Annotated in this window: 58 protein-coding genes and 2 tRNA genes (2 of these 60 cut by a window edge); 32 read left to right on the top strand and 28 right to left on the bottom strand. The window is 36.4% G+C overall.

What is annotated here, in order from left to right; genetic code table 11:
- Both recJ and secF read right to left on the bottom strand, forming a co-directional pair.
- Window positions 1-311 carry the beginning of a single-stranded-DNA-specific exonuclease RecJ gene (gene recJ, locus R3E91_02660; GenBank protein MEZ5315098.1) on the bottom strand. 1,432 nt of this gene lie to the left of the window's left edge, so only the first 311 of its 1,743 coding nucleotides appear in the window; it begins with the start codon at window positions 309-311; its stop codon lies off the left edge, out of view.
- A gap of 88 nt (window positions 312-399) precedes the next feature.
- Window positions 400-4,947: a protein translocase subunit SecF gene (gene secF / locus R3E91_02655; protein MEZ5315097.1), complete on the bottom strand. Its 4,548-nt coding sequence runs from the start codon at window positions 4,945-4,947 to the stop codon at window positions 400-402.
- Window positions 4,948-5,167: 220 nt separating this feature from the next.
- On the opposite strand from secF, the gene uppS reads away from it, so the two are divergent.
- The 5 genes from uppS (at window position 5,168) to argS (ending at window position 10,144) form a co-directional block, all read left to right on the top strand.
- Window positions 5,168-5,935, top strand: coding sequence for a polyprenyl diphosphate synthase (gene uppS, locus R3E91_02650; GenBank protein MEZ5315096.1), 768 nt, complete (start codon window positions 5,168-5,170; stop codon window positions 5,933-5,935).
- Complete coding sequence (locus R3E91_02645) at window positions 5,932-6,840, top strand: phosphatidate cytidylyltransferase (GenBank protein MEZ5315095.1); 909 nt, start codon at window positions 5,932-5,934, stop codon at window positions 6,838-6,840. Before uppS ends, R3E91_02645 begins: the two co-directional genes overlap by 4 nt.
- 106 nt (window positions 6,841-6,946) lie before the next feature.
- Window positions 6,947-7,600, top strand: a complete 654-nt coding sequence (cmk, locus tag R3E91_02640) for a (d)CMP kinase (protein ID MEZ5315094.1) — start codon at window positions 6,947-6,949, stop codon at window positions 7,598-7,600.
- On the top strand, window positions 7,597-8,232 hold the full coding sequence (locus R3E91_02635) for a lysophospholipid acyltransferase family protein (GenBank protein MEZ5315093.1): 636 nt from the start codon (window positions 7,597-7,599) through the stop codon (window positions 8,230-8,232). The genes cmk and R3E91_02635 overlap by 4 nt, the downstream gene beginning before the upstream one ends.
- 184 nt (window positions 8,233-8,416) lie before the next feature.
- Entirely contained in the window at window positions 8,417-10,144 is a 1,728-nt protein-coding gene (gene argS / locus R3E91_02630; protein MEZ5315092.1) for an arginine--tRNA ligase, read from the top strand.
- A 58-nt stretch (window positions 10,145-10,202) separates the two neighbouring features.
- Here the strand turns inward: argS and R3E91_02625 are convergent, their stop codons facing one another.
- Both R3E91_02625 and murA read right to left on the bottom strand, forming a co-directional pair.
- On the bottom strand, window positions 10,203-11,150 hold the full coding sequence (locus R3E91_02625) for a KamA family radical SAM protein (protein ID MEZ5315091.1): 948 nt from the start codon (window positions 11,148-11,150) through the stop codon (window positions 10,203-10,205).
- On the bottom strand, window positions 11,147-12,550 hold the full coding sequence (murA, locus tag R3E91_02620) for a UDP-N-acetylglucosamine 1-carboxyvinyltransferase (GenBank protein MEZ5315090.1): 1,404 nt from the start codon (window positions 12,548-12,550) through the stop codon (window positions 11,147-11,149). The genes R3E91_02625 and murA overlap by 4 nt, the downstream gene beginning before the upstream one ends.
- Before the next feature lie 608 nt (window positions 12,551-13,158).
- Here murA and R3E91_02615 point away from each other — a divergent pair.
- From R3E91_02615 to ispF, 3 genes are all read left to right on the top strand, one after another.
- Window positions 13,159-13,425, top strand: a complete 267-nt coding sequence (locus R3E91_02615) for a hypothetical protein (GenBank protein MEZ5315089.1) — start codon at window positions 13,159-13,161, stop codon at window positions 13,423-13,425.
- Between the two features lie 211 nt (window positions 13,426-13,636).
- Window positions 13,637-15,325, top strand: a complete 1,689-nt coding sequence (locus tag R3E91_02610) for an OmcB family cysteine-rich outer membrane protein (protein ID MEZ5315088.1) — start codon at window positions 13,637-13,639, stop codon at window positions 15,323-15,325.
- A 92-nt stretch (window positions 15,326-15,417) separates the two neighbouring features.
- The gene (gene ispF / locus R3E91_02605) at window positions 15,418-15,918 is read left to right on the top strand and encodes a 2-C-methyl-D-erythritol 2,4-cyclodiphosphate synthase (GenBank protein MEZ5315087.1); all 501 of its coding nucleotides are present in this window, start codon (window positions 15,418-15,420) and stop codon (window positions 15,916-15,918) included.
- A gap of 76 nt (window positions 15,919-15,994) precedes the next feature.
- On the opposite strand, the gene R3E91_02600 is transcribed toward ispF, so the two are convergent.
- The 6 genes from R3E91_02600 to rpsL all read right to left on the bottom strand — a co-directional run bounded on the left by R3E91_02600 (window position 15,995) and on the right by rpsL (window position 21,615).
- A complete protein-coding gene (locus tag R3E91_02600; GenBank protein ID MEZ5315086.1) occupies window positions 15,995-17,173 on the bottom strand; it encodes a branched-chain amino acid transport system II carrier protein in 1,179 nt (392 codons plus the stop codon).
- A gap of 67 nt (window positions 17,174-17,240) precedes the next feature.
- Window positions 17,241-18,236 carry a hypothetical protein gene (locus R3E91_02595; GenBank protein ID MEZ5315085.1) on the bottom strand — a complete coding sequence of 332 codons (996 nt, stop codon included), beginning with the start codon at window positions 18,234-18,236 and terminating at the stop codon, window positions 17,241-17,243.
- Window positions 18,208-18,528, bottom strand: a complete 321-nt coding sequence (rpsJ, locus tag R3E91_02590) for a 30S ribosomal protein S10 (GenBank protein ID MEZ5315084.1) — start codon at window positions 18,526-18,528, stop codon at window positions 18,208-18,210. The genes R3E91_02595 and rpsJ overlap by 29 nt, the downstream gene beginning before the upstream one ends.
- Before the next feature lie 6 nt (window positions 18,529-18,534).
- Window positions 18,535-20,619, bottom strand: a complete 2,085-nt coding sequence (fusA, locus tag R3E91_02585; protein ID MEZ5315083.1) for an elongation factor G — start codon at window positions 20,617-20,619, stop codon at window positions 18,535-18,537.
- 13 nt (window positions 20,620-20,632) lie between these two features.
- Window positions 20,633-21,106 carry a 30S ribosomal protein S7 gene (gene rpsG, locus R3E91_02580; GenBank protein ID MEZ5315082.1) on the bottom strand — a complete coding sequence of 158 codons (474 nt, stop codon included), beginning with the start codon at window positions 21,104-21,106 and terminating at the stop codon, window positions 20,633-20,635.
- 137 nt (window positions 21,107-21,243) lie between these two features.
- Window positions 21,244-21,615 carry a 30S ribosomal protein S12 gene (gene rpsL / locus R3E91_02575; GenBank protein ID MEZ5315081.1) on the bottom strand — a complete coding sequence of 124 codons (372 nt, stop codon included), beginning with the start codon at window positions 21,613-21,615 and terminating at the stop codon, window positions 21,244-21,246.
- A 325-nt stretch (window positions 21,616-21,940) separates the two neighbouring features.
- Between rpsL and R3E91_02570 the strand changes: the two genes are divergently transcribed.
- From R3E91_02570 to R3E91_02550, 5 genes are all read left to right on the top strand, one after another.
- A complete protein-coding gene (locus tag R3E91_02570) occupies window positions 21,941-22,672 on the top strand; it encodes a glycosyltransferase family 2 protein (protein ID MEZ5315080.1) in 732 nt (243 codons plus the stop codon).
- A gap of 431 nt (window positions 22,673-23,103) precedes the next feature.
- Window positions 23,104-23,424, top strand: coding sequence for a hypothetical protein (locus R3E91_02565; GenBank protein ID MEZ5315079.1), 321 nt, complete (start codon window positions 23,104-23,106; stop codon window positions 23,422-23,424).
- 213 nt (window positions 23,425-23,637) lie between these two features.
- On the top strand, window positions 23,638-25,593 hold the full coding sequence (locus R3E91_02560) for a S41 family peptidase (protein ID MEZ5315078.1): 1,956 nt from the start codon (window positions 23,638-23,640) through the stop codon (window positions 25,591-25,593).
- Window positions 25,594-25,620: 27 nt separating this feature from the next.
- Window positions 25,621-26,841 (top strand): MFS transporter, encoded by a 1,221-nt coding sequence (locus R3E91_02555; protein ID MEZ5315077.1) that lies wholly within the window; start codon window positions 25,621-25,623, stop codon window positions 26,839-26,841.
- Between the two features lie 35 nt (window positions 26,842-26,876).
- Window positions 26,877-26,949 (top strand) — tRNA-Phe (locus R3E91_02550).
- A 98-nt stretch (window positions 26,950-27,047) separates the two neighbouring features.
- Here the strand turns inward: R3E91_02550 and R3E91_02545 are convergent.
- The gene (locus R3E91_02545) at window positions 27,048-28,097 is read right to left on the bottom strand and encodes an aminotransferase class I/II-fold pyridoxal phosphate-dependent enzyme (protein ID MEZ5315076.1); all 1,050 of its coding nucleotides are present in this window, start codon (window positions 28,095-28,097) and stop codon (window positions 27,048-27,050) included.
- A 442-nt stretch (window positions 28,098-28,539) separates the two neighbouring features.
- Here R3E91_02545 and rplU point away from each other — a divergent pair, with 442 nt between their 5' ends.
- The 3 genes from rplU (at window position 28,540) to obgE (ending at window position 30,219) form a co-directional block, all read left to right on the top strand.
- Entirely contained in the window at window positions 28,540-28,857 is a 318-nt protein-coding gene (rplU, locus tag R3E91_02540) for a 50S ribosomal protein L21 (protein ID MEZ5315075.1), read from the top strand.
- 21 nt (window positions 28,858-28,878) lie between these two features.
- Window positions 28,879-29,127: a 50S ribosomal protein L27 gene (gene rpmA, locus R3E91_02535; GenBank protein ID MEZ5315074.1), complete on the top strand. Its 249-nt coding sequence runs from the start codon at window positions 28,879-28,881 to the stop codon at window positions 29,125-29,127.
- Between the two features lie 114 nt (window positions 29,128-29,241).
- Window positions 29,242-30,219, top strand: coding sequence for a GTPase ObgE (gene obgE / locus R3E91_02530; protein MEZ5315073.1), 978 nt, complete (start codon window positions 29,242-29,244; stop codon window positions 30,217-30,219).
- Between the two features lie 60 nt (window positions 30,220-30,279).
- Here the strand turns inward: obgE and R3E91_02525 are convergent, their stop codons facing one another.
- Genes R3E91_02525 through R3E91_02515 form a run of 3 tightly spaced genes read right to left on the bottom strand, consistent with a single transcriptional unit; the run spans window position 30,280 to window position 32,621 of the window.
- Window positions 30,280-31,116: a metal ABC transporter permease gene (locus tag R3E91_02525; GenBank protein MEZ5315072.1), complete on the bottom strand. Its 837-nt coding sequence runs from the start codon at window positions 31,114-31,116 to the stop codon at window positions 30,280-30,282.
- Between the two features lie 9 nt (window positions 31,117-31,125).
- The gene (locus tag R3E91_02520; GenBank protein ID MEZ5315071.1) at window positions 31,126-31,815 is read right to left on the bottom strand and encodes an ABC transporter ATP-binding protein; all 690 of its coding nucleotides are present in this window, start codon (window positions 31,813-31,815) and stop codon (window positions 31,126-31,128) included.
- Entirely contained in the window at window positions 31,812-32,621 is an 810-nt protein-coding gene (locus R3E91_02515; protein MEZ5315070.1) for a zinc ABC transporter substrate-binding protein, read from the bottom strand. Before R3E91_02515 ends, R3E91_02520 begins: the two co-directional genes overlap by 4 nt.
- 92 nt (window positions 32,622-32,713) lie before the next feature.
- On the opposite strand from R3E91_02515, the gene R3E91_02510 reads away from it, so the two are divergent.
- A tRNA-Ser gene (locus tag R3E91_02510) sits at window positions 32,714-32,804 on the top strand.
- Window positions 32,805-33,106: 302 nt separating this feature from the next.
- Here R3E91_02510 and R3E91_02505 read toward each other — a convergent pair.
- The gene (locus R3E91_02505) at window positions 33,107-33,541 is read right to left on the bottom strand and encodes a MarR family transcriptional regulator (protein ID MEZ5315069.1); all 435 of its coding nucleotides are present in this window, start codon (window positions 33,539-33,541) and stop codon (window positions 33,107-33,109) included.
- A gap of 141 nt (window positions 33,542-33,682) precedes the next feature.
- On the opposite strand from R3E91_02505, the gene R3E91_02500 reads away from it, so the two are divergent.
- Window positions 33,683-34,981 (top strand): DUF4815 domain-containing protein, encoded by a 1,299-nt coding sequence (locus tag R3E91_02500; protein ID MEZ5315068.1) that lies wholly within the window; start codon window positions 33,683-33,685, stop codon window positions 34,979-34,981.
- Here the strand turns inward: R3E91_02500 and R3E91_02495 are convergent.
- The 3 genes from R3E91_02495 to R3E91_02485 form a co-directional block, all read right to left on the bottom strand.
- A complete protein-coding gene (locus R3E91_02495; protein ID MEZ5315067.1) occupies window positions 34,928-35,443 on the bottom strand; it encodes a hypothetical protein in 516 nt (171 codons plus the stop codon). The genes R3E91_02500 and R3E91_02495 overlap by 54 nt on opposite strands.
- Entirely contained in the window at window positions 35,389-35,895 is a 507-nt protein-coding gene (locus R3E91_02490; GenBank protein MEZ5315066.1) for a hypothetical protein, read from the bottom strand. Before R3E91_02490 ends, R3E91_02495 begins: the two co-directional genes overlap by 55 nt.
- Window positions 35,896-36,037: 142 nt before the next feature.
- Window positions 36,038-37,201 carry a Fic family protein gene (locus R3E91_02485; GenBank protein MEZ5315065.1) on the bottom strand — a complete coding sequence of 388 codons (1,164 nt, stop codon included), beginning with the start codon at window positions 37,199-37,201 and terminating at the stop codon, window positions 36,038-36,040.
- A 341-nt stretch (window positions 37,202-37,542) separates the two neighbouring features.
- Between R3E91_02485 and R3E91_02480 the strand changes: the two genes are divergently transcribed.
- From R3E91_02480 to R3E91_02450, 7 genes are all read left to right on the top strand, one after another.
- Window positions 37,543-37,983, top strand: coding sequence for a shikimate kinase (locus R3E91_02480; protein ID MEZ5315064.1), 441 nt, complete (start codon window positions 37,543-37,545; stop codon window positions 37,981-37,983).
- 784 nt (window positions 37,984-38,767) lie between these two features.
- A complete protein-coding gene (locus R3E91_02475; GenBank protein ID MEZ5315063.1) occupies window positions 38,768-39,403 on the top strand; it encodes a hypothetical protein in 636 nt (211 codons plus the stop codon).
- Between the two features lie 465 nt (window positions 39,404-39,868).
- The gene (locus R3E91_02470) at window positions 39,869-40,264 is read left to right on the top strand and encodes a GFA family protein (protein ID MEZ5315062.1); all 396 of its coding nucleotides are present in this window, start codon (window positions 39,869-39,871) and stop codon (window positions 40,262-40,264) included.
- Window positions 40,265-40,378: 114 nt separating this feature from the next.
- On the top strand, window positions 40,379-40,558 hold the full coding sequence (locus R3E91_02465; GenBank protein ID MEZ5315061.1) for a hypothetical protein: 180 nt from the start codon (window positions 40,379-40,381) through the stop codon (window positions 40,556-40,558).
- Window positions 40,559-40,683: 125 nt separating this feature from the next.
- On the top strand, window positions 40,684-40,905 hold the full coding sequence (locus R3E91_02460; GenBank protein MEZ5315060.1) for a hypothetical protein: 222 nt from the start codon (window positions 40,684-40,686) through the stop codon (window positions 40,903-40,905).
- Complete coding sequence (locus R3E91_02455; GenBank protein ID MEZ5315059.1) at window positions 40,898-41,389, top strand: CatB-related O-acetyltransferase; 492 nt, start codon at window positions 40,898-40,900, stop codon at window positions 41,387-41,389. The genes R3E91_02460 and R3E91_02455 overlap by 8 nt, the downstream gene beginning before the upstream one ends.
- Complete coding sequence (locus R3E91_02450; GenBank protein MEZ5315058.1) at window positions 41,382-41,558, top strand: hypothetical protein; 177 nt, start codon at window positions 41,382-41,384, stop codon at window positions 41,556-41,558. Before R3E91_02455 ends, R3E91_02450 begins: the two co-directional genes overlap by 8 nt.
- 312 nt (window positions 41,559-41,870) lie before the next feature.
- Here R3E91_02450 and R3E91_02445 read toward each other — a convergent pair whose 3' ends face one another.
- The 8 genes from R3E91_02445 to R3E91_02410 are packed head-to-tail and all read right to left on the bottom strand — an operon-like array spanning window position 41,871 to window position 46,190.
- Complete coding sequence (locus tag R3E91_02445; protein MEZ5315057.1) at window positions 41,871-42,275, bottom strand: hypothetical protein; 405 nt, start codon at window positions 42,273-42,275, stop codon at window positions 41,871-41,873.
- 25 nt (window positions 42,276-42,300) lie between these two features.
- Window positions 42,301-42,936, bottom strand: coding sequence for a phosphotransferase (locus R3E91_02440; GenBank protein MEZ5315056.1), 636 nt, complete (start codon window positions 42,934-42,936; stop codon window positions 42,301-42,303).
- A 54-nt stretch (window positions 42,937-42,990) separates the two neighbouring features.
- Complete coding sequence (locus R3E91_02435; protein ID MEZ5315055.1) at window positions 42,991-43,200, bottom strand: hypothetical protein; 210 nt, start codon at window positions 43,198-43,200, stop codon at window positions 42,991-42,993.
- Window positions 43,197-43,757: a GNAT family N-acetyltransferase gene (locus R3E91_02430; protein MEZ5315054.1), complete on the bottom strand. Its 561-nt coding sequence runs from the start codon at window positions 43,755-43,757 to the stop codon at window positions 43,197-43,199. Before R3E91_02430 ends, R3E91_02435 begins: the two co-directional genes overlap by 4 nt.
- Window positions 43,754-44,104, bottom strand: coding sequence for a hypothetical protein (locus R3E91_02425; GenBank protein ID MEZ5315053.1), 351 nt, complete (start codon window positions 44,102-44,104; stop codon window positions 43,754-43,756). The genes R3E91_02430 and R3E91_02425 overlap by 4 nt, the downstream gene beginning before the upstream one ends.
- A gap of 39 nt (window positions 44,105-44,143) precedes the next feature.
- Window positions 44,144-44,563 (bottom strand): metallophosphoesterase, encoded by a 420-nt coding sequence (locus R3E91_02420; protein MEZ5315052.1) that lies wholly within the window; start codon window positions 44,561-44,563, stop codon window positions 44,144-44,146.
- On the bottom strand, window positions 44,560-45,345 hold the full coding sequence (locus R3E91_02415) for a nucleotidyl transferase AbiEii/AbiGii toxin family protein (GenBank protein MEZ5315051.1): 786 nt from the start codon (window positions 45,343-45,345) through the stop codon (window positions 44,560-44,562). Before R3E91_02415 ends, R3E91_02420 begins: the two co-directional genes overlap by 4 nt.
- The gene (locus R3E91_02410) at window positions 45,342-46,190 is read right to left on the bottom strand and encodes a type IV toxin-antitoxin system AbiEi family antitoxin (GenBank protein ID MEZ5315050.1); all 849 of its coding nucleotides are present in this window, start codon (window positions 46,188-46,190) and stop codon (window positions 45,342-45,344) included. The genes R3E91_02415 and R3E91_02410 overlap by 4 nt, the downstream gene beginning before the upstream one ends.
- Before the next feature lie 418 nt (window positions 46,191-46,608).
- Between R3E91_02410 and R3E91_02405 the strand changes: the two genes are divergently transcribed.
- The 7 genes from R3E91_02405 to R3E91_02375 all read left to right on the top strand — a co-directional run bounded on the left by R3E91_02405 (window position 46,609) and on the right by R3E91_02375 (window position 56,375).
- Window positions 46,609-46,863 carry a phosphotransferase gene (locus R3E91_02405; protein MEZ5315049.1) on the top strand — a complete coding sequence of 85 codons (255 nt, stop codon included), beginning with the start codon at window positions 46,609-46,611 and terminating at the stop codon, window positions 46,861-46,863.
- 1,450 nt (window positions 46,864-48,313) lie between these two features.
- Window positions 48,314-48,961: a hypothetical protein gene (locus tag R3E91_02400; GenBank protein MEZ5315048.1), complete on the top strand. Its 648-nt coding sequence runs from the start codon at window positions 48,314-48,316 to the stop codon at window positions 48,959-48,961.
- Window positions 48,958-49,938 carry a hypothetical protein gene (locus R3E91_02395; GenBank protein MEZ5315047.1) on the top strand — a complete coding sequence of 327 codons (981 nt, stop codon included), beginning with the start codon at window positions 48,958-48,960 and terminating at the stop codon, window positions 49,936-49,938. Before R3E91_02400 ends, R3E91_02395 begins: the two co-directional genes overlap by 4 nt.
- Window positions 49,939-50,243: 305 nt before the next feature.
- A complete protein-coding gene (locus R3E91_02390) occupies window positions 50,244-51,500 on the top strand; it encodes a hypothetical protein (GenBank protein MEZ5315046.1) in 1,257 nt (418 codons plus the stop codon).
- A gap of 280 nt (window positions 51,501-51,780) precedes the next feature.
- Entirely contained in the window at window positions 51,781-53,085 is a 1,305-nt protein-coding gene (locus tag R3E91_02385) for a hypothetical protein (GenBank protein ID MEZ5315045.1), read from the top strand.
- A 412-nt stretch (window positions 53,086-53,497) separates the two neighbouring features.
- Window positions 53,498-54,667, top strand: coding sequence for a hypothetical protein (locus R3E91_02380; GenBank protein MEZ5315044.1), 1,170 nt, complete (start codon window positions 53,498-53,500; stop codon window positions 54,665-54,667).
- 226 nt (window positions 54,668-54,893) lie between these two features.
- Window positions 54,894-56,375: a hypothetical protein gene (locus R3E91_02375; GenBank protein MEZ5315043.1), complete on the top strand. Its 1,482-nt coding sequence runs from the start codon at window positions 54,894-54,896 to the stop codon at window positions 56,373-56,375.
- A 140-nt stretch (window positions 56,376-56,515) separates the two neighbouring features.
- On the opposite strand, the gene R3E91_02370 is transcribed toward R3E91_02375, so the two are convergent.
- Both R3E91_02370 and R3E91_02365 read right to left on the bottom strand, forming a co-directional pair.
- Window positions 56,516-57,367: an SDR family oxidoreductase gene (locus tag R3E91_02370; GenBank protein ID MEZ5315042.1), complete on the bottom strand. Its 852-nt coding sequence runs from the start codon at window positions 57,365-57,367 to the stop codon at window positions 56,516-56,518.
- Window positions 57,364-57,671, bottom strand: partial view of a deoxyribodipyrimidine photo-lyase gene (locus tag R3E91_02365; GenBank protein ID MEZ5315041.1) — the 3' portion only. Its footprint extends 1,108 nt past the window's final position; only the last 308 of its 1,416 coding nucleotides appear in the window; the start codon falls outside the window, past its right edge; it ends in the stop codon at window positions 57,364-57,366. Before R3E91_02365 ends, R3E91_02370 begins: the two co-directional genes overlap by 4 nt.

Raw genomic sequence — 57,671 nt, 5'->3', positions numbered from 1 at the left:
AAGTCGACTAAAAGCGCCGTCCCAGTCATGCCATCAACATCATTATCTCCATAAATCAAAATACCTTCTTCTTTCTTTAGCGCACTGATAATCCGCAACACAGCCTTAGACATATCTAAAAATTGTTGAGGATCGTATAGATCAGGAAGCTTGCTATAAAGAAAATGATGAATATCTCCAAGTTGAGTAAAGCCTCTTGAAACGAGAATTTGTGCTGAAATTGGATGGATACGAAATTCTTGAATAATTTTTTTTAACCAAGATGGATTTTCTTTTGGGAAGATCCAGACTGGATCATTGGGCGGTAGCATAAATTTATTATATCAAAGGTTTCTGGTTAGATTTGCTCAATAAGACATAATACCAAGCAACTCACCAGTTGGCTATTTTTTTTCCTATTTAGCTCTTCTTAGAAGACAAAACCTTCTGATTCACTTCCAACTTTTCAAAATAAATTAAAATCGGAGCAGCAATATAAAGAGACGACAGGGTTCCAATTATGACACCTAAAGTCATAATGAGAGAAAAATTAAAAATAGATCTACCGCCAAAAGTCACAAGTGCAAGTAAAACTACTAGAGTTGTTCCTGAAGTCATTACAGTACGAGTAAGGGTAGCATTTAATGCATGGTTGACTATTTCTGAAAATGTCAGCTTTCTCAGAATGCGAATATCTTCACGAATTCTATCAAAAATGATAATCGTATCATTCAAAGAATAGCCAATAATCGTCATTAGCGCAGCAATCACTTGAAGATCAATTTTAATCCCTTCGAAAAAAAGGTGAAGAAGAGCAAGGAGACCTATCGTAATCAACAGATCATGAGCTAGCGCTAGAGTGGCACTGATTGCATATTTAAACTCAAATCGAAAGGTAATATAGATCAAAATAGATAACAATGCTAAACCTAGACCAATCAAAGCTTGATTGCGCATTGTTTCAGATAATTGTCCACTCATTGCTGTCCAGTAGAGATTGAGATGGGGTAGAGAATGGGGATTTAACTCTAATCCATGATTTTGTAATCCATTGACAATCCATTGAATGCGTGGATTCCTTTGATAAGGGAAAAGCACATTTTCGATGGCAATTTGTTCATCAATATTGTGAAACGGTTTTCCTTCTTCCTCCATGCTCATCCCCAATTGGATCCGGAGTTGATTAGGTTTATTAAGTTCCTTAATTTGAAAATCACTAGGATAGGCTCCCATCTGATTTAAAGTTTTTTCAACAGCTGTACGATAATCTATTGTAGGTTGTTCTTTTAGATCGATTGTTAAAGCATATCCACCCGTAAAGTCTATTCCAAAGATGGTCTTCCATTCTTTCAGAAGAAAACCCAATCCTATCACTACTAAAATCATCGAAAAAGTGATCGCGAATCGTGCATTTTTTAAGAAATCGATTTTTGTCTTACCAAAGAGACTCATCATTTTTAGTATTTTATGCTTTGGATTTTGAATCCAGCCAGCGAAAAAATAGCGTGTGACAAATAGGGAGGTAAACATTGAAGAAATAATCCCAATAATGAGTGTAAGAGCAAATCCTTTGACTGGACCAGCATCAAAATTCAGCAGAATAAGAGCTGCAAGAATTGTAGTTAGATTTGAATCAAGAATTGCGCTAAAAGCTTTCCGATAACCTGCGGCTAAAGAAGAAGGAAGTCGTTTTGAAATAGAAAATTCTTCACGGATTCTTTCAAAAACTAGCACATTTGCATCAACCGACATCCCTACTGCTAAGATCACGCCCGCAATACTTGGGAGTGTAAGTGCAGAACCAAGATTCTGTAGTACACCCCAAATAATCAGTAGATTGAATAAGACCGCAAGAGAGGCAATTAGACCACTAAATCGGTAGTAGGAAATCATCACTAAAAAGACAAGTGTAAGACCAAGAAGAGCGGCAAAGATTCCTTGTATGCGTTGTTCTTTACCTAAATCAGGACTGATATTTTCTTCAGAGAGAATATAAGGGGTAAACCTAAGAGAACCTGCCTTAAGATCAGCAGCAAGTTGATTGATTTCTCGTTGTGAAAAATGTCCTGTAATCCGTGCGCTTTCTCTTAAAGGAGAGTTAAGAGCAGGAGCACTGATAATTGAACCGTTAAGGATCACAGCCATGCGCCATCCTCGTCCCTGAGAAAATGCTTCTTTTGGAGTATTGCCAATTTTCTCTTCAGAAAAGTGAGAAGTCCAGCTATAGAAATCATCACGTGGATTGATTTTTTCACCACTTCTGCTTAGAGAAGAGCTTTTGATCCCAAATTGAAGAGTATTGCCTTCTGAGGGATCATAACCCGTATGAATATTGTCCAAATTTGAACCTTCAAGAGCATAATTGCGAAAGATAATAAGAAGAGGATAAGTTTGACCCTGCCAATCCACATAGTCTGCTCCTCGAAAAAGGGAGATTGCAGAGAGTGAATCATCAAATCCACTTGAACTAGGTGGAGATTTTGGACCTGCAAAACGCAAACCATGTTCATAAAGAAGTTGAGCATGACTCGTTAAAGGATGAAAATCATCAAGACTATCTTGACTACCGCCTAAATGCTTCCATGCAATTTCATTTAAACTTTCAGGATCTGTGCGATTCATGATGACTGCTTCGTTCCAAACTTCTTCAAGAAAAGCATTGACTGCTTCTCCAAGAATTGGATTATTTGCAGTAAATTTTTCATTTACAACATGAAAATACATTGCTGAAGCTTGAATCAAATCACGGGCAGATAAACCTTGGGAACCAGGAAAATCCAGTACCATTGTAGCCCCTTCAGTACGAATTCCAACTTCCGAAAGACCTAGACGATTCACACGTTTGTAGAGCTCATTAACAGCTTGTTTAAGATCAGCTTCATTGGTAATTAACTGATGATTTTGATCTCGCAAACCAATCCGTACTGTCTTACCACCCGATAGATCAAGACCCCATTTGAGAATTTTCCGTTCATCTCCACGAAAATATTTTACAAAGCTTAGCTTTAAATTATCCCATAAGACATTTTTTATCGGCGGAGGAACATCATATCTTGCTTTTGGATCTATAGAAGCACGAGTTTGACGGTATTCATCATGCCATTTAATTAGATCCTCATGGATCTGTGTCTCAATTTTATTGAGAGCAAGAATTCTTTGTTCAATATCAGTGAATTCTAAAGTGGCATAATGTTTACTCCCCTTAATTGAAAAATCTTCTCGTGTAGCTGCAATTAAGTAGGAATAGTAGTCATCGAGTTCGAAGATATAGTCGTTTCTATAGGAAATAGGCAGATTAGAAGCTTTTCCTGGGTAAGCAATAAAGCCATTTTTTCGCATTAAGTCCTGAAGAGCATGGAATTCTTGTTCGAAGAGACTCTTTATATGACTATCAGGTAAATTTTGATATTTTTCTCGTATTGCGTTGAGTCCACGTGCAATCACATAGATTGAATTGTTTCGAAATCCTATTTCAGGAGTAGATTCCATGGCAGGTGCATAAATAACTATTCCCAATTTTTTCTCTTGAGGTGGGAGATGTTTAAATTCTTCATAGAAATAAAGTGGATAAGAATCACTTGAGAGTTCGCCTTCTTTTGGTTGCCAGCGATTTTTCAGCATATTTGCAATAGTTTTAGATTCAATTGCTGCAACTGCCCCAATATCAAACCTTAGTAAACTAGAACTATTGGTTAATTGATTAAGTGTAACAGCAAAATTTTTGAGAGAAGGTTTAATTGTTTCTCCTGACATTTGTGAAGCAGTAGAGATGGTACTAAAGAGGAGTTTATCTAGTGTTTCTTGGCGAATAGCTTCAATTTCTGAATTGGCTTCGATGGCACGCATTTCATTGACTTCTGGATGGAGTAGAATTGTGAGCTGATCTTTATTCCATTCGATTTCGATAGATTTGATAAAAGGATTACGTTTCCCAATGTCAATGGATTGTAATCTATCTTGTAAAATAGAGGTTGATAGTAACTCAAGAATGGAACCTCTTTCAAGCGGACGAGTCCCTTTTTCAAAAACTGTGCTATTGCGACGAACAATGATAGTTGCAGCATTGATCACTTTTTTTTGGTTCTCAAAAACCTCAAGCTGTTGTTCTTGAAAAGAATCTAAAAATTTTCCCTTGGTTTTTAAATCTTTCTGTTCTTCTTGAATTTTTGCAATCGCTGAAGTAAGATTCTGGTCAATTGCTTCAAGCTTTCTAATAAATTTTTGAATAAGCTCAGCTTGAGAAAAAGAGTCCGGAACTTGAGTAAAGCTCTCATAATATCTTTTGGTAATAGGGTTTTCATCTCCAAAAGCATTTTCATATTCAAGAAGACTACGAGCCAGGTGGATAACTTCTTCATCATTTTCTTTTTCTTGAGCAATTTCAATCATGATTCGACCCGGATGACTCAATCCACCAAATCCAAGTGCGAGCTCAACAGAACGATCATAAATTAGGTCGCGGTACTCAGGAGAAATATCGCCTTCTTTTGTGATCTTAGGAATAAAAGTAAAGTAAGTATCCACCTTATTTTGATCAAAGTGAATCCCCACATGCCTTTGAACTCCTACCGTCCTATTCTCTTCTTGACTAGATGAAGGATCACTGGAAAGTTGAGCAGGAGTAAATGGAATTAAAGCCCCAGCGCGATAGAGGGTTTTTGAAAAGAAACTTGCCTCTTCTTGGTTTTGAAAACGCATTTGAACAAGGCGAGGATCCTCTTTATCTAATTTAATTTCTAAAGGCTTAAGTCCCAAATTTTTACTTTGAGCCCTTAACCAACTAAGGGTAAAGCCTTCTAATTTATTGACACGTGCAATAATATCGCATGCAACTTTTTCAGCTTCTACGGGTCCAATAGGTTTTTTAAGTGGTTTGGAATAGTAAAATAATGTTGGTAAAATGTTATAGATGGTCAGAAAAAGAACTGCTAAGATAAAAAAAAGTTGCCACCGTTTCTGTTTTTCCATAATTACTATCCTTTCCTACAATGGTTTTGGAAAGATAGCAGTTACTTTTCTATCTGTCAATCTCTCGTGATGTTATTGTGATTCCGGATTGGAATTTTATTAAAACTTTCTGTATTTTCAATCAGTTAAAAAAATGTAATCTTTATTGGAATTTCATTAATTATATTTCTTAAAACCCAGATAATCAAGTTGCTTTTTACCAATAGTCAAAGGGAAAATAGTGTCTGTTTTTGAGTTTATTCACCAATCTTCTATCTATACTGATGCAGATCTTCGTTTAGTTCAGAGACATCCGGTCCCAAAGCATGTTGCAATTATTCCTGATGGAAATCGGCGATGGGCTAAACAGCACTCTTCTTTTAGTTTGATCAAAGGGTATTGGATTGGAGCATCAATTGTTACAAAAATTTTGAGAGGGGCATTTGATTTAGGGATAAAAGTGCTCACAATTTATTGTTTTTCAACAGAAAATTGGCAAAGGCCTAAGAGCGAGATTCGCAATCTGATGATGATTTATACGAAATATTTACGTAAATATCGGCAGCAAATGGTGAAGATGGGGATTAGATTTCGCACAATAGGAGATCTCACGCCCTTCCCAGAAGAAATGAGAAAAGAAATTGAAACAACATGTGAAGCTACCTTAAAAGAAACAGCAATGGATTTTGTTTTGGCTATGAATTACGGTGGAAGGGATGAAATACGTCGAGTATTTCTCTCAATCATAAAGGCTATGGAAAGAGAAGAATTGAATAAAGATCAGATTACAGAAGAAACGATTAATCGTTATTTAGATACAGCGCCTTATGGTGATCCTGATTTACTCATTCGGACTGGTGGAGAGGAGCGTCTGAGTAATTTTCTTCTTTGGCAAATTGCCTATACAGAAGTTTATATGACAGATATTCTATGGCCTGACTTTACTCCTCGTGATCTAATGCATTCTGTGCTAGATTTCCAAAAACGCAGTCGACGTCGGGGGAGATGATTCAGGATCCGAAGAAAGCAAAAGATTTAGTACAACGCACACTCATCAATGGAATGAGTGCGCTGCTAATCGCTCTTTTTATTTTTTTGGCAGAGATCAATACTCTTCTAAAGTTGGTCTTTACAGGAGCTGTTGGAGGAATCGCTAGTATGGCGATTTGGGAGTATAATGCGCTACTCAAAAAGAAAAATTTAGATCCAGCGAACTCTTTAAGTATTTTGGTAGTAATTTTATATATCTTTGCAATTTTTTTTAAAATGCAAGGATCGCAGACTTATCTTTCTTTAAGATCCTACTCTCCAGAGATTATTTTAGGAGTTGCTCTATTTGGTTGTTTTATTCGCTTTATGATAAGTCGAAAATCTCCTCTTTTAAATATTGCAAGCTCATTTTTTGGGATTATTTATATCGGGATTCCTTTTAGTTTTTTTGTGAAAATCATGTATTTTTTTTCATATCAAGGAATAGATCCTCAATTGCAAGGCAGTTGGTGGATTATTTATTTGATTGTCTCTACAAAAAGCGCCGATATTGGTGGATATTTTGTGGGAAGCTATTTTGGCAAAAGGAAACTTGCTCATTGGTTAAGTCCAAATAAAACTTTAGAGGGTGCTTTAGGTGGACTATTTGGTGCAGTGATTGCTAGTCTCTTCGTGTATTTTCTTGGTAAAAGAGTCAGTGGGGATTTGTTTCAACCCTTTTCCTATATTCAAGTGATTTTTATTGGCATTCTGATCGGTATCCTAGGACAAATTGGAGATCTAGCTGAATCCTTACTGAAACGAGATGCAGGAGTGAAAGATAGTAACTCAATACCAGGAGTCGGTGGTATTCTTGATATGGTAGACTCCTTGCTTTTTACTGCTCCCTTTGTCTATCTTTTTCTAAAAATTTTGTATTGTTAGCTGTGAATTGCTCCGAAAAGATTTTTGAGATTTTTATTTCTTCTTCCTTGTAACCAGACTACAATAAATCTAATATCTTTGTGGATAACTAGAGGATTATTTTGATATGATTGTCACGATTGATGGCCCAGCAGGAACAGGAAAAACCACGATTGCCCGTCGTTTGGCGGATCAATTAGGTTATGACTATTTTGATACAGGCGCTATGTATCGTGCTGTGACTTATAAAATTCTTCATGATAAAATAGACTTTAAAAATCCTCATCAATTAACTGCTTTTCTCGATACATTTCAATTTCAGATCTCTTCTGACAAGGATAAGAAAACATATTTTGTTGGAATAAAAAATGTGACTGATGAGATCCGATCTTGTATGGTGACTCAATATGTCTCTGAGATTGCAGCTAATCCACTAGTGCGCGAGGCCTTGCTAAGATTACAACGTGACTTTAGTATCGGTAAAAAAGTAATTTTTGAAGGGCGTGATATGGGGACAGTGGTTTTTCCAGAAGCTGAAGTAAAAATATTTCTCACAGCACGTCCTTCAGTACGTGCTGAAAGAAGATATCTCGAACTAAAAGCAAAAAATAGTTTAATTAATGAAAAGAAGACTATGCAAGATTTGTTACAACGAGATTACTTTGACTCAACACGGAAAGTATCTCCTTTGATGCGAGCAGAAGGTGCTCATCTAGTTGACACCTCTGATTTAACTATAGAACAAGTCATAGAGCGTTTAATAGCTTTGATTCAGATATGATTCGTTTAATTGCAATTTTTCTTGTCAAAGTCTATGCGCGCTTATTTTATTGTCATCGAATTTATGGAAAAGCGTACTTTCCTATTGGAGGAGGGATGATTTGTTCGAATCACACTTCGTTTTTAGACCCCCCTTTGATTGGAATCTCTTGTCCGGGTGTCATCCATTTTTTGGGTCGAGATACTCTTTTTCGTTCCCGATTTTTTGGTTTTTTAATTCGTAAACTTAATTGTCATCCTGTTAAGAGAGGACAAGGAAACTCCTCTGCATTTAAAAAAGCTCTAGATCTGATCCAAAAAGGGAATAAAGTCGTGCTTTTCCCTGAAGGAAAACGGGCCAATGATGGAGAACTACAAATAGGACAACTTGGGGTAGGAATGCTGGTCTATAGAACAAATTGTCAAGTGATCCCTGTGTATACTGCAGGAACATATGGAATTTGGAATACCAAACGCCGTTTCCCTAAATTTTTAGGTAAGACAGCTTGTGTTTTCGGAAAACCTCTAAATTTTGCAGATTTAATTACTTTAGACAAAAAAGAAGCTCAAACCAAAATTACTGAAAGAATTATGGCGAAGATTGGAGATTTGCGAGACTGGTATAGAAAAGGAGCTGTAGGATCTCCTCCTTAGATTCCTTGATGGTCAATTTAGAGATCCCATTGTTCCTATTTACAAGATAAAAAAACAGATATTTTGCAATCCTTAAATCTTATGCTAGTATTATTTTTAATAATTAAGTAAATTTTTTCTTAAAAATTTGATAAAAGCTTTTGTTAATGTCCGATATTAGATGATTTTGTTACCCTAACTAGTTATGATTTCCCTTATAGACATAGTGACAAAGTCTTTAGAAAAAGCTGTGCATAGGGCTTTTTCAGAGCTTTCTATTGAAAATCTAACCATTCATGTGACACCTGTAACTCAAAAAAAATTTGGCCATTATCAATGTAATAGTGCCATGCAATTTGCAAAATATCTCAAAAAAGCTCCACAAGAAATTGCTAAAATTATTGTTTTTCATTTAGATAAGGAAGTATTTGAGAAAGTAGAAATTGCAGGACCTGGATTTATCAATCTTACATTTCGCACTCCATTTCTTTCTCTTCTTGTGGATAAGATGTTAAGAGATCGTCGTTTAGGAATCCCCTTACCTTCTAAGCCTAAAAGAATTATTGTAGAATTTTCCTCTCCAAACATTGCGAAAGAGATGCATGTTGGTCATTTGCGTTCTACTATCATTGGAGATGCAATTGCCCGTCTTTTTGAGTTTTTAGGTCATCATGTGATTCGTTTAAATCATGTTGGGGATTGGGGAACAGCATTTGGGATGTTAATTGCTTATCTCGAAGATGAGTGCCCTGAAGTATTAGAAGAAAAGACCCAAATCCCTCTGTCAACACTGATGGAATGGTATAGAAATGCCAAAAAGAAATTTGATAGTGATGAAGAGTTTAAGCATCGCGCACGTTGTGCTGTTGTTGCCTTGCAGAGAGGAGATTTATTTGCTCTAAAAGCATGGGAAATAATTTGTGACATTTCCCGAAAAGGATTCCAGGAAGTTTATGATCTTTTGAATATTAAACTTAAGGAACGGGGTGAATCATTTTATAATCTTATGCTACCTGATATTGTCAAGGATTTAGAAGAGAAAGAATTGGTAGTGATTTCAGAAGGGGCAAAATGTATATTCCATGAAGGGTTACGGATTCCATTAATGATTCAGAAATCAGATGGTGGTTATAATTATGATACCACTGATATGGCTGCAATGGTCCATCGTATTGAAGATGAACAAGCTGATCGTATTATTATTGTGACAGATGCTGGTCAAAATCTTCATTTTGAGTTGATTCGTAAAACTGCTGAACAAGCGCAATATCTTGATCCAGAAAAAGTACGGTTTGATCATGTTCCATTTGGATTGGTTCTTGGGGGAGATGGAAAGAAATTTCGGACTCGTTCAGGAGAAGTAGAACGATTAATTGATCTTCTGAGAAAAGCGATTGAAAAGGCAAAAAAAATTCTTATTGAGAAGCAACAAAATCTCAAGGAAGAAGAGCGCGATGCTTTGGCCCATATTTTAGGGATAAATGCTGTCAAATATGCTGATCTTTCTTGTAATCGGATGAGTGATTATCTCTTTAGTTATGAAAAAATGCTTTGTTTTGAGGGGAATACCGCCCTTTTTATTTTATATTCTTATGCTAGAATCAACGGGATTAAGCGTAAAATTGGAGGGGTTAAGATCAATAAACTTCTAAAAACTGATAAAATTGTTCTTGAACACCCATCTGAAATTGATCTTGGATTACATCTTTTGCGCTTTTCTGAAATTCTTGATATTTTTGAAAATGAATTATTTCCCAATATCCTTACAGATTTTCTTTATCTTTTGGCTCAAAAATTTAATATTTTTTTTCGTGATTGTCGTGTCAAAGGTCTTCCTCAGCAAAATCAACGTCTTCTTTTATGTGAAGTTGTGGCTAAAACCATGCAAAAAGGACTAGAAATTATTGGTATTCAGACAGTGGATAAAATTTAAGAGATCTTTGGATTGAAATATATCTTAATTGATTTAAAAGGATTTCTTGAGCCATAGATTAATTAATTAAAGTTTTAGATTTTTCATTGGCGATTTCTTGGACATAAGCTGGCACAGCGTACCCTGAAATTTGTTCTCTAAGTTGTTTAATTAGATCAAGGCCTTTTGCTTTTTTCACTTCAAAATGTCTTGCTCCTTGAATCCGATCAAGCTGATGTAAATAGTAGGGCTGAATACCATGATCGACAAGCTTTTCACAATGTTCTTGCAAAACTTCAATAGTATCATTCACCCCATGAAGCAAAACAGATTGGTTGAGTACTGGAATTCCCATACATTGAATAGATTTTACAGCTTTTAATACATCAGAATCGAGCTCACGAGGATGATTAGAGTGGATAACAAACCAGATTTGTAAAGAGCAATGAGATAATATTTGCAAAAATGTAGGGGTAATACGTTCAGGGATCCCAATAGGAAAACGGGTATGGAATCTCAACCGTTTGAGGTGTGGAATATGAGAAAGATCAGTGATTAAATTATTTAATAATTTATCATTTAAAGATAGAGGATCTCCACCACTAAGAATGACTTCCCTTAAACTCTTATCAGCTTTGATCTGACTGATCTCTTCTACAAATCCTTGTTGTTTAGTATAAGGGAAATTTTGTCGAAAGCAATAGCGGCAATGCATTCCACAGGCTTGAGTGGTAAGTATGAGCATCCGCTGTTGATATTTTTTTAAATTTTTTGGAGCACATCTAGCCTGTTGATCACCGACAGGATCAGCTAAATACAATGGATCTATATCTTTTTCCTTACAGGAAGGAACAAATTGTCTTAAAATTGGGTCATCAGGGTTTCCTTTTTCAATTTTTTTTGCGAGCCGTAATGGGAGATTGATAGGAAAATTAAAGTTTTTATCCTCAGGGAATTTTAGATCTATAAATGCTGAAAGCTCTTCTAAAGAGGTAATATTTTGCCGAAGAATTTTTTGCCAGCTCATATTGCTAATGAGTTATTTTTGCTTGTTTCTTTTTCTGATGTAACCACGGATGTAAGGGGTTTGATATCTGGTGTTGTATGAATACGTTTGATATTAGCACCTAATTTTTGGAGTTTTGTCACAAGGTTTTCATATCCACGATCTAAGAAATGCATCCCGCTAATGGTGCTTTTTCCAGATGCAATGAGGGCAGCCATGACGTAAGCAAATCCAGCACGTAAGTCAGGGATTTTAATGTCACATCCTTTGAGTGGAGTCTCTCCACGAACAATCACACTGTGTTCATAATTTCTCATTGCATATCGGCATTGCTTTTTACCAAGACACTGTTTGAAAAGATCAATTTCAGCGCCCATTTTTTTTAGAGTGTGCATGTAGCCAAATCGGTTTTCATAGACAGTTTCATGAATCACTGATGTTCCTTTGGCTTGTGTGAGAAGAATGGCATAAGGTTGTTGCCAGTCAGTCATGAATCCAGGATGGACATCAGTTTCAATATGGACACCCCCCTGTAGAGGATTTTGATAAAAAAATTCAATTCCATCATTTTTAATCGCAAATCCTCCTCCTAATTCGCGTAACTTATTTAAAAAGGTAATCATATGAAGATGTTGAGCCCCTCGGACAAAAAGAGCTCCCTTTGTTGCAATCGCTGCCATTCCAAAAGAAGCCGCTTCTATTCGGTCTGGAATGACTGCGTGTTCTACTTCATAAGATGTATGTGTCCCCTTAATATGAATCGTGCGATCAACATCAATTGAGATAATCGCACCACGCTTCTGTAAAAATAAAATTAGGTCAACAATTTCTGGTTCAATTGCAGCATTTTTAATTACGGTATTTCCTTTAGCACGTATACTAGCAAGAATGGTATTTTCTGTTGCACCAACCGATGGATAGGGGAGTTGAATATGAGTCCCAGTTAATCCGTGATGTGCGTGGGCAAGATATGCTCCTTCTTTTTTCATCTCGCGATATTCAACACAAGCTCCGAGTTGAGTGAGTGCATCTATATGAAAATCAATGCAACGTTTGCCAATCGCATCTCCCCCAACTGTTGGAATAATAATATCTTCATCAGTCCGCCCTAAAAGTGCTCCAGCCATAAGTATAGGGATACGATTAGCCCCTGAAAAGCGTTGTGGAATATAAGTGGTTTTCAATTCTTTAGTGATAATTTCAATAATGCCTTTTTCTCGATCCCACTGAACATCAGCTCCAATTTCTTGGCAAAGATTGACAGTAATTTGAACATCTCCAATATCAGGAACATTGTAAAAGACACATTTTTTATCGGATAAAAGTGAGGCAACAAGGAGTTTTGTCATCGCATTTTTTGCCCCAGCAGCTTTGACCTCTCCTTGGAGTTTTGTATTGCCTTCAACTTGTAGTATATCCATACCTGATCCTTTTTAGGTGATTTAACCCCTAGATAGGAAAATGTCTTTTAAATCTCATCTTAACCATAAAAACTAGGAATATTTTTTTTCTTATCACAAAACTTTAGATTTCTCTCAAAAAGTTTTATTAGAATTTGAAATCTGTTTAAAGATTTACTCTAGATGAGTTGATCTTGCATTTCGGATACCTGATTCTTAAATATAAAGATAACGAACTTTAGAGCAAGATTGCAAAGCAATTTTTGTGATTTTTTTTTAAAAAAAATATCTTAAGTCTTTGATAATCAAAAAAAATAATTTTATTTCTTCCAAAAATTTAGGTTTTGAATTTGCTGTTTTCAGCAACCATTTTCATGAAGAAAAATTCGTTCATTAATAGTTTAATAAAAATATAATTGAAAATCTTTAATTACAAATGAGTTAGAATTTAATTTGTGTTTATAAAAAATGATATTCTATTTTTATATTATTTTATTATAAAAAAAGTTTGATAAATTTTAGTTTTCATTTAATAATAGATTAATAAGGAATCTAATGAAGAATATAGAATTCCCTTAGATATAAAAGGACCTAAAAGAATTAACTACAATAAAATTAAGGAGTTTCATATGAAACCGTCGTTTAAAGTCTTTTTTGCTGCTTTATCTGTGATGAGCATTCTGAGTTTAGGCAGTTGTAGCAGATGGGCAGATTCTTGTGATCCATGTGGGTGGAAATGTCCAAAAAAATGTGATGGCTGTCCAAGTCCATGTGCCCCTAAGTTACGTTGTGAGCCTAATAGCCCAAAATATACACCTAATTGCTCTCCACAACAAAATTGTGCACCTTGTTCTCCTGGAAAATGTCCACCTAAATGTGCACCGCGTTCTTCATAGTGAGTGTGCGGAATAATATTGGTAGAAATGTATTTTAAGTGAAAGATGATCTTTCAGACCTAAATGAAGATCCGGAGAAAATAAGTATGGATAAAAAAATATATATTCAAATTTCAAATTCTATTCATCTTTTGAAAGTCCAATATATCTATTTCTACCAGGTCACTTTTGGTAAAAAGTTAGTGTTTAATCAAATTTATAGGAGTTTCCTATGATTCAATCTCTACGAACTGCTATAGCAGCGCTCTTTTTAGTGAGCATATTTTGCTTGGCAAGTTGTAATCGTAATTGGTGCGATGGTTTCTATTCGCCTTGCGAAGTAAAATGTCCACCAAAGTGTGACCCTTGTCCACCACGATCTACACCTTGCTCACCATCGCCTCGTTGCGAAACATCATCTTGTTCGGCTCTAAAATCTTGTAATGCCGAAGAGAATCCATATTTTCCATGTAATCCTAGCTATTATCCTTGTGGAAATAGCCAAGGTGAACAGAGTGTTGTTGAAGACCGTTGCTTCGGAAATATGCAGGTCTATCGAACTTCTGATGATTGTGTCGTTGATTTATGTCAACGTGCTCCAGATTATGCCACAGTCGGCTCACCATACCCTATTGAGATTAATATTACAGCTCAAAAGGAATGTGCAGAAGTTGTTGTTAATCAAACACTGCCATGTGATTCTGAGTTTATAAAAAGTGATCCACCAGCTAAGCCTGATAAAAACAATTCTCTTTGTTGGAAATTTCCACATATGAAACGTGGGGAAAATCAGAGAATTTGTGTTTGGGTACGTCCTTTGAAAGAGGGTTGTTGTTTAGCAGCTGCAACAGTTTGTGCATGTCCACAGCTTTGTGCCTATACAAATTGTGGTCAGCCTGTAGTCTGTATTAAAAAATCTGGTCCTGACTCTGCATGTTTATATTGTCCAGTCAACTATCGAGTTGAAGTCTGTAACTCTGGTTCAGCAATGGCCTACGATGTTGTTGTACAAGATGAAGTACCTGATGGGCTTTCACATTCAAGTGGTTTGACTTGCTTGAATTATGAATTAGGAAATCTATCTCCTGGTGAAAGTCGTTGTTTTGATATTGATTTTTGTGCAACTAAGCGTGGATGTGTGACTAATGTTGCCACACTGAGTTATTGTGGTGGCCCTAAATGTTCTGCTGAAGCGACGACGTTGATTAATGAGCCTTGTGTTGAAGTGACTAAAACTGGTCCAGAATGGGCTTATATTTGCAAGACAGTCGACTATACAATTACTGTGACTAATCCAGGGGATTTAGTTTTGAGAAATGTCATTGTTGATGACGTATCTCCAGCTGGAACAGTTGTAGTTGAAGCTCCAGGAGGAGAGATTTGTTGCAATAGAGCCATTTGGTGTATTCCAGAATTGTGTCCAGGAGAGACAAAGACATTTCAACTCTCTCTACAGTCACAAGTTGCAGGTTCCTTAACTAATACAGTCACAGTATCGACAAATTCTGATTGCGGTCAGTGTGTCTCATGTGCAGAAACTACCACATGCTGGAAGGGAATTCCTGCAACCCATATGTGTATGGTCGATACATGTGATCCAATTTGTATCGATGGAGAGAATTCAACAGTTTATAAAGTGTGTATCTCTAACCGGGGTAGTGCCGAAGATACAAATGTAAAACTACAGATTTCTTTTACAAATGAACTGAAGCCAGACACTGCGAATGGTCCTACAAAAGGGACTATTTCAGGGCAGACTGTAACATTTGAGCCTATTCCAAGACTCGAGCCTAAACAATCTGTTGAGTATTGTGTACGTGTAAAAGCAGTCTCTGTAGGAGATGCTAGAGCAGAAGCCACTCTATCCTCAGATGGATTAGGTGCTCCAGTAACCGATACTGAAGCGACTCATGTCTACTAAGTAGAGATGGATTTTGAATAAACAAAGCCACCATTTTCAAATGGTGGCTTTGTTTTTGACTAATAATTTATCAATATGCTATCTCTTCCTCTATGTCATTTAAAATAGGGATTGGTCAAGATAGTCATCGTTTTCTTCCTGAAGATTCTACTAAACCTTGTATACTTGGCGGCCTTTTTTTTGAGGAGGTGCCTGGGTTTCGGGCCAATTCAGATGGTGATGTAATATTTCATGCAATTTGTAACGCCATTTCTTCGATCACAGGAGAGATTATTCTTGGTAAGTTAGCTAATGAACTTCTTGAAAAAGAAGGGATTACAGATAGTAGTGTTTATCTTCAAGAAGCTCTTAAATCTCTTAATCAACAGCAAATGGATATTACACATATTGCTATAACGATTGAAGGATCTCGGCCTAAAATTCTTGATCATATTCCTAAGCTTCGAGCAAACATTGCTAATCAGTTAAATCTTCAATCTTCAAGAGTTGGAATTACAGCAACTACTGGGGAAGGACTGACAGATTTTGGTTGTGGGGCTGGGCTACAATGCTTATGTGTCGTTACAGCCGTTGAAAATTTTCATAGTCAATGAATTGGCTTTTTAAACAATAGTTTTCGAAGATCTATTTTCTATTCAATTGGATGGATGCATCATCAAGTTTTTTAGATTAGTGGAAGTTCAATTTAAGAAAATAGCTAATTAGTGAAAGTGCAAAAGCTGCAAAGATAGGCGCCCGTCGAATAGGCATCTCATAAATTTTGTGGAGAATACTGAAAAGAGAAAGGATAATTAATCCTGGACAGAGGATCTGCAAAATTGGATTAAGCATGTTTGCAATTCCCATAAATCCAAGATTTGCAACTATTGCGGATAGTAGCAGTCCAATCAGCATAGGGATCGCTTGTCCTCCTTTGTTTTTCATAAATTGTCCTTGAATATATTCTGCAGAGATGACAGAGATAGGAATAGCAGTGGTTAAACAAGAAAGACTTACCGCAAGGCAAGAAAAGAAAGCACCTTTTGAACCGAGTAAGTAGATAGAAATAGCTCCAAGACGTTCTTCCGGATTATGAAGAGGTAGGATGCTAGTATAGTAGGAACCAATATAAGTCAGACCAATGAACACTATAGCGAGAAGAAAGCCTGCAATCAAAGAGGATTTAATCATTTTTTTGAAAACATGACGTTGAGATTCTAGATCATTAAGATTCTTCTCATCAATTTTGAAGTAGCATAAGACAAGAGGAGCAAAAATAAATGAAGCAATCAAGTCAAGAGTATTATATCCAACATTTAATCCTCGAAACAAAGCTTCTTTTTCACTAAGAATAGTAGGTTGCGCGATCGGATGATGGCTTAATCCTAGAAAAATAATTAATCCTAAAGAGGCTAAAAGAATAGGGGATAGAAAAAGACCGACAATATCGATAATCCGATGGCGATATATGGCACACATGAAAACAAGAGCGATTGCGAAGATACAGAAAATAGGTAAATTTAAAAATTCAGGAAGATAAGGTTTTAAGGTCGCATGAGCTAGAGTAAAAAGGCGAGGAGTCGATCCAAATGGCCCTAAAATAGCTTGAATAAAAAAGAGAAGGATGATGCCGGGCATTCGACCAATCTGTCTAAAAAATTTGTAATGATCTCCCTGAAAAAGATTCATAGCTATGAGCCCTAAAAGAGGTAGACTCACTCCTGTGATCAATAGACCGATAACTGCAAATACATTTTTCTCTCCAGTCTCGCCTCCTAAAATTAGTGGCCAAATTAAATCACCAGCTCCAAAAAACATTGAAAAGAGAGCAAGTCCAGCCGAAATTACACCAGTTTTATGTAGTTTCATTATTACGCTCTTTAATTAAGATATTGTAAACTATACAAAAAAAAACATTAAAATAAAATTAAAAAAATCAATAGATATCTCTTTGATAACGTCTATTTATTTTTAAATTTTTAAGATAAGATTTAGCTGTTTCAAGATTTTTTTTACTTTCAACCTGAATAATGCGTTCTAAAGCATGATGAACATCTTTTGCCATTTTACTGGCATCTCCGCAAACAAATACGTAAGCTCCTGCTTTTAACCATTCCCATATTTCACGACCATTTTCCATCATTTTATCTTGTACATAAATTTTTTCTTGTTGGTCACGTGAGAAAGCACAGTGAATTCTGAGATGCTCTCGATCTTTTAAATCTTCCCAAAAAGATCGATAATAATAGTCAGTTTTCTCATGTCTCTCTCCAAAAAAGAGCCAATTGTTCTTATTGGTTCGCTCTTGCATGAATCCCCTAAATGGCGCAACTCCTGTTCCTGGACCAATCATAATGATTGGAGCATTTATCGATTCAGGAGGCAAGAAAAAATGACGCGAAGGTTGATGAAAAATGGGAAGCACAGCTTTTTCGAGAGGTGCTCTTCGACAAAGATAGTGAGAACAAGTTCCCCAAGGACTAGGGCTTTCTGGAGGATTTTTAGAAAGGGCAACAGTTAAGTGTGCTTCATTGTTAACTCGACTATTAGAAGAGGCAATAGAATAAAAACGAGGTAGGAGGGGAAGAAGAGAGTTTTTAAGAGAGTTAAATTCAATTTTTTGATCACGAACTAAAGTCAAAAGATCGGGATATTCACCAAGCAGTTTTTTAGGAATCCGATGTAGATTAACTTCTTTAAGAAAAAAATGGTATAAAGAGGGATCACCTAATGCTTCTACAATTGCTTTCACATAAAAAGGATCATTTTCAGGATAGACGCCAAGGCAATCACCAACTGAATATTGAATCCCAGATCCTTGTAAATCGACCACAATATGGTAGGTCTCTTTTTCAGACCCTGGATTAAGCCGAACTCTATCCTTAATCCGTGCTAAAAACAAGTTAGGCAGCTTTGATTTTAATGTCGACACCGGCTGGCAAGGAAAGTGTTTTTAATGCATCAATTGTTTTCCCAGTTGGATTAAGGATATCAATCAGCCGCTTATGAGTTCGAATTTCAAATTGTTCACGAGATTTTCGATCAACATGTGGGGAACGCAAAACAGTATAGATTTCACGCTTAGTTGGTAAAGGAATAGGTCCAACCACGCGCGCTCCAGTTCTTTTTGCTGTTTCTACAATATCAGCAGTAGAACGATCGAGTTGACGTTGATCAAATCCTTTAAGTCGGATACGAATTTTTTGTTTATCTTGCTTAACCATATTTTCCTACTTCTTCACAATTTCTTCTTGGATTTTCTGTGGCACTTTTGCAAAATAGGCAGGTTCCATCACTGATGTAGCTCGACCTGAACTCAAGGAACGAAGCGAAGTAGTATAGCCAAACATTTCGCTAAGAGGTACTTCAGCATTAATTTTTACCATTCCCTTTTCTGACTCCTGCCCAAGAATTTTTCCTCGACGCCGGTTCAAATCTCCAATTACATCTCCTACATTTTTTTCAGGTGTCATTACATCTACCTTCATAATCGGCTCTAGAATCACTGGGTTAGCTTTCTTGCATGCATCTTTTATGGCCATAGATCCACAAATCTTAAATGCCATTTCGTTAGAATCAACCTCGTGATAAGATCCAAAATGAATAATCACTTTGATATCAACAAGATGATATCCCGCAAGAACGCCATTGGAAAGACCTTCTTCAATTCCTTTAATGATAGCTGGAATATATTCTTTAGGAATCACTCCACCTACAATTTTGCTGACAATCTCTGTCCCTTTACCAGGTTCGTTCGGATCTACTTTTAAGCAAACATGAGCATATTGACCACGTCCACCCGACTGTTTGATAAATTTTGTTTCCGTACTACTTGGAACTGTAATCGTCTCTTTGTAAGATACTTGTGGTTTGCCAACATTGGCTTCAACTTTAAATTCTCGAATCATTCGATCACGTAAAATATCAAGATGCAGCTCTCCCATACCCGAAATAATCGTTTGACCCGTTTCTTCATTAGAAGTCACTCGGAAGGTAGGATCTTCTTCAGATAAAGCTGTGAGTGCATTTGCTAATTTCTCACGATCAGCTTTTGATTTTGGCTCGATCGCCATGTCAATAACAGGCTCAGGAAATTCCATTTTTTCTAGTAAAAACTCACTTCCTTCAGAACACAAGGTATTGCCTGTAGTAGTGTGCTTTAAACCAATACAAGCAGCAATGTCACCAGTAAGCAGTTCTTCACAGTCTGTTCTGTCATTTGCATGCATTTGCAATAAACGCGACACCCTTTCTTTTCGATCTTTAGTTGTGTTAATAAGAGTTGCCCCTTTTTTTAGGACACCGGCATAGATACGAAGAAAAGTAATCCGACCTACATATGGATCAGTCATAATTTTAAACGCAAGCGCAGCAAGAGGAACTGTGTCGTCTGGTGGAATGGAGATTGGCTCACCATTTACAAGATTTACCCCTTTTACAGCTCCTCTATCAAGAGGAGAGGGCATCCAGCGCACAATCGCATCAAGGAGAAATTGCACTCCTTTATTTTTAAAGGCTGAACCGCATAAGACAGGATTGAGTGAATTCTCGCATACTCCTTTTCTAATGATGGCATGTATTTCTTCTGGATCGAGACTATCGGGATCTTCAAGGACTTTTTGCATAAAACTTTCATTTGTCTCATCAAGAGTAGCAAGCTCTTCAAGTAACTCCATACGCATTTTTTCACATTGCTCTTGCAATTCATCAGGAACACCTGTTTCATTCCATTGAGAGCCCATTTCATCTTTTGCGATGTAAGCTTTCATAGTGACTAAATCAACCATGCCAATAAAATGACTCTCACTACCAATCGGACATTGAACAGCAATAGCATTGGCTCCAAGTTTTTCTTTTATCGATTCCATAGAGGCAAAAAAATCCGCTCCCATACGATCCATTTTGTTTACAAAAGCAATTCGTGGGACATGATATTTATCTGCTTGACGCCAGACAGTTTCCGACTGAGGTTCTACGCCAGAAACTGCGTCAAAAACAGCAACCGCTCCATCAAGAACACGCAGAGAACGCTCTACTTCAATAGTAAAATCCACATGCCCAGGAGTATCAATAATATTAATTTTGCAATTCTTCCAGTAGACTGTTGTTGCAGCAGAGGTAATAGTGATACCACGCTCCTGCTCTTGCTCCATCCAATCCATTGTTGCAGCCCCTTCATGCACCTCACCAATTTTATGAGAACGACCAGCATAAAAAAGAATGCGTTCAGTAGTTGTTGTCTTACCCGCATCTATGTGAGCCATAATGCCGATATTTCTTACTTGATTAAGAAGATCTTCTTTTTTTCTAGCCATGTTTAAGCTTTATTTACCATTTATAGTGAGCAAAAGCTTTGTTCGCTTCTGCCATTCGGTGAGTATCATCTTTCTTTTTGATTGTCATACCTTGATTGTTATAACAATCATTTAATTCTTGAACCAAACCTGATTCCATGGAACGACCAACTTTTGCTTGAGCATGATGAATGATCCAGCGCATTGCCATAGCAGTTCGACGATCTGAAGAGATTTCAACAGGAACTTGATAAGTCGCTCCTCCAATCCGACGAGATTTCACCTCTAAAGAAGGTTTTGCATTTTCTAAAGCTTGTTCAAATGCCTCTAGTGGATTATCGATATTTACTTTTTGCGAAAAGAGACGAATTGCATGATAAACAATGCGACGTGCCTTGGTTTTTTTTCCATGCAACATCACTTTGTTAATAAATTTTTCTAAAACTAAACTCCCATAGAGAGGATCGGGCAATGCTTTTCGTTTTTCAGCACAGCGTCTTCTAGACATGATTAAAACCTTAATTTATTTGCTTATCTAAAAATCACTATTTTCATTTCACACTTATGATTAGATAAAAAAATTTTCCAAAAACTGATTTTATTTATCAATCAATATATTTTATGGTCTTTAAACGATCCTAAATCTTATTTAGGTTGTTTAACTCCATAAAGAGATCTTCCTTGTTTACGATCTTTTACTGCTGCGCAGTCTAACGTGCCCCGCACAATATGATAACGGACACCAGGAAGATCTTTTACACGACCTCCTCTGACAAGAACAATACTATGTTCTTGAAGATTATGCCCTTCCCCTCCAATATAGGCAATAATCTCTTGACCATTTGAAAGTCTTACCCAGGCCACTTTACGTAAAGCAGAGTTAGGTTTTCTTGGGGTTTTTGTTTTGACTTGGATACAAACTCCACGTCTATGGGGGCAATTTTTTAAAGCTGGTGACTTATCTCGTCGGCGCTTTCGAATTCGCCCTTTCCGAATCAACTGGTTAATCGTCGGCATGTTTGTTTTGCCTCAAAACTAAAATATTCAAAATTAGAAAGAACGCATTATAGGCAAGGGTCCGTTTGAATGCAATCTGATAATTATTTTACTTGTACAATTTTAGAGATAGAGAATTGTTTTAGTTGATCTTTCTAAGAAAATTCACTTTATTTTAGCAATGAATGAAATTTTTTAGGAGAAATCATCTAAAACTTATCTGGTTGATAGAGCTTATCTTCAGATAAGCAGAACCCTATCTATTTGCCCTCTAGTTAGATCAAAAAACCTCTATTTTCTCTTTATTTTTTGTAAGAAATAATTGAACAATGTTAAATTTTTATCCATGAAGTTTAGCGTAATTACTATTACACGTAATTCAGAAACCTATTTATCAAAAACTTTAACGTCTGTTGCTCAACAGACGTTTCTTAATTACGAACATATTATCTGGGATGGGGGGAGTGTTGATCAGACGCTGAATATTGCGAGTTCTTTTTCCAATATCACTCTTTACCAAGGACAGGATGAAGGGATTTCTGATGCGATGAATCGTAGTGCTGCTCTTGCAAAAGGAGAGTTTCTTATCTATTTACATGCGGATGATCTTCTTGTCCATTCGCAAGTTTTGAACATGGTGGATAGAATTCTTACCCTTCACCCGACTTTTCATTGGCTTTATGGACGAGCAAATTTTATCGATTTTCAAGGGAAAATTAGACACACTACACCCTATGAACCTTTCACTTTCAAAAGATTACGTCGTTATAATTTTATCACTCATCCTGCAACTTTTGTTAGACGCTCCTTATTTCAGAAAGTTGGAGGTTTTCGTAAAGATCTGCATTATTGTATGGATTATGATCTTTGGTTGCGTATTGCTGCGACTGGCAATTTTCCACTAGCTCTCTCCACGATTTTAGCGTGTTTTCGTCAACATCCCTCTTCTCGTTCTACCCATCAACCTATTCAAGTAGCTAACGAAGCTTATCATGTCCGCAACCGTTATGTTAATCTCTTTGAGCGCTATCGTTCTTATCTAACATGGAAAAAAAGAAGGCAAAAATCTATTGAATAGTATGAGATTTTTTAAAAACTTGCACAAAAATTTCATGAATTTTTAATGGAAGTCAGCAGGTCACTTTTTTCTCATAGGTGCAATTGTTTGTACCATCGACTTCAAACGGATGGTGAAATTAGGATAGATAAGATTTTGTGCTATTATCTTTCTTCTTTGCATTTTCAAAAATGAGAAAATAGTGCATTTTTTAAAAGTTCATTTACAAGATTGGATAGTTAGACATAATTGCTTGTGTTAAAATGAGTCGATTTTCCCTTTCTTTTTATGATATAGAAAAGGAAAAAATCGACCATTGATAAAACATTGAAATTTAATTATATCTTGTTTAAACTTAGTTTTTATATCTGATGAAGAAATTTAGTTAGGGGAACTGGTTTTGATCCATTTTAAGAATCAGTCGAAAAATGATGATTAAAGAGAATTAAAGTATGCAACCTCTCACTTGTGGAACGAATCCATCATTTTCCTCTTCAGATATCATGGTTCGTAATCGCATTCGAAATCAGCATATTACCTCTTTTGCCTTAGTCATCATTAGCCTTGTGTTCACAGGGTTAGCGTTTACCTTTTTTGGCTTAGGGACACTACCTGCAGAAAAGATGATGGGTTTTGGGTTTTTCTTCTATTTAAGTGGGGTTTTTGTGGGTGCAATAGGAATTTGTAGTTTTATAGGAGCACTCGTCTACTTAGCCATTGCTTCTGTACGTGCATGGAAAAATAAAGAACTCTTTCCGCTTCTCAATAGTTAGTAGGTCGATGGCATTTTTTTAATTTAAATACATCACTTATTCTTCAATTCCACAACAATCGTATGTTTATCAAGTTCAATTGATAAAGAATTTTTCTCCATCTAATCTAGATTTTTTTATCTTTAGATAAGAAAAGAACAAGCTAAAGCATTTTCTTGTTCTTCCGATAAATACACGTACCCAATCTTGAAAAATCCAATAAACAAGGTGTCAATGAGACGCTTTTTTCTTTATTTCCTTCTTTTCTCTTGCTCTCTTTATTCACAAGAAATGCTTTTAAAAAGCAGAGATGTCCAAGCAATTATGGATCAGTTTTTTGAATTGCATGTGGATAAAAAAGAGATGTCTACTGAAGTTCTCGAAGGTTCATTAAAAATTTATTTAAACCAATTTGATCCAAATCATAACTATCTGCTTAATGAGGAGATTTTTTCATATCTTTTTCCAAGTGAACAACTGTTGTATACGATGCAAATGGATTACGATCAAAATCGTTTCACTACCTATTTCAAATTAAATAAATTGATTCAACATGGTATTCATCGTGCTCGTCAATGGCGTGCTCAATGGATCCAAAACCCTCGTAAGCTTATTCTTGATGCTAATAAAGAAAATTCTACTATCAAAGATAGGGCCTATGCAAAAACATACTCAGCACTGCAAGAACGCCACTATACTCACTTTATTCGTTTTATAGCATTTCAAATGGAAGAGTTAGGTGCTCATCATTATCAAGGCAAAGAAAAGCAGTTAATTGAGCTTTGTGAAAAACAAATTCGTCACCTTGAAAATCAGTATCTCAGTTTTGATGAAAATCAAACACCTTTTTCTTCAGAAAGCCAAGAACATAGAGTCATTTTACGTACCCTTAAAGCCCTAGCTCAAAGTTTAGATGCGCACACGGCTTATTACAGCTCTGATGAAGCTTATGCTATAAAAGTACAGTTAGAAAAGGGGATGTGTGGAATTGGAGTCGTCTTACGTGAGGGGATCGATGGCATTATAATACAAGAAGTCATCAAAAACAGTCCTGCAGCTAGAAGTAAAAAAATTCAAGTTGGAGATATTCTTATTTCTGTAGATGGAGAAGAGATCCGAAAAATTTCCTTTCAGAGAGTCTTAGATTTAATGCGAGGTAAGGAAGGGACCAGAACTGTATTAGGCATCATGAGACGAGGTGATCGAGAGAATCATTTTTTTACTATTGAGATGACTAGGAGTAAAATTATTCTTGATGATAAACGTGTTGATGTTGAAGCTGAACCTTATGGAGATGGGATTATTGGCAAGATCACTCTTCATGCTTTTTATGAAGGTGATGATGGGGTGTCAAGTGAGAAAGATCTTAAATTAGCGATTGATCAATTACGAGCTCAAGGTCCTCTTTATGGTCTTGTTTTGGATATGCGAGAAAATGGGGGAGGTTTTCTTTCGCAGGCAATTAAAGTAAGTGGGCTTTTCATTTCCAATGGAGTCGTAGTCATTTCAAAATATTCAGATGGTTCAGTCAAATATTATCGATCTCTTGATGGAGAACGTTACTATGACGGTCCACTTGTAGTATTAATCTCACGTGGTTCAGCATCTGCTACTGAAATTGTTGCGCAAACACTTAGAGATTATGGAGTTGCAGTCATTGTAGGAGATGAACAAACGTATGGTAAGGGAACGATTCAACATCAGACAATCACTAGCGATCTTAACGATGGATTTTTTAAAGTTACAGTAGGTCGTTACTACACTGTTTCAGGAAAATCGACACAGATTCAAGGAGTTAAAGCTGACATACTTGTGCCCTCGGAGTTTCAGTTTGAAGAGGTAGGTGAGGCTTATCTGGATTATCCACTTGCCTCTGATCACATTCTCCCCGCTTTTGAAGACAATTTATCGGATATAGATCCATTTTCTCGAGTTTGGTTTCAAAAATACTATCTGCCCTATCTTCAAAAGATTGAAAATAAGTGGACGACTATGATACCGCTTTTAAAAGCCAATAATGAAATACGCATCAATCAGAACAAAAATTTTCAGCAATTTCTAAAAAAGATGAAGGGGGAATTTTCTACACAAGAAGAGATTGGCTCAAATGATTTGCAAATGGATGAATCTGTTGATATTCTCAAGGACATGATTTTTCTTTCTACGAGATCTGGTCAATTAGATGATTAAAAGTTTAGGAATAAGCTCGTAATTTTCATGCGTTCTTTTAAAGATCTTCTTCCAATTTTTTTAATCGTGTTTTTTGGATCTATTGGATACAGTCTGATCATTACCATTTTCACTCCAATGCTTCTCAAAGGAGATTTACTCTCTTTTGATACCCCAATAGAAAAGCGTGTTTTAGCGCTTGGATTCATTTTAGCCTATTATCCGTTTGGTCAATTTATTAGTTCTCCTACTTTAGGTGCTCTTTCAGATAGATTTGGACGTCGTCCTATTTTAGTCTATTCTTTAATTATTACGACTATTGTCTATCTCCTTATTGCTTTGGGAATTTACCTTAAAAGCTATTCTATAATTTCCTTCGCTCTTTTAACTGCTGGATTCTCAGAAGGAAATACTACGATTTCACAAAGTGTGATTGCTGATACCGTTTCCAAAGAAGAAAGAGGACGTTTTTTTGGATATTATTATTTGAGTATTGCCATTGCTTTTATTTTAGGTCCATTTATTGGAGGAAAATTAGCTGATCCTGATTTTTATCCCTGGTTTTCCTATATGACTCCTTTTCTTTTTGTGGCTCTTCTTCTTTTTTTCACTCTTATCTGGATTTATTTTGGATTTCAAGAGACCCATTCTAAAGAACATAGAGAAAAAATTTCCTATTTTGATGCACTAACTAATCTAAAAAAGATTTTTACTATGCGTCACATCCTTCCTTACTTTTTTGCAAATTTTCTCATTTTTATCGGTATATTTGGGTTTTTTCAAGGTTTTCCTATCTATGCTGTGGAAAAATTTCGCTTAAACGTGACTATGTTAGGAATTCTTATTGCTTGGTCTTCAGTCCCTTTTCTACTTGTTAATCTCTTTCTTATTCATTCAATTGCTAGACGATTAAATCCCTTAAAACAGGTTGTTATTTCAGCAGTTTGGGTGGGTATCTGGTTGTTGATTGGATTGATACAAAAATTTGAATGGTCACTTTGGTTGATTGCTTTTCTTATTGGTTCAGGCATTGCCCTTTGTCTTCCTGCTTCTTCCACTATGCTTTCTTACCTTGTTACATCCAAAGAGCAAGGACGGGTTTTAGGGAATCATCTTTCGCTACAATTTTTTTCTGAAGCATTTGTAGGGATCACCATTGGATTTATGGCTTCTCTACATCTTGAATTTACCATTATTGTTTTTGCTTTTTCGAGTATTTTCGGAGCCTTTTTTCTTCTCTATCTTGATAAAAGAAAAGGATTGCACTAAAGCTTTCCTATCCACTATCCTCCTGGATTTCCTTTGGCCAGATAGCTCAGTCGGTAGAGCAGAGGACTGAAAATCCTTGTGTCGCCAGTTCGATTCTGGCTCTGGCCACATTACTGGGGACATTTTCAGAAATGATGGTGTCTCCCGTTTTCCCTTTTTGTAACTTTCTGTTTTTTCTGAAGGATAAGAGTTGTCATAGGGTCCTTTTACTTTGAATGTTTAGATATCTCTGAAAGAATGGATTGTATTTCTTTGACATTTTGTTCTGAAGTATTCCAAGAGGCAATAAAACGCACTTCATTTTTTTCAGCATCCCAAGGATAGCAAAAGATTTTCTCTTGAATCAGCGGAATCCATGATGCAGGTACAGTAAAGAAAATCTGATTAGTTTCCACCGGATAACTTAGGGAAAGACCAGGGGTAGATTTAATGACAGAGGCAATTTCTTGTGCTTTTTGATTGGCTTGGGTAGCAAGTGTATGCCACAAATCGTTTTTAAAAAATGGGATATACTGCGCAGATAGATATCGCATTTTAGAAAGCAGTTGCAACATTTGTTTTTGAAAATGATCGCTTCCTTCTTGTAAATATTGGTTAAAAATCACAAGAGCTTCTACTCCCATTAACCCATTTTTAGTTCCTCCAAGAGATAAAATATCGACCTGAGCAGCTTCTGTAATCTCATGCAATGGTATATTTAGGCTAACTGCCGCGTTATATAAACGGCTTCCGTCAATGTGCAGTAGAAGATGTTCTTCCTTACATAGTTTGGTAAGTGTTTTCAACTCTTCGGGCGTATAAACTGTACCTACCTCGGTAGGTTGAGTAATCGATAATACACGAGGCGATGTAGAATGTTTTCCAAAAGCTTTTTCCCTTTTTAGCTTTTTTACTATTTCAGTAGGGGTAGCTTTGCCTTTTTGACTCGGCACCGTTAGAAGTTTACATCCAACTAGAGCTTCAGCAGCCCCAGATTCCTGGTATTGGATATGAGCAATATCCGTACAAATAACCGATTCATAAGCTTTAGAACAAAGTCTAAGAGCAAAAATATTTGCTCCTGTGCCAGTAGGGACAATAAAGACTTTGCAATTCTTTTTGAATGCCTTCTGAATCAAATTCCCTGCTTCTTCAGTCCAAGCATCTGAGCCATAAGAGGGAGCATAACCTTTATTTGCCTCAATGACAGCTTTAACAATAAGAGGATGTGCCGGTGCCCAATTATCGCTCGCAAGGTAGATTTTCTTTTGGGTCATTGGGGAATCTCCATTGAAATACATCCGTAGTATAGAGCGATAAAGGCAGAAATTCAAGAGAGATTGGGTTTCATCGTTCCTTCAATGAATTGGTTTGAAAGCGCTCCGGTGCTCCCCACCATTCATTTGATATTCTCAATTGAAACTTTGTCTATTGTGAAGACTTTACCAATTGTTTTTTTTTAGAAAAAAGCCATTTTCTAGACACTACAACACTAGATTTAAACCTTAGAGCTCTCTTAGGTTTTCTCAATCTCCTTGTTTTTGACATCTTAGTCGAAATTTTTAGCTTCAGTGAATTCAAGATATTTTTATCTTTCTGATTATTCAACCTTAAATAGGATACTATCTCCAAATTGATGATACAGTTCTTATTGACTAGGAGTTGACTTTTAGGCTATACTTGATTTTCTTTATTTTTTAACTTAGGTTTTTTCAGATAATGACTGATTATGCAATTATTGGAACTGGAGGGAAGCAGTATCGTGTCCAAATAGGCGATGTGATTGATGTGGAACTTTTAGATGATCACAATGACGGAAAAATCGATTTTACTGATGTCCTCTTTTTTCATCATAAAAAAGAGCAAAAAATTGGTACCCCAACTGTTTCCAATTTCATTGTCCATGGTGAAATATTAGCCGCAGTCCGTGGCCCAAAAGTGGTCGCTTATAAATATAAGAAGCGAAAAAAATATCGCCGTAAAGTTGGCCATCGCCAAAGTTATAAACGCGTTAAAATTGTTGGGTTTACAATTTAGTAAAAAAGGAGAAACGTTTTTATGGCTCATAAAAAAGGTCAAGGGTCAACACGCAATGGAAGAGATTCTCACTCAAAACGGTTAGGGATTAAAGCAAGTGATGGCCAACATGTGCGAGCTGGTGCGATTCTCGTGCGGCAACGAGGTACAAAATGGCATCCTTCAAAAAATGTTGGGCGTGGATCAGATGACACCCTTTTTTCTTTAGTAGAGGGGATTGTTTCTTATCAGAAATTCAAGCATACATTTGTCTCTGTAAAAAAAATCTAACAGATGTTTATGCGATTCTTATTTCCTTATTTTAGATTGATTTAGGTTTTCCATTTTTCTGTCACATGATGGAGGGCATCAACGAATACCGAAGGAAAAGAGGTCAATTTAGGTATGTTTATAGATCATGTGGATTTAGATCTTGTCGCAGGGAAAGGAGGGAATGGTGCGATTGCTTGGAGGCGTGAAAAATATCTTGCTAAGGGGGGGCCCTACGGAGGAGATGGAGGAGATGGAGGTTCAATCATTTTAGAAGCAGATCATCAAATCTCTTCTCTTGAGGCCTATCGTAATTGTCGCATTGTGAAAGCAGAAAATGGAGGGCAAGGAGGGGCGAATAATCGGAAAGGGAAGAATGGTTGTGATCTCGTCATGAAACTCCCTCTTGGCACTCTTATCAAAGACAGAATCACGGGGAATATTCTCTATGATTTCACTAAGGATAAGGAATCATGGGTGATTTGTCAGGGAGGACGCGGAGGTAAGGGAAACACCTATTTTAAAAGCTCAACGAATCGGACTCCTAATTATGCTACATCAGGCAAGTTAGGTGAATCCTTAAAAGTAGAATGTGAATTAAAATTAATTGCCGATGTAGGCCTTGTAGGATTTCCTAATGCAGGTAAATCTACTTTTGTTTCACAAATCACTTCTATTCCTGTAAAAGTTGCCTCCTATCCTTTTACTACTCTTCATCCTAATCTTAGATATCTTATTTGTGAGGATAAACGGATTCTCATTGCGGATATTCCAGGGATTATTAAACAAGCTCATATGAATAAGGGGCTTGGATTTAAATTTTTGCGTCATATTGAGCGTACTCGTCTTCTGCTTTTTATTTTAGATGGTTCTGGGTATGAAGAGCGTGATCCTCTTGAAGATTTTGAAACGCTTTGTCATGAGATAAGGGAGTATAATCCTCAATTAATCAATAAACCATTTATAATTATTTTGAATAAAATTGATAAAGGGTTTGTCGGAGACTCCCTTCTGAAGAAATATCCTCACGTTCCTATTTTTAAAATTTCTGCTCTTACAGGTGAAGGAGTTAAGAAAATTCTTGGTTTTTTAAAAAATTATTCCGATTTCTAAAACCCATTATCCTCTATTTTTTCTATCTTTAGAAAAAAAATAGAGGGGGAAAAGCATATTTTACTTCACTAAACGTTTTTTAAAACGCAGACTCAGTGTATAGATGATTGCTGAAAATAAGGCAATCGTTGCACCAACAGGCCAGTCAAGCCGGTAAGAAATAGCGAGTCCTCCGAGACAGAAAGCAATATTCAATAAGACTGCAATCATCATCATACGACTAAAACGATAGGTAAAATTTCCTGCAATTGAAGCAGGAAGCGCAAGCATACTAAGCACAAGAATAATTCCCACCACATGAATCAATAAAACGATTGTTAAAGCAATAAGTACAAGTAGCAAAAGATAGAGAGAAACCACAGGGACTCCTTGCAGTTCTGCTTGTTTTTCGTCAAAACATAGGGTAAGAAATTTTTTATGAAAAATCAGGACAGTGATGAGGATAATAAGATCTAGACTACCCAACATCCACAAGTCCCAAGATGTCACCCATAAAACATTGCCTAGAAGAAAATTCATCAGTTCCACATTAAATCCTGGAACTTGAGAAACAAAAACTACGCCTAAAGACATACCTGTAGACCAGATCATAGCGATGATGGCATCCTCACGTTCGCGATAGTAGAGATGAACATAGCCAATGATTAAAGCAGAAATGATCGCAGTCATCAAAGCTCCATAAAAAGGAGAGAACCAGGAAATCCCGTGCACTCGTTCTAACCATAAGGCAGCACCAAGACCGCTAAGAACAGAATGAGCAATGCTCCCACTAATGGAAACAATCCGTTTAACAACAACGTAAGAACCAATCACTCCACTTGCAAAAGAACTCCCAATAGCAGCAAGAAGAGCCATTTGTAAGATAGGAGTGGTTAAGAGAGCATCGATGAATCGCATAAATTTTCCTTATGAATGATAGAGGCCAAAGGCAAAATGTTCACACACTTTCTCTTTTGGCATATGTGTAAGAGTTTTTTGAACACAAAATAGGTAGTCAACTGATTCAATGATGCGGTTTAGATGGTGAGTGACCATCAAAATTGTCAGTTCTTTTCGTAATTCATATAGCAAAGTATAAATTTCATTTTCTGCAAAATGATCCACTCCTGATGTAGGTTCATCAAGTAAAAGAAGAGAAGGATTAGAAACAAGTGCTCGAGCAATTAAGACGCGTTGTTTTTGGCCTCCAGATAGAGTGGTAAATGGAGCATGTAGGAGTTTAATCATCCCCACACGCTCTAAACATGTTTCAACAGCTTGATAATCAGAATGATGAAATCGCCATTTTAATTGATTTAATCGCCCTCCTAAAACGACTTCCTGAACAGATATAGGAAAATCACGATCAAAATAGAAGCTTTGGGGGACCCAACCAATGCATTTTCGCACTTCTTTTGGGGATTTTCCAAAGATTTGGATCGTTCCTTGGATTGGTTTTAAAAAATCCATTAAAAGCTGAAGAAGGGTAGTTTTCCCTCCGCCATTAGGACCAAAAATGGCTACAAATTTTTTTTCTTCAACAGTAAAAGAGAGATCTTCCAGGATGGGAGTTCTATCATAGGAAAAGAAGAGATTTTCTACTTTTATAGCTATCATTGAGAGAAAGCGTGTGCAATTACCTTGAGATTACTAAGAACATTTTCCACATAGGGATCAAGAAAACATATACGAGCTCCTAGTGCTTTTGCAACCTGGATTCCTCCTTTTACAGATTGTTGCTTTTGTAAAAAAACTGTACGAATCTCAAGTTGACGTGCTTTGAAGATTAAATCTGTAAGATAGTAAGGAGTAGGTTCACGCCCTTCCATTTCAATGGTAAGTTGAGTCAATCCGTAGTCACGACAAAAATAGCCATAGGCAGGATGAGAGACAAGAATGATTTTGGGAGCTGTAGCCAAAAGCAAAGCAATTTCTTCATCAATTTTATGAAGTTTTTTCTCTAGATCTTTTAAATTTTCTTTATAGAAAACTTCATGGATAGGGTCATATTGAGATAGTATCTCTGCAATCTGTTGTGATTGAATAATTAAAAGTTTAGGACTAAGCCAGATATGAGGATCAGTTCCTCCTTTAGAGAGAAGGCAATTATCTCTCATTAACTCAATCCCTTTTCGTTGATCAATGATTTGTATTCCAGATAAGACTTTAACGAGACGAGTTTCAAAATTTTCTCCAAGGCGAAACCAAATTTCTCCTCGATGCATCGCAACAATTTGTTTCGGAGTCGGTTCATAAGTATGAGAACTAGCTCCGGGTGGGACGATCACTTGAACTTTCACTTGATCCTTTCCAATTTCTTCTACAAGGTATTTTTGAGGAGCAATACTCACTAACACTTGAATTTCTGATAATCCGGAAAGAGTCGAAAAGAGGAAAAGATAGAAGAGCAGTTGCTTAAACATGGAGGCAAAATTGTATGCCCCTTCTTCTTTTTTAAGCGAGCTTTTTATTGTAGAATAAGTTTTTACTCAATAAAATGCTTCTTGTTGAACTTGGAGAAGTGTCTGAGTGGCTTAAGGAGCACGCTTGGAAAGCGTGTGTATGTGAATTGCGTACCGTGGGTTCGAATCCCACCTTCTCCGCCAGATTTTTTAGAGAGAACTTTTCTCACGTCTTTTTGTACTAGCATAAGCAACGCTCAAAACCCCAGTAATTGCGGGCTTTCCAAGGTTTTCATCTAGCGTCAGACCCGTACCTTACTTCCTCCAATTTTGGCATTTTACCCCCAAAATCTCCATTTTCACCCTCTCCATCTCCGATACATACGAACGTCCACCCTGAAGGTACGCATCTATCAACCCCTTGATTTTACTGGGTTTTCTTGATTTTGCTGTTTTGAGGTTCGTTTTTGAAAAGTGGTATGCGGTGCACTCAGATTGAGAATATTCTACTTTTGATCTGCATTATTCAGGTTATTAAAGCATTTAAGCAGCAAGCTTTCTAGCTGTACCTTATGCTCATCATTTATTGTAGAAAGCATACGTGTTTCCACAACCCTTATAATTTCATGAGCTGATGATACGATCTTCTGTCCCTTTTTGGTAAGTTCAAGTGGCAAAATCCTGCCATGCAAGTTAGAACTTTTTCTCTTTATCAGTCCACGGTTTTCTAAATTAGACACAATACCGTGCATGGTTTGTGCGGTAATGAAGGATCTTCTGGCAAGTTCTGGATTTGATATGCCGCTCTCCAATTCTAGCTGTGCCAAAACCGCATACCCAGGCGTTGTCAGCTCAATAGATTTTAGCGCTTCATCCATAGCGATACGCAGGGCATGCTGGGTCTTCTTCAATCGATATCCAAGCAAGCCTTCTACATTCATATTTTAACGTTATTTCACTCCAGATCAAATCACTAACGAAGGCATTTTGCTAGTGCTTGAACATACGGTGCCATTGGTTAGAACTGCGGCTACCAGCGAAACCTTTACCTTTGTGGTGACATTTTAAGGAAGAGATCGCTTATGACATTAAAAAATTACTACAACCGATTTGAGCCAAGCAAAAACTACGATAAAAGCCTGTTTTTATCAGGACGTGGTTTGCAATCTGCTGAACTTAATGAAATTCAAGAATATGCTTTATATAAAATCAAAGGCATAGGCGATGCTATTTTTAGAGATGGCGATGTCATTCGAGGGGCTACTTGTATTGTGGATCCTGATACAGGCCATACCACCATTGAAGCTGGCTCTGTGTATTTGCGTGGTTGCGTGCGCATTGTTAGCAATAGTGAATTTACTATTCCAATTGATACGGTGGTACGTATCGAGGTTTGGTATCAAGAAACTACGGTAACAGAGCTTGAAGATCCAGGTCTTCGTGATCCAGCTGTTGGTACTAGAAATTATCAAGAGCCAGGTGCTGCAAGAACTAAAATTGCTTTGAACTGGGATTATCAGGCAGAAGGTGTAACCACAACCCAAGAAGGCGCTGAGTTTTATCCCATTTATGCTGTTGTTAATGGTATTTTAATTCAAACGGCACCACCGCCACAACTCGATGCAGTTAATAGCGCTCTTGCTAGATATGATCGCGAATCCAATGGCTCTTATGTGGTTAATGGCCTAAAAGTACGCTTTTTAACCAATGATAATGGTGAGCAAGTTTTTGTTATTGATGATGGTAAAGTGCATGTTGATGGCTATGAAATAGAATTACCGCACAGTTTGCGCTCCCGCTTTGATATTGATCCCGATCTGCAATCTGTAGAGTCTGAGCCGCATACTTTCCAAGCTGATGAAAATGGCGAGATGATTATTGGCTTAAATAATCGCCCGTTAGCTGAAGTCAGTGATGTGGATATTACGGTTGAAAAAACCATTACTATGACCCATGGCTCATTTACCGGAGCTGCTGATCCCATTTCAGATGATGCGGTGTTAAGCATTATTCAGGTACGCCAGCGAGCAACACTTTATAGCAATGGCGAAGATTATCGCTTGCAGTTAGGCGCGGTTGATTGGTCTTTATCTGACGCAGAGCCTGCACCTGGTAGTACTTATGAAATCACCTATCAAGCAAGAGAGCGTATTACCCCAAATTTTTCAAAGTGGCTGTTTATCCTGACAATTAATTTTTTGGTTGTTTCTAAATCTTGTAATTCAGGAAAATATTCCATAACTTTTGGATCTTGGTTAATGGCAAGCATCGGCTGCAAGTCATCATCATTCCAAGTTCTAAGTATCAATCGATCAGTTTCTATAATTTTACTCATGATTACCTCGCGTATTTTGGGGCAACAACTCCTTCAAATTACCTGATGGGAAAGGAGTTGATTTATCTCTTTGTATTGCTTTGTAGAATTCATCCATTTTTACAGCAACCCCATGATGTCTAGACAATAATTCTTTCACTTTCGTTGGTATTTGTGTGCCAAGCTCATCGTTGGTAAATTTTGACAAATTAGCACTCCAATCGTTTTTTCCTAAGTAACTGGTCAATACAGTGTGCATTAAATTAGATGAGCCACTTGCGTAATCATAATCAGCATTATCTTTTGCAAAGTGATTTTCAATATTAGATAACGTAAATTTATCAGATAAAGCTAAACCAAAATCACTATAATATAGCTGTTTCCCATCAGTTAAAATGTTTTCAAAATGTGCATCCATGTGTAGAAAGTTTTGGGAGCCCATAAAATAATTAGTTGTTTGCATTTGGCTTTCAACTAATCTAACAGCATCAATAGCAGTACTTTCATTGGTGGATAATTGTTTAACCACCCATAAAGGTGATTGGGAATAAACTCTAAAAATAAATAAGTATGATGCGTTGCCAATGCTATTGCTTTTAATCGACTATTTATTGATGCATTATTCTCCCAATAAGTAGCGTCTTTATCTAAAGCAATTTGTTCTTCATCTGAAATGATTTTGTTGCCAGTGTCTTGCAGTATTCGCCAATGGTACATAATTGGAAAATTAGGACATTGGCCAGTTATCACCCAATTGGTTGTCATGACATGCGCAGCTAATTCCCGCCAGGCTCCAAAGCCAGTTGAGCCAATACCGTATTGATAACACATTGGTAGATTAAAAATATTGGCAGTAGACATATAATTTTCTGGCTGTAATTCTAAGTCTGTGATTGGTACTTTCTTTACAAAAATAGGTGTGTTATCTACCTCTATCTGTAATGAAGTACCACCAACCTTTGTGCATTGCTTTGCCATCATCAAGCATTTGTTCTAGCTGTTTATTGCTCATGCAGGCTAATGCACTAGATATTCTGCTGTATGTTTGCTGTCTTTTAGTTAACTGGTTCATCTTTGTGCTATGCCGATATTATGCTTATAAAATGCTATTAAATGGTTCATATTATTCTTCCTCAACATCAGCATGAATTTTTGCTGGTTCTTCTAATATGGATAATATTTCTGTGGCGCAATAAACTTTATCACGCTTGCCATCATTGACTTGACTGATAATATTCTCGCCTAACAGTTTGCGAACACCACGTTCAGCAGTGCTATAAGCAATCTCAAGCTCTTCAGCTATTTTTTTGATGGTTAGGTATGGATTCACTGCAAAATGATCAACAATGTCTACAGGAACGCTAGATGAACCGCTTGCAACTTGCAGCTTCCATTTATTAAGTAGGTTATTAATCCTTTCAGCACGTGATAAAGCATCTTCTGATTGAACAGCGACACCATTTAAAAAATAAATTAACCAGTCCTGCCAAGTGTTGTTGCTGCTAACGTTAAATAATTGCCTATAATATTCATCTCGTGTTGCCTCAAAAAATGCACTTAAATAAAGCAGTGGCGATGGCAACATCTTTTGCTCAATTAATAACAATGTAATTAGCAAACGCCCAACTCTACCGTTGCCATCTAAAAATGGATGGATTGTTTCAAATTGATAATGGCACAGCGCTATATGAATTAGGGCTGGTAATTGACGATCGTGTAAAAACTTTTCTAGATCACCTAAACAATCTGCTAAGTTATCTGTTGGTGGTGGCACAAACTTGGCTGTATTTAATGTGCAACCAGGAGGACCAATCCAATTTTGTGTTTTTCTAAATTCACCAGGCGTGGCATGTGAGCCTCTAACGCCTTGCATCAATTGCTCATGAATTTCTTTTATTAACCGTAAGGACAGAGGTAGATCATCAAGGCGCTTCAACCCAAAATCTAAAGCAGTAATGTAGTTCTGTACTTCCTGCAAATCATCTGGATTCTGATTAACAGATACACCTGCATTATGAGCTAAAATTTCACCGATTGTAGCATGGGTACCTTCTATCTTACTGGACAATACGGCCTCACGGGTAATGAAGGGACGCATCAGCAAATGAGGATTCGGTAATTTGCTACCTTCTCGAGCCAGCTTACCCAGCAAGTAATCAGCCCGCGATAGTGTGCTTACCAATTGGTTGGTCCATTCTATTGCCGGAGGTAGTGGATTAGGCACATAGGCATTATAGCCCTTGGGTGATTTAATCACTTTGCCTGATAATGATTGTTGTATATCCATGCTTTAAACCTCTTGATTTCTAGACTTAAGTATAGCCTTTATTCTCGATAATATCAATATTCGATAATAAGTCAAGTTTTTAATTCCAAAGGTGAGAATAAGATTGAAGTATGTTATCATATTTTATGTAAATCGATAATAGTGCGTGTATGATATGTCCTTTAGGTTGCGAAATATGACACTTAAAGGACATGTTAGATCCAAAAGATCTAATTCAGCCAAAAGCCAGTATAATTTTAACTGGGTTGATGACAAAACGTGTGGAGGCGTATATGAGCAAAGCGAAAAGAATATTTATTGTTGGCCAATCAGGTGCTGGCAAAGGCGTAGTGGCATAAGAAGTGGCTAAGCAATTAGGTTGGAAGTTTATTAATGCAGACGTTTTAGCTAGCGTTGCATCTATTGGCCGCAGCGTTACCGATGTATTTGGTGCTGGCAGTGAAGATAAATTGAATCAAACATTAACTGAAATCCTGCAACACCAGATTACTCAGGAAAACATCGTGGTTACCACTGACGAAAATGTTGCTTGTGATCCAAAAGCTCGCGAAATATTAAAGTCAGAATTTACCGTGTATATTGAGGTAAGCACCTCAGTTCAGGCTGAGAGAATGAGCAATTATAGACCGCTATTACCAGTTGATGATTATTCAGAGCTATTGGATGGATTGCAAAAAGAACGTAATCCTTGGTTTGCTGAGGTGGCTAGTTTCACTATAAATTCCGATAACGGCGACATTGAGCGTGATGCTAAAAGCGTTGTAGAGGCATACAATAAGTAAACTTCTGTTATTATCGAAAAAATTTAAAATCGATAATAGGGTTGAAAGTTATCACCGCTGTTAGAATTAATAGCCATCAATATTATCGATTATAGAATATTTCGATAATAAGGCTAAGTGCAGAAATTATGTGCTCCGGGTGGCGCTAAAATGTCGTTTTTCGTGATTTAAAGGTATCGCTGGGCACATTATGAATAACATCTCCATGTCCCTAAAGTTACAAATAGCGTAACTATAAGGACATGCTGAGCTTAAAAACTTAGTCGCATAGATTAATTTAGAGGCAGATTTTTATCCTTCAGCAGTGTAATATTACTTAAACTAGCTGGGATTGAATTTCATATTTCCTGCCCAGTTTGGAGAGCACTATATTGAGGGATGCTAACCTCCGCCAGATTTTTTAGAGAGAACTTTTCTCACGTCTTTTTGTACTAGCATAAGTAACACTCAAAACCCCAGTAATTATGGGGTTTCCAAGGTTTTCATCTAGCGTCAGACCCGTACCTTACTTCCTCCAATTTTGGCATTTTACCCCCAAAATCTCCATTTTTACCCTCTCCATCTCCGATACATACGAACGTCTACCTAGAAGGTACGCATCTATCAACTCCTTGATTTTACTGGGTTTTTGCAATTTCGGCATTCAGAGGTTCGTTTTTGGAAAGTGGTATGCGGAGTACTCAGAATGAGAATATCCGCTGGGTTGGTATCATAGTTTATGATACAATGCAAGTTTTTTTTAATTTGAGCTGGGCAAAACTGGCAGGTGTTTTTTTGAGGTTATATGGTCTTTAGACTAAAGATAGTGTTTACGATTATTTTATTATGCGTTTTGTCGTTAGGCTTTTATGCATATAATTGGCAGTCTCCAGATGTCAATCAATCAGCATCTAGCAATCTACATCAATGCATTTATAAATCAGACGACAAAAGCAATCTAAAGGTTATATCGCTTAATAATGAATTTGTTATCACCTATGTAGAAAATAGTGACCACGATTGCTTTAACCCGTACTTTCCGGCAATTCATATCACGACTCAAGCTAAGCACAACGCCTGGCTGCACGTTGTGTATACTGATCGTAACGATATCAAAGATAATCAAATCTTTGTTGATACAGATAAAGCGCCTGATATTTACCCATTTTATAATTTGGGACAAGAGTTTTATGATGCCCCTCTTTGGCGCTATAGCTTATTCTCCAAACCTTTAAGTTACTGGAAGGGACATGCTTGGGCCGTAGAAGTTGATCATGAAAATAAAACCATTAAACCTGTAGGCGGAGTTTCTTGGGGGTTTAATCTATCGTATTTTCAGATAAGACTAATATGTATAACTCCGTCTGCCCTTAATGAGGATGATTGGGTAAATGATTGGCAAATTTTTAAAATGAAACTTAGTGAGTTCAAAAATGGTTAAATTAATTCAAGAAAATCAAACAAAACATTATTTAAAGGTTGTTGAAGTTGCAATAGAGCATGATTCAAAATTTCTTATAATAAAAAGACCAGAAGGTAAACATGCAGAGGTCTACTATCATTTCCTGGCGGAAAAGTTGAAGAAATAGATGAACAAAATGAATGGGACATTTTAAGACTTGCAGCAAAGCGTGAAATTTATAAAGAAGTTGGCCTAGAGCTAGAGGATAATTTAGATTATATAACGAGTAACTACTTTATTGATAGCTACGGGATTCACGTCATTGATACAATATTTCATTGTAAGATTGATAAAACACCATTAAATATTTCGGTTTCACAACGTGAAGTTCCTGAATATTACTGGATGACAACAGAAGAAATCAATGCCGCAAACAATTCGCCAGAATGGTTGAAAAAATATATTCAATATATCGCTAATAAATAGAATTTGAGGTAATAATATATGATTACAGGAAAATGTTTTTGTGGAGAAATTCACTATAAAATTGAAGCTGATATTTTAAAATCTGGTATTTGTTATTGTAACGATTGCCAGGGCCTAACAGGCGGTACGGCATGGCCTTTCATTGTCATCCCACAAGAATCTTTATTAGTACAAGGCGAAACAAAAGAATTCACTCGCCCGGGTGCAAGTGGCAAGCCTGTTCATGTAAGTTTCTGCGGAAAATGTGGTTCTACTCTATTTGGTAGACCAGAAGTTTGGCCTCATCTTAGAATAGTCGGCGCAAGCAGCTTAAATGATAAAACTCTTTTCTCTCCAGATATGTATGTTTGGACCGAAGATGCCCCTAAGTGGAGCTTATTTGATCCGGATGTAGAAAAATTTGATCGCAGTTGAATTTAGGAAGATCTCTAATCATTCTTCAAGTTATTAAAGCATTCAAGCAAAAGGTTTTCCAGTAATATTTTATGCTTGTCCTTAGAAAACCTAGTTTTTGAGCTAGCCACTTTTTTGAAGGAACTGCAAGCTATTACTGATGTAGAAGGGCCAGGTCCTGGTCAGCATAATTGGTGGCGAGGCGATCATGTTCGTGTTTACGATTTTGGAGCCCGTGAACAAATTGCTAAATTAGCAGATATTATAGATAGCAATAGCGCTTTAGAGCTTTGGGGAAAGAGCTTGTGCTACTAAATGGAGCAAAGCGCCTATTTGGATCCATGGTGATTTTGCAGTTGGCAATATACTCATAAAAGATAATAAATTATCAGGTGTAATTGATTTTGTTATCAGGTGTAATTGATTTTGGTGGTACTGCTATGGGTGATCCTGCTTGCGATCTTGTCATTGCATGGACTTACTTAAGCGGTAAAGCACGCGATATTTTTGTATCTGAAATGGGCTTAGATGATGATACATGGTTTAGAGCACAGGCTTGGGCACTGTGGAAAGCGACATTTGAACTTTGCAATATCGCAGATAAAAGTAGTCCAGAGGCTTTGTTTCAGAAAAAGATTATTGATGAGGTAATAAATGAGTAAAAACAGTTCAAAAAATTCGGCTAATAAAGGGCCCAACCCTAATACTAAAACACCACTTGAAGGTTATGAAGATCTTGTCTTTTTAAAAAACATTATTTCATCTACTAATATACATGTAGGAGATTATACTTACTATGATGATAAGCGATATGGCGCTAAGAATTTTGAAGAAAATAATGTGTTATATAATTATCAACCAGACAGGGTAAAGCTTGTTTTTGGGAAGTTTTGTGCAATTGCTGCTGAAACTAAATTTATTATGACGGGTGATCATAAACTCGATGCTATTAGCATCTATCCTTTTCCAATTTTTAAAAATGGTTGGGAAAGTTTATATGATGTAAATCAATTACCTATTAAGGGTGACATTATCGTAAAAAATGATGTCTGGTTTGGGTACAATAGCATGGTGAGAAATGGCGTGACAATTGGGAATGGTGCGATCATTGGCGCGAACAGCTTTTGTTGTAAAGGACGTGCCTGATTATGCAATAGTTGCAGGTAATCCAGCCAAAATTGTTAAAATGCGTTTTGATGAAAAGAATATTGCTCGCCTTTTGGAGATTGCTTGGTGGAACTGGGACATAGAAAAAATTAACGCTAAATTACCGGCTATTTGCAATTTGGATATTGAAGCGTTAGGTGATGACTAGTTGATCCCAGGTAAATACAGGAGAATTATTGTTAATGTCTAAGAGTGAAGGTGAATATCACAAGGTTATTTATGAGTCGAGGTAGTAAATGAGTAAAATAATTTTATTAAATGGTGCTGGTTTTAGCGGTAAGACCTCGATTGCAAGAAGCATACAGTCAACATTTTGTAAAATGTTATCGTGATGCAAGTCACCGTGTAACAATACTTCTTTTGTTGTAGATTTCAGTAAGTCATCCCCTAAGATGCTTGGCTTTAGCTAAAATTTCATCTGGGATAGCTAACTTTTGATCTAACGTCTTAAATAATTCACTTAAATGATAAAAAAGTTATGGCTTTCTGGAATTAATGCCTTGTGAAGCTCTTTTAGCTTTGCGCATAGAATTTTTGTTGCGTCAATATCATTATCTGGGAAATGAGCTTTGAGGGTGCTGCCAGGCACAGCTCTTTGCATGATAATCATATTATCATCATGAGCTATAACTTCAGCCACAGCATGTTTTGCAAAAGCTTTTAGGCACAATGATTCTTTAGTTAAAGTTTTGCTGTTCATGCCAATTTTTAATATGATGGGTTTATCATTTTGATAGCCACTAGCGACATAATTAAATGTCATGTTATTTACAGGAGTTAAACCAGATAGATTGTGCTCGTTTGCTATTTTAGCGGTGATATCAGGCAGTGAATCAAGCCATTGCTTACCTTCATCATTGTACATTGAGATGATGTTTTTTTGAGCTCGTTCATGCTATACCCTCAAAAAAATTATCTACAAACTTTCTATTAAATTGGTATGGTCTAGAATCAGTTGTATTCCATGTGTTACGTTTTACTGTAAATCCAATAACCGCTATGGCTCTATTGAGTCTCAATAAAGGCATCAGTTTATTATATTCTGGTATTTTCCTAATGCTAGAATAACCTTCGAGGAAGCTTTCTTTATGATGATTAAAATCTCCCCACTCACCATGCTCAATAGAGCAAAAATCATCTTCAGCAAAGCTGGCTCTAGCTGATGACCAATCAATGATTCCACATAATCGATTATTTTCTACAATTATATTACCTGGCCTAAAGTCTCTATGAATAATACAAGGGCCATCAGCTTTTGCTATAAGGTGCAGTGTTTTGTCAAAGTAATTACAGAGTTTTACAATCAAATCAGCGGGTAAATGGTTTTTGCATTCATCAATGCCTTCTAGAAATTTATCTTTAAAATGTGATGTGGGTTCTGATACAAGTTCAGCATCTCTATTTAAATATCCAAAACCATCAGTTTTATTGCTATGTATGATAGCAAGTGATTTGCCAAGTTGAAATGCTATTTCTCTTGTAATAAGCGAGGGTTTTAACAAACATCCTGACAAGTATTCCATCAGAATAGCCCCATGGTTTTCTTGACTTGGTGGTAGTGTCTTGATTATTGCTGGGACTTAAATTTGTTTTTTAAAATGACTAAGGAAATATACTTCACTAGTATAGTCATTAGGACGATCACATATTTTTAGAACAAAGCATGGCTTCTCTAAACTTTCAACTTTATAAACATCGGCAACCATTGCATCATCATGATCTATTTTTGAAAACCGTAGTCCATTGTCCAGATCTAGTAATGCTCTATATTTTTCTAACATTACAGTCATATTGACGTTCCTTGTGTGTGTTTTTCACGGCTGAGCCGATACAGCACATGTCGTTTTAATGGGCTAGTATCATCTAGCTTTGGGTGGTCAAAATCATCGGCTTCATTATGTTGCAGGCCAATTTTCTGCATTACTCTAATTGATTTAGCATTGCCAGCAGCGGTGAATGATACGATTTCTGGTATCTTTAATTCTCTAAATGCATAATCTAAAACAGCCTTAGCACCTTCAGTGGCAAAGCCTTGCCCCCAGTGGTTAGATGATAAACGCCAACCAATTTCTGTAGCAGGTGTAAAATGTGATTCAAATTCTGGAGTAAATAATCCAATAAATCCTATAAACTCACCTGAATCTTTTCTTATCGTTACATAAACAGTGTAACCATATTTTTCAAAGTGGCTGTTTATCCTGACAATTAATTTTTTAGTCGTTTCTAAATCTTGTAATTCAGGAAAATACTCCATAACTTTTGGATCTTGGTTAATGGCAAACATTGATTCCAGGTCTGCATCAACCCATGTGCGTAAAATTAATCTGTCAGTTTCTAATATTTTCATAACTCAATTACCTCCTGAACAGTAGGTTTGCCATATTCTACGCTACCTGCTTTTACTGTTAAATTATCAAGAGGCTTGTAGTAGGAGCTGCTATGGGTATGGCCACATAGAACAAAGAACTCAATTTTTGGATTAGCCTTTGCTGCTCCCAGCAACACATCTCCTGTTATTTTTGAAGCAAAAAATGGCAGATAATCATCGTTGCTGATTTGTCCTTCATGCATGCAGCTTTCTCTAAATGGTGGCACATGAACTAAAACAATAATTTTTTTAGTCAAATGTTCTTGAAATGCTAATTGCAAATTGTTCTCTAATCTTTTGGCATCATTATCAGCTAATTTTTGCATAGCATCTAAGAGCTGGTATTTACCAATAATGTTACCTTCTCAAAGCTCTTGAATCATGCGGCTATCATTAAGCATTGCTCTGCTATCAGCATAATTGCCGTAACGGCCATCAGCCCAGCAATCTTCCCCAAGCAACAGAGTATCTTTATTTAATTGTACTAAACCAGTTTCAGGTAACCAATGTACTGATGGATTTTCTTGGGATAACTGAGTAACTTTTTGTCTAACATTTTCAACGCTGCTTTGATAATAATCATGGTTACCTAAAACAAAATAAATTGGTTTAGCAATATACTGAGCCATTTCTTCAAGAATATCAGAAACATTTGGTGCCTCAGCAATGTCACCATTAACTAAAACCGCATTAGATTTTGTAGCGACAATATCCTGATAAAATCTTTTTCTGTCAGCAGATTCTAGAAAATTCAGATGAATATCAGTTACCCAAGCTAGTTTCATGGCAGCCTGCTGATAACATTATCTACAACAAACTGGTATGCTTCATCAAAGTTCCACTTTAATCCAGTTGGTAGCAATGCATGCATATCTGACTGGAAAGCTTGGTGACCATGTTTAAGCTCTAGGTTTTTGATAAACTCATCTTTAGTGAAATGAGAGTCATCATTAGCACAGTATTTGCTAAATATTTCAAATACGCGATCCAGATTGATCAATTCATTTTTGGTAACATACCACAAGTCAAATAGATCCCGTTCTTTGCGTCTTTGGTAAAGTGCTCTGAGTTTTGTTGCCATTAACTCATCAATCTCATAAGTTGCAATTTTGGCATTGCCGCTCCACCAATCAGAATTCACATTAAATTCTTCACTGCGTAATGGCAGAACTTGGAAATGCTCAGTGGTGTTGATTTCAATCTTGAGTTTTGCTGGCAACTTATTGATCGCTTCATATTTATAAATCAATTTGGCACTGCGCTGAGTAATTTTCCATTTGGGATCACCAAGCCAAAGTTTTAGAACTGCTCTTATTGCATCTATTGTTTGGCCTATTGGGTCAGCATTCTTTTGAACAAAATCTATATCCTCACTATACCTAGAAGGAGGCTTGAGAAATAATTTATTCAGTGCCGTACCACCTCTAAAAACTAAAGCTTTGCTTACATGCGGATCGTTATATAAATTCGTTAATGCTCTGCTTATTATTAAATCTTGCTCAACTTGAGCAGGGGTCTGCCATTTAACATGTTGCCGCCATTGTTCTATAAAATTTTCTGGTATCATAAATCACTCTCAAAATCAGTATTTTCAATAATTTTCCATTTTTCACATTTAGGATGTCCGGTTCTTGATATGTACGGAACAAGAGAAACATAGGGGCGATCAATAGTTTCTATATACTCCGCTAATTTTGCGATTATTTGCTCTTTTTTCTCTTCATCCTCAATCACGTCAATTCTTTCTAGCATGAAGCCTAGCCTTTGTATCTGGCATATTTCTCCTAACTCTTCAGCAAGTGCAATTAGTTTATCCTCATCAATACTAGGAGTAAGTTCAGATAACACGGTAGCAATATGACTAATGCCGCCAGCTCTTTTACTGTATTTAAACAAATCAATTGCCAGTAGCTCGGGAGTTGATACTTTCAAATAACCAGTGCTAACTACAAAATCTTGAGTTGGCAAGCCCTGTAGAGAATCTTTATAAACAAGCTCAATAACCACATCGCCAAATTCAAGGGAGTGTTTGATTCTTTTGTTAGTAATGACCTGGAAACGTGCTGGCTTTTGATGAGTTGCACCATAGAATAATCCAGCGCTGAGCAACCCTACATAATAATCAGCTTGCAGATGTTGCATTATGATCGGCACTAGCTCTTCTGCAGGGATTGAGCCATAAGATTGATATTCAGGCGGGACAATGACATATAGTCCATTGACGGGGCTTATAACCTTCTTATCTCTTTTTAATCGATACAAACCAGATCTAGCAGAACTATCAGATAGCTGTAATTCTGCACGTATTTCCTCAGAGGTGAAATGCCGCCTACCGCTAGCTCTTAGTTGCTGAATATATTCTGAAAACATGGTATGTCCTAAAAGTGTTAAAAAATGCCACTTATAGGACATGATATCTCAGAATTTGACTTCAGTCAAGCATTTTTGTATTATATGTCCTAAAAGTAGCAAATATCGTCACTATTAGGACATGATATATTTTTACCTATTTTAGCAAGAGCGGTCAAGCGTAAAATCTGCATTGCCTATATTCTTGGAACTATGAATGAGTAGATAAAGAATTAGTGGTATGCGGAGTACTCAGAATGAGAATATCCGCTGGGTTGGTATCACAGTTTATGATATAATGCAAGTGTTTTTTTTAATTTGAGCTGAGCAAATACTGGCTAACGAATTTTGAGGTTATATGTAGACATTTTATAGTTTTTTCAAAAGCTATGCTGGTAATGGTGGTGTTGTTTATGGCGAGTGGATGCTCTGATAGTAATGAAATTAAGTTTGAATGGGCTTGGATCAAAGATGGTTTTGCATGCCAGTTGCGGCAGAATACAAATGGTTGTATGGAAAGAGTCTCAATCTACTCAAGTTAACAACAGAGCAGATAGTAAGAATTGTTGACTTCATAGCATCTAATCAAGCTTTAGATTTTTTGGATAAAGCCTGTGCGGCCAAATGGAAGCAAGCAGCTGTTTGGATTCATAGTGATGTTGCGATTGGTAATATACTCATCAAAGATAACAAATTATCTGGTGTGATTGATTTTGGTAATACTGCCATTCGGTGATCCAGCTTGCGATCTTGTTATTGCTTGGATTTATTTAAGCGATAAGTCTCGGGAAATTTTTATATATCAGATGAATTTAGATGATGATACATGGGTAAGAGCACGTAGATGGAACTTATGGAAGGCCCCACATTTGAACTTTAATAAGAAGATAAGAATAGTTCTGAAGCTTCCTTACAGAGAAGAATTATTGATGAGGTTATCTTTTAAGTTGCTATAAATCATAACTATGAAATTTATGAGTATATTTAAGGAATGTTTTTCAGGGTGTTTGTAAGAGAAAAATGGAACCAAAGTTGTGTTAGAAGAATTTGATGTTCTCTACTAGTTTTAATGAAGTTGGTAAACAAGAGACTACGATTGATAGGACTATCTAGATTTGCCTCATGTTATGGAGAATTCCTAGTCTTAAAAGATTTTTATGCTACACATATTATTTTTAACTTGTTTTATTTATTATCTTTTAGGTAAACTATTTTTAGGTAAACTATTTTTAGGTAAACTATTTTTAGGTAAACTATTTTTAGGTAAACTATTTTTAGGTAAACTATTTTTAGGTAAACTATTTTTAGGTAAACTATTTTTAGGTAAACTATTTTTAGGTAAACTATTTTTAGGTAAACTATTTTTAGGTAAACTATTTTTAGGTAAACTATTTTAGGTAAACTATTTTTAGGTAAACTATTTTTAGGTAAACTATTTTTAGGTAAACTATTTTTAGGTAAACTATTTTTAGTAAACTATTTTAGGTAAACTATTTTTAGGTAAACTATTTTTAGGTAAACTATTTTTAGGTAAACTATTTTTAGGTAAACTATTTTTAGGTAAACTATTTTTAGGTAAACTATTTTTAGGTAAACTATTTTTTAGGTAAACTATTTTTAGGTAAACTATTTTTAGGTAAACTATTTTTAGGTAAACTATTTTTAGGTAAACTATTTTAGGTAAACTATTTTTAGGTAAACTATTTTTAGGTAAACTATTTTTAGGTAAACTATTTTTAGGTAAACTATTTTTAGGTAAACTATTTTTAGGTAAACTATTTTTAGGTAAACTATTTTTAGGTAAACTATTTTTAGGTAAACTATTTTAGGTAAACTATTTTTAGGTAAACTATTTTAAACTATTTTTAGGTAAACTATTTTTAGGTAAACTATTTTTAGGTAAACTATTTTTAGGTAAACTATTTTTAGGTAAACTATTTTTAGGTAAACTATTTTTAGGTAAACTATTTTTAGGTAAACTATTTTTAGGTAAACTATTTTTAGGTAAACTATTTTTAGGTAAACTATTTTTAGTAAACTATTTTTAGGTAAACTATTTTAGGTAAACTATTTTTAGGTAAACTATTTTTAGGTAAACTATTTTTAGGTAAACTATTTTTAGGTAAACTATTTTTAGGTAAACTATTTTTTCATTCTTACAATTTATAGTTATGAGTTTTTCAAAAATGATTTCTCCGAGGACCAATCAAGAATTGGTTAGAGAAAATATCGGGTCTTCTTCGAAGGGAAAGAGTTATGGTTTTGCGATTCTTATTATTGTAGCTATTGGGGGATTGGTTGTAGCAGGAGTCGGTGTTTCTCATTATTGTGGAGCGATTAGTACTCTTCATCAGGTGCATGCTACGATCATGATAGCTGTGGGTGGTGGAAGTAGTTTCATTCTAACGATGATTGGGATTGTAGTGAAGTTAAGAAATCGTCGTCATTCCCTCAAGGCAGCTCAAAAGCTTACTAGACAAGAAAAATTTCCGGAAGACATCAAATTCAAGCAGTATGGGAAACCCATGTCCCCATCCTTCTCAGGCAAAGAAGGAAATGACACAGGTGATCCTGCATCTAAATTCACTACTCAAGATAAGAGTGGTCTTAATCAGCAGTCTAACTTTCGAGAGTATAGCTTGCCAAACCCTCCAATTCATTCCCTTAAGGCACCTCAAAAGCTTACTACACAAGAAAAATTTCCGGAAGACATCAACTCCAATAGGAGACCCAAGCCCCCAGAAGCCCTCCTCTTAGGCAGAAAAGGAAATGACATAGATAATCCTAACTTTAAATTCAATACTCAAACAAGGATGATCTTACTCAGGAGTTGAACGTTCCAAAACCTTCAGCAGGGTTGGTAAAAGACGTTCCAAAACCTTCAGGAGGGTTGAAAGGATTACAGAAGCTTGATATTCATGAGCCCAAGCCCATTGATGGAGATTTTACTACAAAGTCCTCTATTGAGGAACAAAGGAAGTCTCACGAGAGAGCAAAAAGCTATTTGGAGCAAAAATTGCGGAGTATTGGGGCTGAGGTGATATTTGTTTCTAATCAATTGAAACATAATCAAGTTCAATATAACGGCACCTCTATTACTGATCTAGATCAGGACATTTTTTCTTACGAATTGACAAAAGGAGTTGAGCTAGACATTCGAAAAGATGGTAAAACTCCTGATCGGATTGTTCTCTATGGAGTCGCGAGTCAATTTAATGGAGCTGAATCCCTCGGTCGTTTCACAGTACCTCCCGGCCAAGCTGTGGGAACATATACAGGGGATAATACTCAGGGGCCCAAGGCTCAGTTAGCGTTTCCTGATGAGCAAGTAGAAATCATTAATAACGCAGCTAATTTAGGATTTAATGGATTATGTGGGGTATTAGATACTAAGACGAAAAATGCTGTATGCCATGGATATTTGACTCCTAGAACTTCTGAACAAGCTGAATTAGTGATTAAACAATTAAAAGACCAAGATCATTCGATCGAATATTTGTGTGTTGGAAATATTCCAAAAGGAAAGGGGAATATACAAAGAGTCTATGAGATCTTGGTAGCAGCGCCTGCATTTGGGATGTATAATCTCTCTTCTAAGGTCACAGAAGAACAAAAGAAAGAAATTGCCTATCTTTGTGCCGTACGTGGGTATTCTGCTCAATTTGAACAGGCTCTTAAATTGGCAGAAGAGAATCCAGACACATGTGTTATTCTTAAGCTAACCGCGCCGGGATTAGGAGTTTTTGGTAACGATATAGAGATGGTAGCTAAAGGTTTTATACAGCAGCCAAAGAGTATGAACAGAAGTTAAGGGAGGCTGATGTCTTTGTTCAATTTCAGGTGTTTGCTAAGGATCCTAATCAATTAGAAGGAGCAGCCTGGGAGATGGTAAAATATTTGAAACTCCATCGATTTTATGAGTAGGGATCTTTTCTATTTCTGAGGCTCTACTATTTAGTGGAATGGATGTTTTTCTAGAAAATTTCCCTATGTTTTCAAAAGATACCCCTCCTCATCTCATGGGGAAGTCTTCGTTTTAAAAGATTTTTATTCTATTAATTTTTTGAATGGTCTAATCTATTTTTTTAATAGTTCTATTGTTTTATTAGGTGATTTATGGTTCCTAATGAGGTTCAAAGAAGGGCAAAGAATGCTCAGGATTTTTCCTTTTTTGCCCCTATAGAAGATCATCCGTCCAAGTCGAAAACTTCTCCTTCAAAGGGAAAGAGTTATGGTTTTGCGATTCTTATTATTGTAGCTATTGGGGGATTGGTTGTAGCAGGAGTCGGTGTTTCTCATTATTGTGGAGCGATTAGTACTCTTCATCAGGTGCATGCTACGATGATGATAGCTGTGGGTGGTGGAAGTAGTTTCATTCTCCTGATAATTGCCCTCGCCATCAAGGTAAGAAATCGTCGTCATCTTACCAAGCCTATTAAAAATTTTACTAAACATATCTCTATTCAACAGCAACGTCTCTATCATAAGAAAGCAAAAGAGTCCTTGAAGAGCACATTGGAGAATTGCAATGCGAAGGTGGCATTTGTTTCAGTTAAGACTGGCTGTATTAAGACTTATCGATTTGTAGGATTTGATCAATTAGATGAGAAGATTTTTTCTTACGAATTGATAGATGGAATTGATCAACAGATGCAAGAAGATGGTAAAATTAAGGATCAGATTTCTCTCTATGCAGCGGCGAATAAAACGGTATTATCAGCTCCTTTTAATCAATCTTCTCCTGATTTGATCCACGAGTTTATCAATCAGTTACAGTTTTCTGATGAGCAACTAGAAATCATTAATAACGGAGCTAATTTAGGATTTAATGGATTATGTGAGGTATTAGATGAGCAGACGAAAGATGCTGTATGCCATGGATATCTGACTCCTAAAACTTTTAAACAAGCTAAATTGGTGATTGGAAAATTAAAAGACCAATCTCTTGCAATCGAATATTTGTGTGTTGGAAATGTGCCAAAAGGAGAGCGGAATACAGAAAAAGTCTATGAAGTATTAGTTACAGTTCCCTTATTTAATAGCAAACATTTCAATCAAGATCAGTTTCCCGAACAACAGCAAGAAATTACCTATCTCTGTGCTTTATATAATTATCGTGCTCAATTTGCACAGGCTCTTGAATTAAGTCAGGAGAATCCAGGTAAAACTATCGTTGTTAAGCCAAATGCTTCGCCATGGGTACCAGTCTTTGGTAAACATTTTCTTATGGTAGCTAAAGGGTTTTATGCAGCAGCCAAAGAGTATGAAACGGATTTCAAGCAGGTTAGTAATATCTCTGTACGATTCCAGGTATCGAAAGATGATAAAACAAAGATAGCAGATTTTTTAGAGCTCAAGGCATACCCATCTTGAATTAACAAGATTAATCTGAAAAGTTCATCGTATTTTTGACGATCATCAAAAGAGTAGAGTTTACATAGACTTGTCACCTTCATCGGAACGATTATCGATGAAATATGATAGACTTGATGATAGAGATCTCTTCTCTATTTCTAGAGTCTTTTCTATCCAGTAGAGTAGATGTTTTTCTAGAAGATTCTCCTATCTTTTTAAAAGATTTTTATTGATCATTTTTTAGTTATAATTTATTGTTTTTTTGTCATTTTATTGTGGTGTAGTTGTGAGTTTTTCAATGCCGGAAACGCGCACGCCAGCATCGTTGGAAACGCGCATCCAAGAATGGGAATATATCAAAAAAAAAGAGACTTCTTTCCCATCTTCTTCTGTAGATCATTCGTCTAAGTCGAAAACTTCTTCTTCAAAGGGAAAGAGTTATGGTTTTGCGATTCTTATTATTGTAGGTATTGGAGGATTGGTTGTAGCAGGAGTCAGTGTTTCTCATTATTGTGGAGCGATTAGTACTCTTCATCAGGTGCATGCTACGATCATGATAGCTGTGGGTGGCGGAAGTATTTTCATTCTCCTGATGATCGCCCTCGTTATGAAGGTAAGGAATTACCTTAATCGCATCAAGCCTATTAACGAAGATTTTAATACATATTTCTTTATTTACACACAAAGAGTAATGCACCAGAAAGCAAAAAGCTATTTGGAGAAAGAATTAGAGAAGATTGGTGCTGAGGTCACATTTGTTTTGGGTACAGCTGAATTCTTCTGGGAAGAATACTTATATGGCAGTAGTGAAATTCACTTATTAGATCGAGATATTTTTTCTTGCAAAAAGGTAAGCAAACTGGATGAAGAGATTCAAAAAGATGGTAAAACTCCTGGTCAGATTGTTCTCTATGGGATTGCGAGCCGATTTAATGGCACTCAATCCCCTGGTCGTTTCACGATAGCTCCCGGTAAAGCTGTAAAAACATATAAAGTTTCTCCTAGCCAATGGGTCAACGCTCAATTACAGTTTCCTGATAAGCAAGTAGAAATCATTAATAACGCAGCTAATTTAGGATTTAATCAATTATGTTGTTTGTTGGATAGTGATACGCAAGAAACTGTCAGCCACGGACATTTCAATCTTACAAATTCTAGAGAAGTTCAATTAGTGATTGACCAACTAATATCAGAATCTCTTGCAATCGAATATTTGTGTGTTGGAAATGTGCCAAAAGGGAAGGGGAACACAGAAAAAGTCTATGAAATATTGGTTGGGGTTCCTGTGTTTGAAGAATATAGCGATCAATTCTCTAAAATAACAGAAGCAGAAAAGCAAGAGGTTATCTATCTCTTTGCCTTACGTAGTTATTCCGCTCAATTTAAACAGGCTATTAAATTGGCAAAGGAAAATCCAAATAAAACCGTCATTCTTAAGCCAATCCCGTGGGAATTACAATGTTTTGGTAAAGATGATAAGATGGTCCGGATGGTACGTCTGGGGTTGTATGTCGCAGCAAAAATGTTTGAAAAGGATTTGGGGAATAATAAGGTTTCTGTTCAATTACAGTTATTTGGATGGGAAAAAAACGCTCTAGAGTGATGAACGCTCTAGAGTGATGTATTTATCCTTCAATGACTACGTCTTCGTGTCTCATTAACAGGATCCTTACTCCTCTAAGATGAGTAGGGCTCTTTTCTATTTCTGAGGCTCTACTATTTAGTGGAATGGATGTTTTTCTAGAAAATTTCCCTATGTTTTCAAAAGATACTCCTCCTCATCTCATGGGGAAGTCTTCGTTTTAAAAGATTTTAACTAAAATATTATTATTTTCTTAACTTGTTTTATTTATTATCTTTTAGGTATAATTGCATTTATTATTTCATAATCTATGACTTTTTCAACCAATTTGCCTACCAATTCGGTAGGGAAACACTAGAGACCCGAACAAAAATCGTCTTCAAAATGCAACACTTTTGGTTTTGCGATTCTTATTATTGTAGGTATTGGGGGATTGATTGTAGCAGGAGTCGGTGTTTCTCATTGTTTTGGAGCGATCAGTACTCTTCATCAGGTGCATGCTACGATCATGATGGCTGTGGGCGGTGGAAGTAGTTTCATTCTCCTGATAATTGCTCTCGTCATGAAGGTAAGAAATCGTCGTCATCTTACCAAGCCTATTAAAAATTTTACTAAAAAGTGCTTTATTAAAGAAAAAAGGGAATCTCACGAGACAGCAAAACACTACTTGCAGGAAGAATTACAGAAGATTAGGGCTGAGGTTGCATTTGTTTTGGGTAACGTTCCCCCGTACCAGCCTTTATCCTCAAAAGAGGTTACTACGCAAATTATGAATGATGATCCATTAGATAAGAAGATTTTTTTTTCCAAATTTGCAAATACATTGGGTGAAGAGATTCAAAAAGATGGTAAAGATCCTTGTCAAATTGTTCTCTATGGAGTCGCGAGTCAATTTAATGGAGCTCAATCTTCCGGTCATTCCACAGTACCTCTCGGTCAAGCTGTGAAAACATATCAAGGGGATAATACTCAGGGGGCCAAGGTTCAGTTAGAGTTTCCTAATAAGCAAGTAGAAATCATTAATAACGGAGCTAATTTAGGATTTAATGGATTATGTAGGGTGTTAGATGATGAGACGATAGATGCTGTATCCCATGGATATTTGAATCCTAAAACTTTTGAACAAGCTCGATTAGTGATTAAACAATTAAAAGACCAAGATCATCCGATCGAATATTTGTGTGTTGGAAATATTCCAAAAGGAAAGGAGAATACAGAAACAGTCTATGAGATCTTGGTAGCAGCTCCTGCATTTGGGGCGTATAGTGATTGTAGTACAATAACAGAACAACAAAAGAAAGAAATTGCCTATCTTTGTGCCGTACGTGGGTATTCTGCTCAATTTGAACAGGCTCTTAAATTGGCAAAGGAAAATCCAAATAAAACCGTCATTTTTAAACCAACCGCCCCGGGATTAGGAATTTTTGATAACGATGAGGAGATGGTAGCTAAAGGGTTTTATACAGCAGCCAAAGAGTATGAACAGAAGTTAAGGGAGGCTGATGTCCTTGTTCGATGGGAGATGAATTCATCACACTCTCTCAAGACTGCATCAGCACTTATGTTGGTGTTAAAATATTTAAATTTAAAAGATTGCAAATGAGTGAGGCTCTTCTCTATTTCTGAGTCTTTGCTATCGAGTACAATGGATGTTTTTCTAGACATTTCTCTATCTTTGCAAAAGATCCCCCTACTGATTTTATAGGGAATTTTTAATATTAAAAGATTTTTATTTTATTAATATTAATTTTTTAAATTGTTTTTTTATTATCTTTTATGTATAAATACTTTTTTTAATTTAATATTAATAGGATATATAGGATGTATTTATGAGCTTGACAATATCCAAAAAAAAACTCGTGGGATTTCAAGAAGCGGCGTTTTCAATGAGAAATACGCACAATGGTTTAGGAGTTGTCTCTGTAGAGAAGAGAGAGGAATTAAGATCTTCTTCTTCAAAATGCAATACTTTTGGTTTTGCGATTCTTATTATTGTAGGTATTGGGGGATTGATTGTAGCAGGAGTCGGTGTTTCTCATTGTTTTGGAGCGATCAGTACTCTTCATCAGGTGCATGCTACGATCATGATGGCTATCGGTGGTGGAAGTAGTTTCATTCTAACGATGATTGCCCTCGTCATGAAAGTAAGAAATCGCGGTAATTCTCTCAAGAGAGATGAGGAGTGTACTAAACATTCTCCTGCTGAAAAATTACCTGTTCCTTTAGAAGTCCCGAGGACAGAGGAGGCTTATAAGGAACCCGTTCAGCAGGAATTGTTAGTAAAGAAAAAAGAAGAGCAGATCAGGAGGCCAGGTAGCAGTGTCAAAAAACCTGGCTATGAACGCAAATTTCTACATCAGTCGACGTATCACAACATGGCAAAATCTCTGTTGATACAAGAGTTACAAAAGATTGGTACTGAGGTGATATTTGCTTCCGGTAACATTTCTGAAAACAAGAGTTATAATGCTGTAATTGAATATAGCACGTCGCCATTAGATGCGAAGGTGTTTTCTTGGAAATATATGAATATAGATGAATTGAATCTTGAGATTGAAAAAGATAGTAAAATTAGGGATAGGATTACCTTCTATGGAGTTCCTAGTCTTTTCAATGGAAAGATGCCATCTATGCCATCTTTGTTACCTACTGAGTCCAGGAATCTAATATCGAATAATCTGTTCGAAGTTCAAGCTCGGTTACAGTTTCCTGATGAGCAACTAGAAATCATTGATAGAAGCGCTCATATAGGATTTAATGGGATGGTAGAGCTTTTGAATCAGGAGATGGAAAACTATGTATGGGATGGACGTTTGGCTCCTGAAACTTTTGAACAAGCTCGATTAGTGATTAGACAATTAAAAGACCAAAATCATCCGATCGAATATTTGTGTGTTGGAAATGTGCCAAAAGGAACAAGGAATGGAGAAAAAATCTATAAGATATTGATAGGAACTCCCATATTCACAGCGTTGTCGGTAGAAAATTCCAAGATCACAAGTCAACAAAAGAAAGAAATTGCCTATCTTTGTGCCGTACGTGGGTATTCTGCTCAATTTGAACAGGCTATTAAATTTGCACAGACAAACAGATCGGCAGGGAAAAAAACCATTATTGTTAACGCAACAACCCCTTCCTTCGGAGTATTTTCAAACGATCCTCAGATGGTAGCTAAAGGATTTTATGTTGCAGGAAAAGCATATGAAGCAGATCTTAAGTCTTCCAAGATTCTAGTTCAGTGGAGGGTACCGAAAGATAACATAGAATTGCAAAAGATAGCAGGGAGTTTGGGGCTCAAGAAGACTTCCTAGTTCAGAAGATTTTTACCCATTTTGAACAGTCGATCGTATGCTTTATGATGATTGAAAGAATAGCTTTTTCATAGGTTGTGGTTTTTATAATTGAGTCATTTAGAAGCATGCGAAATCATTCAATTAAAGTTCAGTGTGAGTCATCTTTTGAGAAATGGCAAACACCCCTCTAATAGACCAGTTCGATAATTTGGGTATTTACATTCAAAACCTAAACAGTTTTTCAATTTTTGATTGCTTACCTTTTTATTATCATAAAAAAAGGATTGTGCTCGCTTTGATAACTCAGCCTTTTCGAATGAAATTTCTTTTAAAGGTGGTTCATTTAAAATATCCGCACCAAACTGGTGGACAAGGTGGAGAGGTGCTGGTTCATCATCACTAATATTGAAGATCTCTCCCCCTATAGGAGAGTCGATCGAAGCAAGAATAGCTTGGCAAATATCTACCATATGAATTCTAGAAAAATATTGCCCTGATTTAACAATGGTAGACTTTTTGCCTTTTTTGATCTCTTCTAAGCAATTTCTATTTGGGCCATAAATCCCTGACAATCGGAAAATATGAACTGGTAATTTGTATTTTACATACAAATTTAACCACGCCTTTTCCGCAAATAATCGCCATTTAGACTCTCGATGACTAGGTGTACATTGTGTCTTTTCATCCACCCAAGCTCCATGATGATTGCCATAGACACTTGTCGATGACAGATACCCTATCCATTTACATGTTGTTTTTGATAGATATTGCGAATATCTTTCTAAGACTGGATCAACTCCTGCATCATCTGGTGGGATAGTCGTCAAAATAAGATGTGAAGAGTCAATAATGGAGGGTAAAATGGGATCGAAAAAATTCAAGATTTCGATATTTCCCTTTCTGATTGGCTGCTTTACTTGTCTTGAGGTGCAGTAGACCTTGTAATTAAGGGGATGCATTTGTTCCATTAAGAATCTTGAGACATACCCATGACCAAAAATCAGCATCATTTTGTCAATTTTTTATAGGCTCTAAGGGCTCTATTTCTTGAAGTGTTTAAGTCAACAATAGGATTAGGATAACTCTTACCTAAAATGATTTTTGCTGAATTTAAGATAGATTTAGGAGTAGTCCATGGAGCAAATAAATATTTATCCGGCAGATTTGCTAATTCAGGGACAAATTGTCTGGTATACGTTCCATATTTATCAAATTTTTTCCCTTGAGTCATAGGATTGAAAATTCTGAAATAAGGAGCCGCATCCACTCCACATCCCGCTACCCATTGCCAACTAGCACTATTGTTTGCAAGAT

The sequence above is a fragment of the Chlamydiales bacterium genome, assembly GCA_041395025.1.
Taxonomy (GTDB): Bacteria; Chlamydiota; Chlamydiia; order Chlamydiales; family JAAKFR01; genus JAJACP01.
The sequence above is the reverse complement of the archived record's forward strand: the minus strand, read 5'-3'. Positions and strand labels throughout refer to the sequence as shown.

Excerpts from the sequence above, each read along its gene's own strand:
- argS (MEZ5315092.1), top strand. The coding sequence starts at position 8,417 with ATGATTTCCCTTATAGACATAGTGACAAAGTCTTTAGAAAAAGCTGTG.
- secF (MEZ5315097.1), bottom strand. The coding sequence starts at position 4,947 with ATGGAAAAACAGAAACGGTGGCAACTTTTTTTTATCTTAGCAGTTCTT.
- R3E91_02475 (MEZ5315063.1), top strand. The coding sequence starts at position 38,768 with ATGGTCTTTAGACTAAAGATAGTGTTTACGATTATTTTATTATGCGTT.
- rplU (MEZ5315075.1), top strand. The coding sequence starts at position 28,540 with ATGACTGATTATGCAATTATTGGAACTGGAGGGAAGCAGTATCGTGTC.
- R3E91_02600 (MEZ5315086.1), bottom strand. The coding sequence starts at position 17,173 with ATGAAACTACATAAAACTGGTGTAATTTCGGCTGGACTTGCTCTCTTT.
- R3E91_02625 (MEZ5315091.1), bottom strand. The coding sequence starts at position 11,150 with ATGAGCTGGCAAAAAATTCTTCGGCAAAATATTACCTCTTTAGAAGAG.
- R3E91_02635 (MEZ5315093.1), top strand. The coding sequence starts at position 7,597 with ATGATTCGTTTAATTGCAATTTTTCTTGTCAAAGTCTATGCGCGCTTA.
- fusA (MEZ5315083.1), bottom strand. The coding sequence starts at position 20,619 with ATGGCTAGAAAAAAAGAAGATCTTCTTAATCAAGTAAGAAATATCGGC.
- R3E91_02560 (MEZ5315078.1), top strand. The coding sequence starts at position 23,638 with ATGAGACGCTTTTTTCTTTATTTCCTTCTTTTCTCTTGCTCTCTTTAT.
- R3E91_02415 (MEZ5315051.1), bottom strand. The coding sequence starts at position 45,345 with ATGATACCAGAAAATTTTATAGAACAATGGCGGCAACATGTTAAATGG.
- R3E91_02385 (MEZ5315045.1), top strand. The coding sequence starts at position 51,781 with ATGCCGGAAACGCGCACGCCAGCATCGTTGGAAACGCGCATCCAAGAA.
- R3E91_02485 (MEZ5315065.1), bottom strand. The coding sequence starts at position 37,201 with ATGGATATACAACAATCATTATCAGGCAAAGTGATTAAATCACCCAAG.
- R3E91_02470 (MEZ5315062.1), top strand. The coding sequence starts at position 39,869 with ATGATTACAGGAAAATGTTTTTGTGGAGAAATTCACTATAAAATTGAA.
- R3E91_02455 (MEZ5315059.1), top strand. The coding sequence starts at position 40,898 with ATGAGTAAAAACAGTTCAAAAAATTCGGCTAATAAAGGGCCCAACCCT.
- murA (MEZ5315090.1), bottom strand. The coding sequence starts at position 12,550 with ATGGATATACTACAAGTTGAAGGCAATACAAAACTCCAAGGAGAGGTC.
- ispF (MEZ5315087.1), top strand. The coding sequence starts at position 15,418 with ATGTCATTTAAAATAGGGATTGGTCAAGATAGTCATCGTTTTCTTCCT.
- rpmA (MEZ5315074.1), top strand. The coding sequence starts at position 28,879 with ATGGCTCATAAAAAAGGTCAAGGGTCAACACGCAATGGAAGAGATTCT.
- R3E91_02615 (MEZ5315089.1), top strand. The coding sequence starts at position 13,159 with ATGAAACCGTCGTTTAAAGTCTTTTTTGCTGCTTTATCTGTGATGAGC.
- R3E91_02445 (MEZ5315057.1), bottom strand. The coding sequence starts at position 42,275 with ATGTACAATGATGAAGGTAAGCAATGGCTTGATTCACTGCCTGATATC.
- R3E91_02645 (MEZ5315095.1), top strand. The coding sequence starts at position 5,932 with ATGATTCAGGATCCGAAGAAAGCAAAAGATTTAGTACAACGCACACTC.
- R3E91_02430 (MEZ5315054.1), bottom strand. The coding sequence starts at position 43,757 with ATGAAAATATTAGAAACTGACAGATTAATTTTACGCACATGGGTTGAT.
- R3E91_02425 (MEZ5315053.1), bottom strand. The coding sequence starts at position 44,104 with ATGCAAAAATTAGCTGATAATGATGCCAAAAGATTAGAGAACAATTTG.
- R3E91_02405 (MEZ5315049.1), top strand. The coding sequence starts at position 46,609 with ATGCCAGTTGCGGCAGAATACAAATGGTTGTATGGAAAGAGTCTCAAT.
- R3E91_02400 (MEZ5315048.1), top strand. The coding sequence starts at position 48,314 with ATGATTTCTCCGAGGACCAATCAAGAATTGGTTAGAGAAAATATCGGG.
- R3E91_02410 (MEZ5315050.1), bottom strand. The coding sequence starts at position 46,190 with ATGTCCTATAAGTGGCATTTTTTAACACTTTTAGGACATACCATGTTT.
- R3E91_02375 (MEZ5315043.1), top strand. The coding sequence starts at position 54,894 with ATGAGCTTGACAATATCCAAAAAAAAACTCGTGGGATTTCAAGAAGCG.
- rpsL (MEZ5315081.1), bottom strand. The coding sequence starts at position 21,615 with ATGCCGACGATTAACCAGTTGATTCGGAAAGGGCGAATTCGAAAGCGC.
- R3E91_02390 (MEZ5315046.1), top strand. The coding sequence starts at position 50,244 with ATGGTTCCTAATGAGGTTCAAAGAAGGGCAAAGAATGCTCAGGATTTT.
- R3E91_02500 (MEZ5315068.1), top strand. The coding sequence starts at position 33,683 with ATGACATTAAAAAATTACTACAACCGATTTGAGCCAAGCAAAAACTAC.
- R3E91_02490 (MEZ5315066.1), bottom strand. The coding sequence starts at position 35,895 with ATGATGGCAAAGCAATGCACAAAGGTTGGTGGTACTTCATTACAGATA.
- rpsJ (MEZ5315084.1), bottom strand. The coding sequence starts at position 18,528 with ATGGTTAAGCAAGATAAACAAAAAATTCGTATCCGACTTAAAGGATTT.
- cmk (MEZ5315094.1), top strand. The coding sequence starts at position 6,947 with ATGATTGTCACGATTGATGGCCCAGCAGGAACAGGAAAAACCACGATT.
- R3E91_02460 (MEZ5315060.1), top strand. The coding sequence starts at position 40,684 with ATGGGTGATCCTGCTTGCGATCTTGTCATTGCATGGACTTACTTAAGC.
- R3E91_02370 (MEZ5315042.1), bottom strand. The coding sequence starts at position 57,367 with ATGATGCTGATTTTTGGTCATGGGTATGTCTCAAGATTCTTAATGGAA.
- rpsG (MEZ5315082.1), bottom strand. The coding sequence starts at position 21,106 with ATGTCTAGAAGACGCTGTGCTGAAAAACGAAAAGCATTGCCCGATCCT.
- R3E91_02610 (MEZ5315088.1), top strand. The coding sequence starts at position 13,637 with ATGATTCAATCTCTACGAACTGCTATAGCAGCGCTCTTTTTAGTGAGC.
- R3E91_02515 (MEZ5315070.1), bottom strand. The coding sequence starts at position 32,621 with ATGTTTAAGCAACTGCTCTTCTATCTTTTCCTCTTTTCGACTCTTTCC.
- R3E91_02525 (MEZ5315072.1), bottom strand. The coding sequence starts at position 31,116 with ATGCGATTCATCGATGCTCTCTTAACCACTCCTATCTTACAAATGGCT.
- R3E91_02420 (MEZ5315052.1), bottom strand. The coding sequence starts at position 44,563 with ATGAAACTAGCTTGGGTAACTGATATTCATCTGAATTTTCTAGAATCT.
- R3E91_02520 (MEZ5315071.1), bottom strand. The coding sequence starts at position 31,815 with ATGATAGCTATAAAAGTAGAAAATCTCTTCTTTTCCTATGATAGAACT.
- R3E91_02565 (MEZ5315079.1), top strand. The coding sequence starts at position 23,104 with ATGCAACCTCTCACTTGTGGAACGAATCCATCATTTTCCTCTTCAGAT.
- R3E91_02570 (MEZ5315080.1), top strand. The coding sequence starts at position 21,941 with ATGAAGTTTAGCGTAATTACTATTACACGTAATTCAGAAACCTATTTA.
- R3E91_02545 (MEZ5315076.1), bottom strand. The coding sequence starts at position 28,097 with ATGACCCAAAAGAAAATCTACCTTGCGAGCGATAATTGGGCACCGGCA.
- obgE (MEZ5315073.1), top strand. The coding sequence starts at position 29,242 with ATGTTTATAGATCATGTGGATTTAGATCTTGTCGCAGGGAAAGGAGGG.
- R3E91_02435 (MEZ5315055.1), bottom strand. The coding sequence starts at position 43,200 with ATGACTGTAATGTTAGAAAAATATAGAGCATTACTAGATCTGGACAAT.
- R3E91_02555 (MEZ5315077.1), top strand. The coding sequence starts at position 25,621 with ATGCGTTCTTTTAAAGATCTTCTTCCAATTTTTTTAATCGTGTTTTTT.
- R3E91_02505 (MEZ5315069.1), bottom strand. The coding sequence starts at position 33,541 with ATGAATGTAGAAGGCTTGCTTGGATATCGATTGAAGAAGACCCAGCAT.